The following is a 43,864-nucleotide window of genomic DNA, read 5'->3' as shown; positions in this document are numbered from 1 at the left end:
AGCACTGAATAACGTGGCTGACACGCCCTCATCGCGGGCAAGCCCGCTCCCACATTTGGATTGCGGTGTATTTTCAGGCGCAAAAAAAACGCCCCGAACAGGTCGGGGCGTTTTTGCTACCGATTGATCAAAACACAATCAATGGTGGTGACCACCTTCACCGTGGATGTGGCCGTGAGCCACTTCTTCCTGGGAGGCGTCACGTACAGCAACGATCTTCACCTGGAAGTTCAGGCGCTGACCGGCCAGCGGGTGATTGCCGTCAACGGTGACGTCGTCGCCGTCCAGATCACGAATGGTCACGATCTGCATCTGGCCATCCGGCGCGGAAGCGTGGAACTGCATGCCCACTTCCAGTTCATCAACACCTTCGAACATGCTGCGGCTCAGGGTGCTGACCAGTTCTGCGGAGTATTCGCCGTACGCATCTTCCGGCTCGATGGAGACTTTCAGCTCGTCACCGACATCCTTGCCTTCCAGTGCCTTTTCCAGGCCCGGAATGATGTTACCTGCGCCTTGCAGGTAAACCAGCGGCGCGCCGCCGGCGGAGCTGTCGATGACCTCACCAGCGTCGTTGGTCAGGGTATAGTCAATGGAGACAGCCTTGTTGGCGGCGATCGGCATGGGGCGAGACCTTTTGCATAAGAATGAAGAACGGACAAGTCTAAACAAGGATTTGCCCGAAAGCGAACAGAACCCGGACAGACGGGGCAGAACCCAGGCCTCGACGGTCACGGGATTCCATCAGGACGAAGAACGGCACTGGGTGGTCGAGCTGTCCTGCGGCCACACCCAACACCTGCGGCACCAACCGCCCTGGCAGTCACGGGCCTGGGTCAACGACCCGGCGCAACGCCTTGAAAAAATAGGCGAACCCTTTACGTGCGGCTGGTGTGCGCAAGGTCTCGAATAACGATAACCTTGACGCCTGATCATCGGTAGGCACCCAGCCATAGGGCGCCACCCAAGCCATGCACCTTCCAGAGAACCCGCATGCAGACTTTTTTTATCGCGCCCACCGATTTTGGTGTGGGTCTGACCTCCATCAGCCTCGGGCTGGTGCGTACTCTTGAACGGGCCGGACTGAAAGTCGGCTTCTTCAAACCGATTGCCCAGCCGCACCCCGGCGACACCGGCCCCGAGCGCTCAACCGAGCTGGTGGCGCGCACCCACGGCCTCAAGCCGCCCCAGCCATTGGGCCTGGCGCATGTAGAACGCATGCTGGGTGATGGTCAGCTCGACGAGCTGCTCGAAGAGATCATCACCCTGTATCAACAGGCAGCCGTGGGCAAGGACGTGCTGATCGTCGAAGGCATGGTCCCAACCCGCAATGCCAGCTATGCGGCACGGGTCAACCTGCACCTGGCCAAGAGCCTGGATGCGGAAGTGATCCTGGTGTCCGCCCCGGAAAACGAAGTGCTCACCGAGCTTTCCGGCCGCGTGGAATTGCAGGCCCAATTGTTCGGCGGCCCGAAAGACCCGAAAGTACTCGGTGTGATCCTCAACAAGGTGCGCACCGACGAAAGCATGGAGGCCTTCTCGGCGCGCCTCAAGGAGCACTCGCCGTTACTGCGCAGCGGTGATTTCCGCCTGCTCGGCTGCATTCCCTACCAACCCGAACTCAACGCGCCACGCACCCGCGACGTGGCCGACCTGATGGGCGCGCAGATTCTGAATGCCGGCGACTACGAAAGCCGGCGCATGACCAAAATCATCATCTGTGCCCGCACCATGCGCAACACGGTGGAGCTGCTAAAGCCCGGCGTACTGGTAGTGACCCCCGGTGATCGCGACGACATCATCCTGGCCGTCAGCCTGGCGGCGATCAACGGCGTGCCCCTGGCCGGATTGCTACTGACCAGCGACACCCTGCCCGACCCGCGCATCATGGACCTGTGCCGTGGCGCCTTCCAGGCCGGGCTACCGGTGCTGTCGGTCAGCACGGGCTCGTACGACACCGCCAACCAGCTCAACAGCCTGAACAAAGAAATCCCCATCGACGACCGCGAGCGCGCCGAGATCATTACGGATTTCGTCGCCAGCCACCTCGATGCACGCTGGCTGCACCAGCGCTGCGGCACGCCACGGGAGATGCGCCTGTCGCCGGCGGTGTTCCGTTACCAGTTGATTCAGCGTGCCCAGGCCGCCAATAAACGGATCGTGCTGCCCGAAGGCAGCGAGCCGCTGACCGTGCAAGCCGCCGCCATCTGCCAGGCCCGGGGCATTGCCCGCTGCGTACTGCTGGCCAAGCCGGCGGATGTGGAAGCCGTGGCCCGCGCCCAAGGCATCGAACTGCCCGAGGGCCTGGAGATTCTCGACCCGGACCTGATCCGTCAACGCTATGTCGAACCGATGGTGGCCCTGCGCAAAAGCAAGAGCCTCAACGCACCGATGGCCGAGCAGCAACTGGAAGACACCGTGGTGATCGCCACCATGATGCTCGCGCTGGACGAAGTGGACGGCCTGGTGTCGGGCGTCATCCACTCCACCGCCAACACCATCCGCCCCGCCCTGCAACTGATCAAAACGGCGCCGGGCTGCACCCTGGTGTCGTCGGTGTTCTTCATGTTGTTCCCCGAACAGGTGCTGGTGTACGGCGACTGCGTGATGAACCCGCACCCGAGCGCCGCGGAGCTGGCGGAAATCGCCCTGCAAAGCGCCGACTCGGCAGCGGCCTTCGGCATTACGCCGCGCGTGGCGATGATCAGTTATTCCAGCGGAGACTCGGCCAGCGGCGAAGAAGTGGAGAAAGTCCGCGAAGCCACCCTGCTCGCCCACGAACAGCAACGCTCGCTGCTGATCGACGGCCCCCTGCAATATGACGCCGCCGCCAACGAAACCGTGGCTCGACAATTGGCCCCCAACAGCCAGGTGGCCGGCAAGGCAACAGTGTTCGTGTTCCCGGACCTGAACACCGGCAACACCACCCACAAAGCCGTGCAGCGCAGCGCCGACTGCGTGAGCCTGGGGCCGATGCTCCAGGGCCTGCGCAAACCGGTGAACGACCTGCCACGGGGCGCCCAGGTCGATGACATCGTGTACACCATCGCACTGACTGCGATCCAAGCCGCCAACCGACCGATGGATAACTAAATGCTGGCTTTCCTACCTGCTGCCGTACGCGGGGTGATCGCGTCCTTGCTGTTGGCGCTGAACACGATCCTGTTGTGTTCGTTCCTGTTCATCGTGGCACTGTTCAAGGCGCTCCCCTTCGCCAAGCGCTTCAGCGAATGGCTGATGAACCATACCCACGAAGCCTGGGTGACCAACAACAAGGGTTGGATGAACCTGGTACAGCGCACCCGTTGGCACCTGAATGGCCTGGAGGGCCTGGATTACCAGCATTCGTACCTGGTGACCAGCAACCACCAGAGCTGGGTGGACATCATGGTGCTGCAATATGTACTGAACCGCCGAATTCGCCCGCTCAAGTTCTTCCTCAAGCAGGAACTGATCTGGGTGCCCGTGATTGGTCTGGCCTGGTGGGCGCTGGGTTTCCCGTTCATGAAGCGCTACACCAAGGCGTACCTGGAGAAACACCCGGAGAAGAAAGGCAAGGATCTGGAAACTACCCGCAAAACCTGTGCGAAATTTCGCCACAACCCGGTGGGCATTTTCAACTTTGCCGAAGGCACGCGATTTACCGCCGGCAAACACGCCCAGCAGCAGTCGCCGTTTCGCTACCTGCTCAAACCCAAGGCCGGTGGCATTGCGTTCGTGCTGGATGCCATGGGTGAGCAGTTGAAGTCACTGGTGAACGTGACCATCCACTATCCTGCCGGGCGCCCGGGATACTGGGATTTGCTGTGCGGAAATGTGAAGGAGGTGGTGGTGCAGTTTGAAGAGGTGCAGATTCCCGCTGAATTCATTGGCAAGAATTATGAGCAGGATGGGGAGTACCGGACGGCGTTTCAGGGGTGGATCAACCGGTTGTGGGAAGACAAGGATCAGTTGCTGGAAAAGCTGCACACACAATTCCCAGGCAAAAGGTAATCAAATATGGGAGCAGGCAAGCCAGCTCCCACATTGACCGGGTCCGACCTTGAGAATGTAAAAAACCCGCCACCGAGTGATCGGTGGCGGGCTTTTTTATGCGCGTGACGCTTAGATCGCGCCGCGCTGACGCAACAGCTCCAGCACCTGCTTGACGCTGTCTTCCAGCGACAGGGCCTGGGTGTCGATCACCAGATCGGCATTCAACGGCACGTCGTACGGGAAAGACTCGCCCGGGATGTTGTCGCCACCGGCGGCATACAGACCTTGCGGATCACGCTCGGCGCACACCAGCGGCGAGGCCTGCACGTAAACGGTGAGCAGACGGTCGCTGCCGATCAGCGCCTTGGCCTGTTCACGGCCTTCGGCATCCGGCGCCACAAACGCGGCCAGGGTCAGCAGGCCCGCTTCGTTGAACTGACGCGCCACATGGGCCGCACGACGCCAGTTTTCGGTACGCCCGGCACGGTCCTGCGGCAAGCCCTTGTTCAGGTCGTGACGCAGGTTCTGGCCATCCAGTACGAACACCGCACGCCCCATGTCGAACAGCTTGCGCTCGACGGCATACGCCAAGGTGCTCTTGCCTGCACCCGACAGGCCGCTGAACAGCACAGTGGCCGGTTGTTGGCCGAAGCGCAAAGCACGCTCCTCGGTGGCCACATGGGCCAATTTGCCGTGCTGCGCCACGCCGCCGTGACTGACCGGCGGGGCTATGATCATGCCCGCCGCCACGGTACCGTTGGTCAAACGGTCGATGACGATGAACGCGCCGGTGGTGCGGTTGCTCTCGTAACCGTCCAAAGCGATGGCCGCATCGAGACTGACCTTCACCCGGCCGATCTCGTTGAGTTGCAGGGCGCTCGCCGGGCCTTGCTCCAGCGTGTTCACGTCAACGCGGTGCACGATGCTGGTGATGGAGCCCGGCACGTAGCTGGTGGCGCGCTTGATGTCGTATTTCTTGCCCGGCAGCATCGGCTCTTCGGCCATCCACACCAGCATGGCGTCGAAGCCATCGGTCACTTGCGGTACGTTGTCGGCATGCACCAACAGATCGCCGCGGGAGATGTCGATCTCGTCTTCCATGGTCAGGGTCACGGCCTGGCCGGGACCGGCGTGCTCCAGCTCACCCTCGAAGGTGACGATGGATTTGACGCGGCTGCTCTTGCCCGACGGCAACACCACCACTTCATCGCCCTTGTGCACCACACCACTGGCCAAGGTACCGGCGAAACCCCGGAAGTTCAGGTTCGGACGGTTGACGTATTGCACCGGAAAGCGCAGGTCGGCGTAATTTCGGTCGTTGGCGATCTCGACAGTCTCGAGGATCTCCATCAGCGACTGCCCGGTGTACCAAGGCGAACGCTCGCTCTTGTTCACCACGTTGTCGCCCTTGAGCGCCGACATCGGCACAAAGGCCAGGGTGCTCGGCTTGAAGGCGATACCGTCGGCGAATTTCAGGTAATCGGCTTTGATCGACTCGAATACGCTCTGGTCGAAGCCATTGATGTCCATCTTGTTGACGGCCACCACGATGTGCTTGATACCCAGCAGCGAAGCGATATAGCTATGGCGACGGGTCTGGGTCTGCACGCCGTAGCGGGCGTCGATCAGGATGATCGCCAGGTCACAGGTGGCCGCACCGGTGGCCATGTTGCGGGTGTACTGCTCATGGCCGGGGGTGTCGGCGATGATGAATTTGCGTTTGGCGGTGGAGAAGTAGCGGTACGCGACATCGATGGTGATGCCCTGCTCACGCTCGGCCTGCAGGCCGTCGACCAGCAACGCCAGGTCGATGTCGTCACCGGTGGTGCCGACTTTCTTCGAATCGCGGGTGATGGCTTCCAGGTGATCTTCGTAGATCATCTTGGAGTCGTGCAGCAGGCGCCCGATCAGGGTGCTCTTGCCGTCGTCGACGTTGCCGCAGGTCAGGAAGCGCAGCATTTCCTTGCGCTCGTGCTGGCCAAGGTAGGCGAGGATGTCCTCGCTGATCAAATCGGATTGATGCGACATTGGTGACAGCCCCTTAGAAATAACCCTGACGTTTTTTATCTTCCATCGAGCCTGCGCCATCGTGGTCGATGACACGGCCCTGGCGCTCGGAAGTTCGCGTCAGGAGCATTTCCTGAATGATGTCCGTCAGCGTCTCGGCTTCGGACTCCACCGCGCCCGTCAATGGGTAGCAGCCAAGGGTACGGAAACGGACTTTCTTTTTGACGATCCGGGCTTTGTCCTCGTCGGACAAATGCTCGAGGATGCGATCGTCGTCGATCATGATCAACGTGCCGTTCTTCTCGATCACTTCGCGCTCGGCGGCGAAGTACAGAGGCACGATGGGGATGCCTTCCAGGTAGATGTACTGCCAGATGTCCAGCTCGGTCCAGTTGGACAGCGGGAACACGCGGATCGACTCGCCCTTGTTGACGTTGCCGTTGTAGACGTTCCACAGCTCGGGGCGCTGGTTCTTCGGGTCCCAGCGGTGCTTGCTGTCGCGGAACGAGTAAACGCGCTCCTTGGCGCGGGATTTCTCTTCATCGCGACGGGCACCGCCGAACGCTGCGTCGAAACCATGCTTGTCCAGGGCCTGCTTGAGGCCTTCTGTCTTCATGATGTCGGTGTGCTTGGCGCTGCCATGGGTGAACGGGTTGATGCCCTGCGCCACGCCGTCCGGGTTGACGTGGGTGATCAGGTCCAGGCCCAGCTCTTCGACCATCTTGTCGCGGAACTTGTACATCTCCTGGAATTTCCAGCGGGTGTCGACGTGCATCACCGGGAACGGCAGCTTGCCCGGAAAAAAGGCCTTGCGCGCCAGGTGCAGCATCACGGCCGAGTCTTTACCGATCGAGTAGAGCATCACCGGGTTGTCGAACTCGGCGGCGACCTCGCGGATGATGTGGATGCTTTCCGCCTCCAGCTGTTTCAGATGCGTCAGTTTGTCGACCATGGCTACTCACGGAAAAACGATCTTATGGACGGCCAACGGGCCGTGTTCGAGCGGGGCATGCTAGCACAGCACCTTCTTCTATTCAGGGAGCCTACTAGATCGAAACGATATATGAATATGCCCCTCAGTTTGGGCCGAAACGCGGTCAAGGGTGGGAGCTGGCTTGCCTGCTCCCACACAAGCCTGCCACATTGTTGTCCGGCAGCGAGGATCAGATCGGATTCGGGCAATCGATGAACAAATGCTCCAGCGCAAAACGCCGCGCCAGGTAATCGCCCAGTGCCTGTACGCCGTAACGCTCGGTGGCGTGGTGGCCGGCAGCGATGAAGCTGATGTCGTTTTCCCGCGCGCTGTGGAACGTCTGCTCGGAGGCTTCGCCGCTCAGGTACAGGTCGACACCGGCCGCGATCGCCTGGTCGATGTAACCCTGGCCGCCACCCGTGCACCAACCGACGCGCCGGATCATCTCACTGCCTTCGATCAACAGCGGCTCACGCCCCATGACTTCTTGCACGCGTCGTGCAAAGTCACGGGGCGACAAGGGCTCGGCGAGGGAGCCGACCAGGCCGACGATTTTGGGGTTGCTCGGGTCCAGCGGGCCCTCGACGGTGATGTCCAGCTGGCGAGCCAGTTGCACGTTGTTGCCGACGTCGGGGTGCAGGTCCAGGGGCAGATGGTAGGCCAGCAGGCTGATATCGTGCTTGAGCAAGGTCTTCAGGCGGCGTTGTTTCATGCCGGTGATGCAGGGGTTCTCACCCTTCCAGAAGTAACCGTGGTGCACCAGGATCAGGTCGGCCTGGGCCTCGACGGCAGCGTCGAGCAGCGCCTGGCTGGCGGTCACGCCACTGACGATGCGCGTCACTTGCGGGCGCCCCTCGACTTGCAGGCCGTTGGGGCAGTAGTCGGCGATTTTGGCGCTGGCGAGGTAGCGGTCCGCTTCCTCGACGAGGGTGCTAAGGGGGACAGCCATGAAAGACTCCTAAATATCCCGTTCCGAGGCGCTCGCGGCCTCGTATAATGCGCGACATTATGGGCGCTCTTGCGCCCCCTGCAACCTGTCAGGACTTACTTGATGCTCAAGGCGCTGCGTTTTTTTGGATGGCCATTGTTGGCTGGCGTGCTGATCGCGATGTTGATCATTCAGCGCTTCCCCGAGTTTGTAGGCTTGCCGAGCCTCGATGTGAACCTGCAACAGGCCCCGCAGACCAGCGCGGTGGTGCAGGGCCCGGTGACCTACGCAGACGCCGTCACCATCGCGGCCCCCGCCGTGGTCAACCTGTACACCACCAAGGTGATCAATAAGCCGGCCCACCCGCTGTTCGAAGACCCGCAGTTCCGCCGCTTCTTCGGTGACAATTCACCCAAGCAGCGCCGTATGGAATCCAGCCTCGGCTCGGGCGTGATCATGAGCCCTGAAGGCTACATCCTCACCAACAACCACGTGACCAGCGGCGCCGACCAGATTGTCGTGGCCTTGCGCGACGGCCGCGAAACCCTGGCCCGCGTGGTGGGCAGCGACCCGGAAACCGACTTGGCGGTGCTCAAGATCGACCTCAAAAGCTTGCCATCGATCACCATTGGCCGATCCGAAGGGCTGCGCGTAGGCGACGTGGCACTGGCCATCGGCAACCCGTTCGGCGTCGGTCAGACAGTCACCATGGGCATCATCAGTGCCACCGGACGCAACCAGTTGGGCCTGAACAGCTACGAAGACTTCATCCAGACCGACGCAGCGATCAACCCTGGCAACTCCGGCGGGGCGCTGGTGGATGCCAATGGCAACCTGACCGGCATCAATACGGCGATTTTCTCCAAGTCCGGCGGCTCTCAGGGCATCGGCTTTGCGATCCCGGTCAAGCTGGCGACGGAGGTGATGAAGTCGATCATCGAACACGGCCAGGTGATTCGCGGCTGGCTGGGCATCGAAGTACAGCCGTTGACCAAGGAACTGGCCGAGTCGTTTGGCCTGACCGGGCGCCCAGGCATCGTGGTGGCCGGGATCTTCCGTGACGGCCCGGCGCAGAAAGCCGGTCTGCAACTGGGCGACGTTATTCTCAGCATCGACGGCGAGCCGGCGGGCGATGGTCGCCGATCGATGAACCAGGTGGCGCGGATCAAGCCGACCGACAAGGTGGCGATCCAGGTGATGCGCAACGGCAAGGAGATCAAGCTGCTGGCGGAGGTCGGCCTGCGTCCACCGCCTGCGCCGATCAAAGAAGAACAGTAAAACCTGGCCCAGGTACCCGTTCGCGGGTACCTGTAAGCACATGTTTCAAAACGAATCCATTCTCAATAGGCATGTTATATTGTTTCAATATAGATATTGGAACGCTCTACCATGCCGTCTCGAAGAATTGCCCCACTGGCCGGGTTGGCCCTGGGTTTGTTGCTGGACCCGGCATACGCCGACGACACCGTCGAACTGGACACCATCAGCGTCACCACCGACGCTTACGAATCCGCGACAGGCCCGGTCCAGGGCTATCGCGCCACCCGCTCCGCCAGCGCGACAAAAACCGACACCGCCCTTCGTGACATCCCCCAGTCCATCAGCGTGATTCCCGCCACGGTGCTCAAAGACCTGGGCAGCACGAATGTAGAGCGTGCCCTGGAATTTGCCGGCGGCGTGTCCAAACAGAACAACTTCGGCGGCCTGACCCTCTACGAATACAGCGTGCGCGGCTTCACCACCTCGGAGTTCTACCAGGACGGTTTCAGCGCCAATCGCGGCTATCCCAGCACCCCGGACGCAGCCAATATCGAACGCATCGAAGTGCTCAAGGGCCCCGCCGCCAGCCTCTACGGACGTGGCGATCCCGGCGGCACCGTGAACATCGTCACCAAGAAACCCCAGCCCGACGCCTTCGCCACCCTGCAAACCAGTGCCGGCAGTTGGGACCGCTATCGCACCGCCCTGGATGTGAATACGCCCCTGGATGCCGAAGGCCGCGTGCTGTCGCGGGTCAACCTGGCGGTGGAAGACAACCACAGCTTCCGCGATCACGTAGATGCCAAGCGCGTATTCGTCGCGCCGTCCTTCAGCTGGCAACTCGATCCGGACACCAACCTGCTGGTGGAAAGCGAATTCGTACGCCATCGCTCCACTTTCGACCGCGGCATCGTGGATGCCCCCGGACTCTCACGCTCAACCTTCCTCGGCGAGCCCAACGATGGCGACATCGCCAACCACAACAACCGTCTGCAAGCCACCCTTGAGCACCACCTCAACGACGCCTGGAAACTGCGCCTGGCCAGCCACTACAAACAAGGCAGCCTGTGGGGTGACGCCTCGGAAAACCGCGCACTGAATAGCGACGGTCACACCCTCAGCCGCCGCTACCGCGAGCGCTCCACCGGCTGGCACGACAGCATTACCCAGGTGGAACTGCGCGGCCTGTTCGACATCGGCAGTTGGCAGCACGAACTGCTGATCGGCACCGAATACGAGGACTACCGCAAGAAGGAACGGGTAACAGCCATCGCCGGCAGCCCCTACGCCATCGACATCTACAACCCGGTCTACGGCCAACCCAAACCCAACGGCGCCCGCTCCGGCACCGATTTTTACGAGCAGACCAAAAGCCATGCGCTGAACCTGCAAGACCAGATCGTCTTCACCGACCGCCTGCGCGGCATGCTCGGCGCACGCTTCGAGCACTTCGAGCAAAGCACCGACGACTTCACCCGCAACCACGCCAAGAGCCGACAAACCCACGACGCCCTCACCCAGCGCGTCGGCCTGCTCTACCAGCTCACGCCAGAAGTCGGGGTGTTCGCCAACGCCTCCACTTCGTTCAAGCCCAACAACGGGCTGGACGCCGCCGGCAAATCCTTCAAGCCGGAAGAAGGCACGGGCTTTGAAGTGGGGATCAAGAGCGAGCTGTTCGACGACCGTCTCAGCACCACGCTCGCCGCGTTCCATATCGAAAAGGAAAACGTGCTGACCCTCGATCCCGCCACCAATACCAACCGCGCCATCGGCAAGGCGCGCAGCCAAGGCCTGGACCTGCAGTTGACCGGTCAGGTGAGCGATGCAGTGCGGGTGATCGGCGCATTCGCATACATCGACGCCGAAGTCACCAAGGGCGATAAGGCCATCCCCGCCGGCAGCCGGATCCTCGGCGTGGCCAAACGCAGCGCCAGCCTGCTCGGTGTGTATGAGTTCCAGGACGGCGCATTGCGCGGCTCAGACCTGGGCGCTGCGCTGACCTACGTGGGCGATCGCTCCGGTGAAGCCGGCAGCCAATTTGAACTGCCCGCGTATCACACCGTCGACCTGCTCGCCCACTACAAGGCCACCCCGGACATCACCGTGGGCTTGAACCTGAATAATCTGTTCGATGAAAAGTACTACGAGCGCTCCTACAGCAATTACTGGGTCAACCCCGGTGAGCCGCGCAATTTCACCGTCAGCCTGACCCTCAACCTGTAAAAGGACACCCCCATGCGCACCCTCGCCCCCCTGGCCCTGATCGGCCTGCTGTTCGCCACTCAAGCCTCGGCCCACGGCCTGTGGACCGAACAGCGTCGCGGCAATATCGAAGTGATCTACGGCCACGGTGCCGAAGACAATGCCTTCAAGGCCCAGAAAATCAGCGGCGCCTGGGCGTATGACGTCGGCGGCAAGATGGTCCCGGTCACCGTGGAGCGCCTGGCCGACCACGCGCGCCTAAAGCCCCTCAAGTCGCCCGCAGTGCTGGCGGTAGCACTCGACAACGGCATGTGGTCGCAGACTGCGGATAAAAAATGGATCAATCAGGGACGCACCCAGGTGCCGGGAGCGATCGAATCGATACAGACCTTCAAATACAGCCTGGCGATTTATGAGCCGGGGGCCAAACTGCCGGCGTTGAAGCAGATCAAGCTGCTGATCCTGCCGGAAGCCGACCCGCTGACCGTCGGCCCGGGCCAGTCGCTACCGGTACGGGTGCTGCTCAACGGCCAACCGGCCGCCGGCGTCAAGTTGATTGGCGACTACCGCAACGCCCCCAATACCCTGAGCACCGAGACCGACAAGGACGGCCGTGCCCAGGTGGTGGTACGCAATGAAGGGCTGAACGTGATTGCCGCGCAGGTAGAGGTACCGCTCAAGGGCAACGCCGATGTGGCCACCGAGGGGCTGTTCACCTCGCTGACCTTCCTCGGCGAACCCCACCACGAATGACCGAACCCTAACGGTCAGACGGCGCTCGTTCACACAGCGTGTTGAGCGCCGCTGCCCACTGCGGATCATCATTGAGGCACGGCACCAGCACCAACTCCTCACCGCCGGCTTCGCGGAACTGCTCCAGACCCCGATCGCCGATCTCTTCCAGCGTCTCGATGCAATCGGCAACAAACGCCGGGCACATCACCAGCAGCTTTTTCACACCCTCACGGGCCAAGGCATCCAGACGCGCTTCGGTGTAAGGCTCGATCCACTTGGCCCGGCCCAGCCGCGACTGGAAAGCCACCGACCACTTATCCTCCGGCAACCCCATACGGGCGGCAAACGCCCGTGCCACGCTGAAGCATTGCCCGCGATAGCAGGTGGCGCGCACTTCGGGCGACGCGTTCGCGCAGCAATCGGTAGCCCCATCGAAGGTATGTCCCGGGTTGAGTTTTTTCAGGTGCCGCTCCGGCAAACCATGGAAGCTGAACAGCAGGTGATCGTAGTTCTGCTGCAAGTGCGGTTTTGCACTGGCTACCAGCGCGTCGAGGTATTCGGGTTGGTCGTAGAAGGGTTGCAGGGTGGCAAATTGCAGGTCGAGTTTATGGTCGCGCACCACGCGCCGCGCCTCTTCCACCACGGTGGTCACGGTGCTGTCGGCAAACTGCGGGTACAGCGGCGCCAGAGTCACTTTGCGGATGCCCTGACCCGCCAGACGGGTCAGCACGCTTTCGATGGACGGTTCGCCGTAGCGCATGGCCAACTCCACGGGACCTTGGCGCCATTGCGCGGTCATTTGCTGTTGCAAGCGGCGACTGAGCACCACCAGCGGCGAGCCCTCATCCCACCAGATCGAGGCGTAGGCACGCGCCGACTGTTCGGGACGCTTGATCAGGATCAGCGACACCAGCAAGCGTCGCACCGGCCAGGGCAGGTCGATCACATAAGGGTCCATCAGAAACTGATTGAGGTAGCGGCGTACATCAGCCACCGAGGTCGAGGTCGGCGAGCCGAGGTTGATCAGTAACAACGCGTGATCCGTCATGCAACATCCTATCTCTAGAGGCGGCTGGACAAGTCGTCCAAGGCCGCACGCAACTCAATGAACCGGAACGTGAAACCGGCAGCCAGCAAGCGTTCGGGAACCGCCTTCTGGCCGCCCAGCAGTAACCCGGACAGCTCGCCCAACCCCAGCTTCAACGCAAAGGCCGGCATCGGCATGAACGCCGGGCGGTGCAGCACCTGGCCCAACGTCTTGGCAAACTCGCGATTGCGCACCGGGTGCGGCGCGCAGGCATTATAAGGACCACTGGCATCCGCCTTGTGCAGAAGAAAATCAATCAGGGCGATTTGATCATCGATATGCACCCACGGCATCCACTGCCGACCATTGCCGATAGGCCCGCCCAGCGCCAGCTTGAATGGCAACAACAGCCGCGACAAAAAGCCGCCCTGCGCCGCCAGCACCAGGCCGGTACGCACCAACACCACGCGGATACCCAAGGCTTCGGCGCGTTGGGCGGTCTCTTCCCAGGCAATACAGAGCTGGCTTGGGAAATCGTCCAGCACCGGGCCGCTGGCTTCGGTCAATTCACGCTCGCCGCCATCGCCGTACCAGCCTACCGCCGAACCGGAAATCAGCACGGATGGTTTGTGTTCCAGACTCTCAAGCCACGCCAGCACGGTTTCGGTCAAACTGATGCGGCTGCTCCAGAGCAACGCCTTGCGCTTGTGGGTCCAGGGGCGGTCGGCGATGGGCGCACCGGCCAGGTTGACCACCGCATCCACCGGGTCGGTCACTGCTTGCAGATGTTCAACACCGGCCACCTGAGCACCGCAGAGACTGGCCACGGTGTGCGGATGGCGGCTCCATACCGTCAGGCGATGGCCCTGGGCGAGCCAGTGTCGGCAGAGTTGGCGGCCGATCAAGCCAGTACCGCCGGTCAGCAAAATATGCATGGGACCCTCCTCATGTAACGTTCGCCGCCGATCACTGGTCTATTTTATAAGCAGGGATCATTTTGTTACTCGGGCGTCACGCAGGTTTAAGCCTTGAGCTTTAACCATAGGTCACGCCGTAAGAACAGGTAAGCCAAAACTTATACCAAAAAACAATATTGTACAGCTATTGGTGTCGGCGTAGTCTGTACCCAACGGTAAAACGAGGCCTCCCATGACTGTTCCCATCGCGATCATCGGCACCGGCATCGCCGGTCTCTCCGCCGCCCGAGCGTTACGAGACGCGGGGCACGTCGTACAACTCTTCGATAAAAGCCGCGGCAGCGGTGGTCGCATGTCCAGCAAGCGCAGCGATGCCGGCTCACTGGACATGGGCGCCCAGTACTTCACCGCCCGCGACCGGCGCTTCGTCAACGAAGTGCAACGCTGGCAGAGCAACGGCTGGGCCGAACAGTGGAAGCCCCAGCTGTACAACTTCAAATCCGGCCAACTCACCCCCTCCCCCGATGAACAGGTCCGCTGGGTCGGCACACCCCGCATGAGCGCTATCACCCGCGCGCTGCTCGACGACCTGCCCGTGGCGTTCGGCTGCCGCATCACCGAAGTGTTCCAGGGCAAGCAGCACTGGAACCTGCTCGACGCCGACGGCGGCAGTCACGGTCCATTCAGCCACGTCATCATTGCGACGCCCGCGCCCCAGGCTACCGCCCTGCTGGCCGCGGCGCCCAAGCTGGCAAGCGCCGCCGCCGGCGTGAAAATGGAACCGACCTGGGCCATCGCCCTGGCCTTCGACAAACCGCTGGATACCCCGATGCAAGGCTGCTTCGTGCAAGACAGTCCCCTTGACTGGCTGGCGCGCAACCGCAGCAAACCCGGGCGCGACACCACCCTCGACACCTGGGTACTGCACGCCACCAGCGCCTGGAGCAAGGCCCACCTGGACTTGTCGAAAGAAGCCGTGATCGAACACTTGCACGGTGCCTTCGCCGAACTGCTGCACAGCGCCATGCCTGCGCCGTCGTTCAGCCTGGCGCACCGCTGGCTCTACGCACGACCGTCCGCCAGCCATGAGTTCGGCGTGCTGGCCGATGCCGACCTGGGCCTCTACGTGTGTGGCGACTGGTGCCTCTCGGGCCGGGTGGAAGGCGCTTGGCTCAGCGGCCAGGAGGCTGCACGACGCTTGATCGAACACCTTCAATGAACCGCATCAACCCCGCCAAACTGCTGCTGTCGAAGTGGACAGCGGCACGCCCGCAGCATCGGGAAAAACACTTTCTGGTCACCGAACTGTTTCGCGATGACGAAGGCACCGTGCTGGACATCGAGTTGCAAGCCGTCATGACCCGCCGCGCCGAACGCCTGCCCTGGCAAACCCTGCAGAACGCCGAAGACTGGCGCATCGGCTGGAAATAGGCCGCCGGTAAAAAGTTGTACAAAGAATTTGACTTGTACAGCATCAAACCTATGATGAGATCTAGTTGTACAAGCTTGAATTTTGTACAGGAATCTTGCAGAGGTTTGCTTATGTCCGGCACCGTCAAACCAAAAATCGCCGTCAGCGCCTGCTTATTGGGCGAGAACGTGCGCTTCAACGGCGGGCATAAACAATCGCTGTTATGCAGCCAGACGCTGGCTGACTATTTTGACTTCGTGCCATTGTGCCCCGAAGTCGCCATCGGCCTGGGCATCCCGCGCGAGCCGATCCGCCTGATGGGCGACCCTGCACAGCCACAGGCCGTAGGCACCGTGCACCGTGAGTTGAACGTGACCCAGCCACTGGATGACTACGGCCAACAGATGGCCCAGGAACACACCGACCTGTGCGGCTACATCTTTATGCAGAAGTCGCCCTCCTGCGGCCTGGAACGGGTCAAGGTATACCGCGACAACGGCACCCCGGTGGACGGCGGCGGTCGCGGCATCTACGCCCAGGCGTTCTGCGCGCGCCACCCAAACCTGCCGGTGGAAGAAGACGGTCGGTTGCACGACCCGGTATTGCGGGAGAACTTCCTGACCCGTGTTTTCGTGTACGCCAGCTGGCAACAACTGCTGGCGGACGGCCTGAGCCGTCACCGCCTGCTGGCCTTTCATGCGCGCTACAAATACCTGCTGATGGCGCACAGCCCGGCGCATTACAAAAGCCTGGGCCACCGGCTGGGCAGCATGACCCGGGACACCGATCTGGAAACCCTCGCCGCCGGCTACTTCAGCGAGCTGATGAGCGGCCTGAAAAAATGCGCCACCCGAGGCACCCACACCAATGTGCTGCTTCACATCAGCGGCTACCTCAAACAGGCCATCAGCGCCGACGACAAACGGGAAATGCAGACCGTCATCGGCCAATACCGCCACGGCATCGTGCCGCTGGTGGTGCCGCTAACCCTGCTCAAGCACCACTTTCGCCAACACCCGGACCGCTACATCGCACAGCAGGCCTACCTGCAACCGCACCCGGAAAACCTCAGCCTGCGCAATGCGATATAACCCATGAGAAGCATGATGAAACCTGCCCTGCAAGACGAACCCGGCGAAGACATCGCCCAAGCCCTCAAAGAGGGCTGGTTGCCGATTCGCGAAGTGGCGCGTCAAACCGGCGTCAATGCCGTGACCCTGCGCGCCTGGGAACGTCGCTACGGACTGATCGTGCCCCAGCGCACGCCCAAGGGGCACCGGTTGTTCAGTGCCGAGCACGTACAACGCATCCACAGCATCCTGACCTGGCTCAATCGCGGCGTGCCGGTGAGCCAGGTCAAGGGCCTGATCGACTCCGCCCTGAGCGTTCCCGATGCCGTCGAAAGCGAATGGCATACCTTGCGTCAAAACCTGGTGCAGGCCATCAGCGAACTGACCGAGCGCCGGGTCGACGATGCCTTCAACCAGGCCATGGCGCTCTACCCGCCGCGCACCCTGTGTGAGCAACTGTTACTGCCGTTGCTGGAGGAGCTCGAACAGCGCTGGCAGGGCCAGTTCGGCGCGCAGATGGAGCGGGTGTTTTTCCTGTCCTGGTTGCGCAGCAAATTCGGCGCACGCATCTACCACAACAATCGTCAGTTGCACGGCGCGCCGCTGTTGCTGATCAACCATTCCGACCTGCCACTGGAGCCGCATCTGTGGCTGAGCGCCTGGCTCGTCAGCAGTGCCGATTGCCCGGTGGAGGTTTTCGATTGGCCGCTGCCCGCTGGCGAACTGGCCCTGGCGGTGGAGCGCCTGCAACCGCGCGCGGTGCTGCTGTATTCGAGCAAGGCCATGCACCTGCCGACCTTTACCAAATTGCTGGGCGGCGTCGGCTGCCCGCTGTTGATCGTCGGACCAACGGTATGCATCCATCAGGCCGAGTTGACGGTATTAGCCCGTGACCTCCCGGAATTGTTCATGGCCGAGACCCTGTTGTCGGCCCATCAAACCCTGATCCAGCGTGGGCTTATCTAAATGCATCTGATCTGGCTGCGCACCGACCTGCGCCTTCACGACAACACAGCCCTGACCGCCGCCAGTCAGCGCGGCCCGATGGCGGCTGTGTACTTGATCACGCCCGAACAATGGCTGGCCCACGATGATGCACCGTGCAAAGTTGACTTCTGGCTGCGCAACCTGCAAGCCCTCAGCCAAACGCTGGGCGAGTTGAATATCCCGCTGCTGATCCGCACCGCCGCGACCTGGGACCAGGCACCCGATGTACTGAGCGGGTTGTGCCGCGAACTCTCGGTGGAATCGGTGCACGTCAATGAGGAATACGGCATTCATGAAAGCCGTCGCGACGCGGCGGTGACCCTGGCGCTGGAAGCCCAGGGCGTGAGCTTTCACAGCTACCTGGACCAGCTGTTTTTCCAGCCCGGCAGTGTACTGACCAAAACCGGCTCCTACTTCCAGGTGTTCAGCCAGTTCCGCAAGGTGTGCTACACGCGATTGCACAGCAGCTTGCCGCGTCTGGTGACCGCGCCCAAAGCCCAGGCGAGACTCAACCTGAAAAGCGACCCGGTCCCGCAAACCGTCGATGGCTTCGCCCCGCCCAGCGAGGCACTGCGCGCGCTCTGGCCTGCCGGTGAAGAAGAAGCCCGTCGGCGCCTCGACGCTTTCGCCGACCAGCAGATCAGCTACTACAAGGACGAACGGGACTTCCCTGCCAAGCCCGGCACCAGCCAGCTGTCGGCCTACCTTGCCGCAGGCGTGGTGTCGCCACGCCAATGCCTGCACGCCGCATTGCAAACCAACCAGGGCGAGTTCGAAAGCGGCGACCTGGGCGCCGTCACCTGGATCAATGAGCTGTTGTGGCGCGAATTCTACAAACACATTCTGGTGGGCTACCCACGGGTGTCCCGCCACCGCGCGTTTCGCCCCGAGACCGAAGCCGTGGCCTGGCGCAACGCGCCCAAGGACCTGGCCGCCTGGCAGGAAGCGCGCACCGGCCTGCCGATCATCGATGCGGCCATGCGCCAACTGCTGGAGACCGGCTGGATGCACAACCGCCTGCGCATGGTGGTGGCAATGTTCCTGACCAAGAACCTGCTGATCGACTGGCGCGAAGGCGAGCGCTTCTTCATGCGCCACCTGATCGATGGCGATCTGGCGGCCAACAACGGTGGCTGGCAATGGAGTTCGTCCACCGGCACCGACTCGGCGCCGTACTTCCGTATTTTCAGCCCCTTGAGCCAATCGGAAAAATTCGACAGCGAAGGCGTGTTCATCAAGCACTGGCTGCCGGAACTGGCCGCGCTGAACAAGAAGGAAGTGCACAACCCCGAGGCCGTCGGCGGTTTGTTCGGCGTGGCGGATTACCCGCGCGCCATCGTCGATCTGAAAAAATCCCGCGAGCGCGCCCTGGCCGCATTCCGCAGCCTGCCATCGCGCCAAGCCATCGGAGCCGAGCATGAGTGAGTCCACCACGCCTCGTCGTTACTGGCTGACCGGCGCCAGCAGCGGCATCGGCGCCGCACTGGCTATCGAACTGCTCGAGAGCGGCGCCCATGTCGCGGTCAGCTCGCGCACCAAGGCGCCGCTGGAAACCCTGGCGAAACATTACCCGGGAAGAGTGCTGGTCGTGGCGGGCGACCTGACCGACAGCCAGACCGTGCGCGAAATCGGCGAACACATCGCCAGCGCCTGGGGCGCACTGGACACCGTGATCCTCAACGCAGGCACCTGTGAATACGTAGACGCGCGCCAGTTCGACTCGTCGATCATCGAGCATGTGGTGCGCACCAACCTGCTGGCCAGCAGTTACTGCATCGAAGCCGCACTGCCGCTGCTGCGCGCCGGGCACATGCCCCATCTGGTCGGTCTCGCCAGCGCGGTGACCTATCTGCCGATGCCCCGGGCCGAGGCCTATGGCGCGTCCAAAGCCGGTTTGCGTTACCTGTTCGAGTCCCTGCGCATCAGCCTGTCGCCGGAAAACATCGATGTCACGGTGATCAGCCCGGGCTTCGTCGACACCCCGCTGACCCAACGCAATGACTTCCCGATGCCCCTGAGCTGGCCTGCCGACAAGGCCGCGCGGCATATCTTTGCCCAGTTGCAAAAACGCCCGCTGGAAATTGCCTTCCCCGCACTGTTCATCGCCGCGCTGTGGCCGCTGTCGAAACTGCCGAACCGCGCGCAGTTGATCATCGGCAAACGCATGCTGCGCAGTTCGCCACCGAAGAAGGACACGCCGTGAAGATCGCCATCATCGGCAGTGGCATTTCCGGCTTGACCAGCGCCTACCTGCTCAGCCGCCGTCACGACATCACCCTGTTCGAAGCGGGCGAGCGCATCGGCGGGCATACCCATACGGTCAACGTCACTGTCGATGGCAAAAACCATGCGGTGGACACCGGTTTCATCGTGTTCAACGACTGGACCTATCCGCACTTCATGCGCCTGCTGGAGCAGATCGGTGTACGTTTCAAACCCACCGAGATGAGCTTTTCGGTGTGCGACGAAAACACCGGCTTCGAATACAACGGCAATAACCTCAACAGCCTGTTCGCACAACGGCGCAACCTGCTGTCGCCGGGTTTCTGGGGCATGTTGCGCGACATCCTGCGGTTCAACCGCGAGGCTCCCCTGGACCTGGAGCAACAGCGCATCGACGCCGACATGACCTTGGGCAACTACCTTGAGGCAAAAGGCTACGGCCCGCGATTCACCCTGCATTACATCATGCCGATGGGTGCGGCGATCTGGTCGATGTCCTTGGTGGACATGCTGAAGTTTCCGCTGCAGTTCTTTGTGCGGTTCTTCAAGAACCACGGCTTGCTCTCAGTGAACAATCGGCCGCAGTGGTGCGTGATCGAGGGCGGCTCCAGTCAGTACATCGAGCCTCTGACCCGCGGTTTTCACAAACAGATACGCTTGAATTGCCCTGTGCATCTGGTCGATCGCGATGCACAGGGCGTGCTTGTCCACAGCGCTGCCGGAACCGAAGCCTTCGACAAGGTCATCTTCGCCTGCCACAGCGACCAGGCCCTGGCGTTGCTCGCCGACCCCAGCCAGGCCGAACAGGACATTCTCGGCGCCCTGCCCTACGCCGACAACGACGTGGTGCTGCACACCGATACGCGCCTGTTGCCCGCACGCAAACTGGCCTGGGCCAGCTGGAATTATCGCCTGAACAGCCATACGCAAAGTCGCGCGGCGGTGACGTATGACATGAACATTCTGCAAGGCATCCACAGCGCCACGACCTTTTGCGTCAGCCTCAACCAGACGCCCCTGATCGACCCGCAGAAAGTCCTCTCCCGGCATACCTATGCCCATCCGCAATACAGCCTCGCGGCGGTGGCCGCCCAACAGCGCTGGGAAGAGTTGTTCGGCACACGCCATACCTTTTATTGCGGCGCCTACTGGGCCAACGGTTTTCACGAAGACGGCGTCACCAGCGCGTTGCGCGTGGCTGGAGCCTTTGGAGAGCACTTGTGAACAGTGCCCTGTACAGCGGCTGGATCGCCCATCGCCGGTTTGCGCCCAAGGCCCATGCCTTTCGCTACCGCATCGGCCTGCTGTACCTGGATTTGAGCGAAGAACACGAAGTGCTCGGGCTTTCGCCCCTGGCCGGGCGCAGTTGGCTGGCCCCCTTCGGTTTTCGTCAGCAGGATTACCTGCGTGAATGGACGCGCAGCGGCATGAGCTTGATTGATGCCGTGCGCCAGGAAGTCGGCAAGGCACTGGGGCATACGCCCCGGGGCGTAATCTGCCTACTGACCCAGGCCCGCAGTTGGGGCCTGGCTTTTAACCCTGTGAGTTTCTTCTACTGCTTCGAGGCCGACGGACGATTGGCCGCGATCCTGTGTGAAGTGACAAACACCCCATGGCGCGAGCGCTACCACTACGTGTTGCCGGCCATGGCCCTCGACTTGGGTGAGCATCAGCATTTTGCCGTGGCCAAGGCGTTTCATGTGTCACCGTTTTTGCCCCGCGACCTGGAATACCGTATGAGTTTCAGCGCGCCCGCCGCCCGGCTGGGCGTGCACATGGCCGACTGGCAAGGCACGCAAAAAGTCTTCGACGCCACCCTCAGTCTGCAAAGGGAAGCGCTGAACCGCGCCAGCCTGCATCGCTATCTCCTGCGCTTTCCGTGGATGACCGCCAAGACCGGTCTTGCGATCTACTGGCAAGCCCTGCGCCTGTTGCTCAAACGCACACCGATTTTTCCCCATCAGGCCGCCGATGGCGGCTCTCGTACCGCTGTCGGGTCTTCCAAGGATCGCCGCCATGAAATCCCCTAGCTTATCGGTCAAACCCCATCGTCTGAACGTCAACGGCGTGACCTGCGCCCTGCTGCGCAAGGCGGTGCTGCGCCAGCTCGGCCAACTGCGTCACGGCCAACTGGTGCTGATCGAGGAGGGCGAGCGTCAAGTGTTCGGCGCCCGGGAATCCAGCCTGCTGGGCGAGATCCAGGTTCTTGACCCGGCGGTGTGGGGCCTGGTCGCGGCCAACGGCTCCATCGGTGCGGGCGAGGCGTTCATCCACGGTTACTGGAGCAGCCCGGACCTGACGGCGGTGGTGCGCGTGATGGTCAGCAACCTGGAAGTGCTCGACGCGATGGAAAGTGGCCTGGCTCGGCTGGCACGCCCGTTCACCCAGGCGCTGCATTGGCTCAACCGCAACACGCGCAAGGGCTCGCAGAAAAACATCGCGGCCCATTACGACCTGGGCAATGAGCTATTCGAAGCGTTTCTGGACCCGACCATGATGTATTCGGCGGCGCAGTTCCTGTCGCCCGATGACAGCCTGGAACAGGCACAACTGAACAAGCTGGAGCGCATCTGCCAGAAGCTGTCGCTCAAACCCACCGACCACTTGCTGGAGATCGGCACCGGCTGGGGCAGCATGGCATTGTATGCAGCGCAGCATTACGGGTGCGCGGTCACCACCACGACCCTGTCCAAAGAACAGTTCGCCTACACCACGAAACGCGTCGAAGCCTTGGGCTTGCAGGCACAGGTAACGGTACTGTTGCAGGACTACCGCGACCTGACCGGCCAGTACGACAAGCTGGTGTCCATCGAGATGGTCGAGGCGGTCGGCCATCGTTTCCTGCCGACCTACTTCAAACAGTGCGCGCACCTGCTCAAGCGCGACGGCCTGATGTTGCTGCAAGCCATCACCATTCGCGAACAACGTTTCGAGCAGGCCAGGCGCAGCGTCGACTTCATCCAGCGCTATATTTTCCCCGGCGGCGCCCTGCCCTGTGTGCAGAACATGTTGCAGATCGTCAGCCGCGACACCGACATGAACCTGCTGCACATGGAAGATTTCGGCCTGCACTACGCCCGCACGCTGCGCCTGTGGCACGAGAACTTTCGCCGCGCCCACGTTCGCTTGGGGGAGTTGGGCTACGACGAGTATTTCCTGCGGCTGTGGGAGTTTTACCTGTGCTACTGCGAAGGCGGCTTCATGGAGCGCACTATCGGCACCGCGCAATTGCTGCTGGCCAAGCCCTCGGCGATCAACCCGCCACTGCTCGGGCGCTTCGATGCCTGACCGGCAGCGCAGCCCAAGCGACCAGCGGCGCTGCTTTAACTTGCAGCTTGCGGCCTAAAGCTGGAAGCTGCGCGCCATGCTCAAGATCCCCCACACCCAGATCGCCGAACCCGCCGTCACCTGCTCGACATGCGCGGCCTGCTGCTGCCAGCTGGAAGTCATGTTGATCACCGACACCGGCGTGCCGCAGCGCTATATCGATACCGACGATTGGGGCGGCGAAGTGATGCTGCGTCTGGATGATGGTTGGTGCGCGGCCCTGGACCGGGACACCATGAGGTGCACGATCTACGCGCTGCGACCGCTGATTTGCAGGGAATTCGAAATGGGCGCGCCGGAGTGCCTGGAGGAACGCCAGGGTATTGCAACGGCGTATCGCTGATCGCGAGCGACTGTCTTGGCAGACTCTCTGCTCGCCATGCCGCCGTCTTCGCAGGCAAGCCAGCTCCCACATTGGAGCTACATGGTTGGCCAGAAAGCGCCCGCCACAATGGCCCTGCCGGCAGAATTTTCCCTGACACCGCCCCCCCCTGTGGGAGCCGGCTTGCCTGCGATAGCCTCACCTCGGCCTCGCCAGTTCAAGCCGGCTCCTGCAGGGATTGGCGTATTTACAGCGGCAAGGTGTAGTGCAGCGAGTAGCTCTCTACCCCATCGTTGTTGCTGCTGATGCCCGCGTTGGAATAGTGCGTGGCGCGAATGCCCACTTCATGCCCGCCGGCAAAGCGCAGGCCGAAACCCAGGCGGTCTTCGAACTGGAAAGCCTGGCCGATGTTGTTGTCTTCGACCCGCGTGCGCGAGAACACTGCCACACCGATCCCCGCCTCGATGTAGGGTTTGACCGATTGCCCGGCGAACTCATACACAAACACCGGCGAGAACGACAGGCTGCTGACGCTGGCGCGCTTGTCACCGTCCCAATAGGTGTAGGCGCCGCTCCAGTAGCCGGTCAAACGACCCGTATCGCTTTGCCACCAACTTTTATCCCAGTCCGATGTCAGCCCCAGCCGATAAGTCATGGTCGAATCACTGGTACTCCCCACCCCCAACTCCAGGCCGGCGGCCTGCGCCGAAACCGAGTGTCCCACTACTACGGCCGCAATCGCGGCCAAACAGAACAAGCGCTTCATAAGAAACAATCCTTTGAGAACGACGTTTTATGGTTTTGTGCTGACTATCTCGCTATAGAAGCTGGCGTGCAGACAGAAGTTCCAGCTTACAACCCCGGTATTTCACGAATTTTTCACGCTCGAAAGCTTCGCACAACGCCGGGATATTTCCATAGAGTCGGTAGGATATTTCTTAGATGATCCGCATCACCGCTGGTCCAGAACTGTGCAGATCCGGAGGGGCCGCTGGCCAGCAGGTCACGCTCGCCCAGCAGGCGCTTGAGCTGACGGGCCACCGCCGCGCCGGTGTCGATCAGGATGATGTTGGGGGGCAGCATTTGCGCCAGTAGTGGCTTTAGGAAAGGGTAGTGGGTGCAGCCGAGGATGATGGTGTCGCAGCCGGCGCCAAGCAGCGGCTCGATATAGCCTTGCAACAGCTGACGCAGGGCGGGGCTGTTCAGATCGCCGGTTTCAATCAGTTCCACCAGGCCCGGACAGGGCTGGGTGACGACCTTCACGTCGGTGGCAAAGCGGTCGAGCAGCGCAGCGAACTTGGCGCTTTGCAAGGTGCCAGTGGTGGCCAACACGCCGACCACACCACTGCGAGTCGCCGCGGCTGCGGGTTTGACCGCAGGCTCCATGCCCACCAAGGGCCAATCAGGATAATCCTGACGCAGGTCGGCGACGGCAGCGACCGTCGCCGTGTTGCAGGCGATCACGAACGCCTTGGCGCCCTGCCCACGGAAAAACTCGGCGACCCGTCGCGAGCGTTCGAGAATGAACGCCGGGGTTTTCTCTCCATAGGGGATGTGCCCGCAATCGGCCACGTACAGCAATGATTCATGGGGCAGCAATTGCTGGATTTCATCCAGCACCGACAAGCCACCGATGCCGGAATCGAACACGCCGATGGGCGCGTCCTTAAGCATGTTGGCTCCCGCAGACACTGCAAGCCGGATCACGCTTGACGCGCAACTCGCGAAAGCGCGTGTTCAGCGCATCGACCAACAGCAGGCGGCCCACCAGCGGCTCGCCAAAACCGGCCAGCAACTTCAGGGCCTCCAGGGCTTGCAGGCTGCCGACCACGCCCACCAACGGGCCGACCACACCGGCTTCGCTGCAAGTCAGTTCGGTGTCGCTGCCGTGCCCGTATAAACAGTGGTAGCACGGGCTCTCGGCACGACGCGGGTCGAACACCGACAACTGCCCTTCCAGGCGAATCGCCGCGCCGCTGACCAACGGTTTGCCGGCGGCGACGCACGCAGCGTTGACGGCTTCGCGGGTGGAGAAGTTGTCGCTGCAATCGAGCACCACGTCCACCGCCGCCACGGCTGCCGCGAGGGAATCGGCATCCAGGGCGCGGCGATGGGCAACCAGGCTGATCTCGGGGTTGATGGCGCCGAGTCGACGCAGGGCCGAGTCGACCTTGGTCTGCCCGACGCTGTCGGTGTCATGGATGATCTGGCGTTGCAGGTTGGTCAGGTCGACGGTGTCAAAGTCCGCCAGGTGCAACTCGCCCACACCGGCAGCGGCCAGGTACAACGCCACCGGCGCGCCCAGGCCACCCAGGCCGATGATCAGCGCTCGAGCGTTTTTGAGGCGCAATTGGCCGTCGATGTCGACATGCTGCAACAGAATCTGCCGGCTATAGCGCAACAGCTCCTGATCGGTCAGCACGGGTGGCGTCCCAAGGTGATGCGTTCGTGGCCGCCGAGGTCGATACGGCTGTGGACCTCTTCAAAACCCCGGCTCAGCATCAGGTCCCGTACTGCCGGGGCCTGGGCGTAACCGTGTTCCAGCAACAGCCAACCGCCCGCCGCCAGGTGGGCCGGGGCCTGCTGGACGATCAGGCGCAGGTCGTCCAGCCCATCGTGGCCGGCTACCAGCGCACTGGCCGGTTCGAAACGCACATCGCCCGCCACCAGGTGCGGGTCATTGTCGGCAATGTAAGGCGGGTTGCTGATGATCAAGTCGTAGGTGCGGCCTTGCAGAGCGCTGAACCAGTGGCTGTTCAGCACCGTCGCATTGTTGAGGTGCAAGCGCTGGCGGTTGCGCTCGGCCAGGGCCACGGCTTCCAGCACACGGTCGACCGCCGTCACCTGCCAGGCCGGACGCTCGCTGGCCAGGGCCAGGGCAATCGCACCACTGCCGGTGCCCAGGTCGAGCACCCGGGTGGGCGTGGCCGGCAACAACTCCAGCGCGGCTTCCACCAGCAGTTCGGTGTCCGGACGCGGGATCAGGGTGTGCGGTGCGACCTCCAGGTCCAGTTTCCAGAAGCCCTGCTGGCCGAGAATATAAGCCACGGGCTCGCCGCCACGACGGCGTTGCAGGTAGTCGGCAAAGGTCAGGGCGTGCTCGGTGCTGACGATTTTTTCCGGCCAGGTGTGCAGATAGCTGCGTGACTTGCCCAGGGCGGCGGCCAGCAACAACTCCGCATCCAGACGCGCAGTGGGCGAGTCGGGCAGGTCGGCGGCGCGCAGCAGGCTGGCGATGATGGTCATTTATTCACCTGTTTATTCACCGATCGCTGCCAGTTGGTCAGCCTGGTATTCGGCGAGTAACGGCTCGATCACCGCCTCGACGCCACCGGCAAGAATCTCGTCCAGGGAATAAAGGGTGAGGTTGACCCGATGATCGGTGACCCGCCCCTGGGCATAGTTATAGGTGCGAATGCGCTCGGAGCGATCGCCCGAGCCCACCAGCAATTTACGCTCGCTGGCAATCGCATTGGCGGCGGCGCTGGTCTGCTGGTCGTTGAGCTTGGCCGACAGCCAGGACATGGCCCGGGCCCGGTTCTTGTGCTGGGAGCGCTCTTCCTGGCACTCCACCACGATGCCCGATGGCAAGTGGGTGATGCGGATCGCGGAGTCGGTCTTGTTGACGTGCTGACCACCGGCACCCGACGAGCGGTAGGTATCGATGCGCAGGTCCGCCGGGTTGATTTCGATGGCTTCCTGTTCGTCCGGCTCGGGCAATACCGCCACGGTGCAGGCGGAAGTATGGATACGGCCCTGGGATTCCGTCGCCGGCACCCGTTGCACGCGGTGCGCGCCGGACTCGAACTTGAGCTTGCCGTACACGTTGTCGCCTTCCACCCGGGCGATGACTTCTTTAAAGCCGCCGTGTTCGCCCTCGCTTTCGGACAGGATCTCCACCCGCCAGCCACGACGTTCGGCATAACGCGAGTACATGCGGAACAGGTCGCCGGAGAAAATCGCCGCTTCATCGCCGCCGGTACCGGCGCGAATTTCGAGGAACACGTTGCGCCCGTCGTTGGGGTCCTTGGGCAGCAGCATGCGTTGCAGGTCGCCTTCGAGCTCGGCGAGTTTTTCCTTGGCTTCGCGGGCCTCTTCCACGGCCATTTCCCGCATGTCAGGGTCGCTGTCCTTGAGCAACGCCTGGGCACCCTCTAGATCTGCCTGCACTTTCAGCAGGTTTTTATACGCGGCCACGACAGGCTCAACTTCGGCGTATTCCTTGGAGTAGGCGCGGAACTTGGTCTGATCGGAGATGACCTCGCCATCGCCGAGCAAGGCGGTCAGTTCTTCGAAACGGTCCTGGAGCACGTCCAGTTTATTGAGCAGTGACGCTTTCATTGCGGTTTTTTATCCGAAGAGCTGTCTGACGCGCCCTCACCGAGGGCAAAGAGTTCCTGGGCCATGGCCAGCGCATCGAGGCGGCCTTCGGCGGTAAGCTTTTTCAACTGCACGCTGGGCGCGTGGAGCAATTTGTTGGTCAGGCCACGGGCCAATTGCATCAGCACCTCCTCGGCACTGCTGCCATTGGCGAGCAGGCGCTGGGCCTTGAGCAGTTCTTCGTCGCGCAGGCGTTCACCTTGCTGACGGTAGGCCTTGAGCACGTCGACGGCGGCCAGTTCACGCAGGCGCACCATGAAGTCTTCGGCGCCGGTGCTGACCATTTCCTCGGCGGCCTGGGCAGCGCCCTGACGGCTCTTGAGGTTTTCGGCGACCACCTCGTGCAAATCATCGACGCTGTAGAGATAAACGTCGTCCAACTCGCCGACTTCTGGCTCGATATCCCGGGGAACGGCGATATCCACCATGAAAATCGGCTTGTGCTTGCGCAGCTTCAAGGCGCTTTCCACCGCGCCCTTGCCCAGGATCGGCAACTGGCTGGCGGTGGAGCTGATCACGATATCGCTGCGCACCAGTTCAGCCGGGATGTCGGCCAGCAATACCGCATGGGCACCGAACTCTTCGGCAAGGATGCTTGCGCGCTCCAGCGTGCGGTTGGCCACCACGATACGCTTCACGCCCAGGTCGTGCAGGTGACGGGCGACCAGGGTGATGGTCTCACCGGCGCCGATCAGCAGGGCCTGGCTGCGCTGCAAGTCGCTGAAAATCTGTTTGGCCAGGCTGACGGCGGCAAAGGCCACCGACACCGGGTTCTCGCCGATGGCCGTGTCGGTGCGCACCTGCTTGGCCGAATTGAACGTGGCCTGGAACAGGCGCCCCAACAGCGGGCCGACGGTGCCGGCCTCGCGGGCCACGGCGTAGGCGGACTTCATCTGGCCGAGGATCTGCGGCTCACCCAGCACCAGCGAATCCAGCCCGGCCGCCACACGCATCATGTGACGAACTGCCGCATCCTCTTCGTGCACATAAGCGCTCGCGCGCAGGTCATCGAGGCTCAAATGGTGATAATCGGCCAGCCAGCGCAGCACCACATCCGCCGAAAGATGCTCCTGCTCTATATAGAGTTCGCTGCGATTGCAGGTCGAAAGGATCGCGGCTTCGCGGCTGTCGGTCAGCCGGCAGAGCTGCTGCAAGGCCTCAACCAACTGCTCTGGCGTGAACGCCACGCGCTCGCGCACGTCTACGGAAGCAGTCTTGTGGTTAATACCGAGTGCGAGAAAGGCCATTCAATATCGCTGATGATGTCGGGAAGCCGACAATTGTCCTACTTCGAAAGATCCAGAACAACCACCGTCGTCTATTGTCCTAATGCCTTGTGCCTATAAAGGCATCCATTGAGACTCGGTTATGTTTGGCCGAAGGCTTGTGTCATGATGATCCGACCGCAGGTTAGTCGTCCTCTTCCCTATATGAATAGATCTTCCGCGTTGCTCCTTGCTTTTGTCTTCCTCAGCGGCTGCCAGGCCTTGGCCCCCGTGTCGCCGGACGGTACCCCGCCGGTCGAGGACAGCACTCCCGCCCCTGAAAAGCCCAAGGCTTATTCATCGTTCAGTGAAGAAACGGTGTACAGCCTGCTGACCGCGGAACTGGCCGGCCAGCGCAATCGCTTCGACATTGCGCTGGATAACTACGTGACGCAGGCCATCAACACTCAGGATCCGGGTATTTCCGAGCGTGCATTTCGCATCGCCGAGTACCTGGGTGCCGACCAGGCCGCGCTGGACACATCGCTGATCTGGGCCAAAAACGCCCCGGACGACCTCGAAGCGCAGCGCGCGGCAGCCGTTCAACTGGCGCGGGCCGGGCGGTATGACGACTCCATGGTCTATATGGAGAAAGTCCTGCAGGGCAAGGGCGACACCCATTTCGACTTCCTCGCGCTGTCGGCAGCCGACACCGACCAGGACACGCGCAACGGCCTGATGAAGAGTTTCGACCGCCTGCTGCAAAAACACCCCAGGAACAGCCAGCTGATTTTCGGCAAGGCCTTGTTGCTGCAACAGGATGACGAAGCCGAAGCCGCCTTGAAGCTATTGGAGCAGAACCCGCCGGAAGAGGGTGAGATCGCACCGATCCTGCTGCGCGCGCGCCTGCTGCAAAACCTCAACCGTGGCAAGGAAGCGATTCCGCTGCTGGAAAAAAGCATCAAGAAGTACCCGGACGACAAGCGCCTGCGCCTGACCTACGCGCGCATGCTGGTGGAACAGGACCGCATGGAGGACGCCAAAGTGCAGTTCGCCAACCTGGTCCAGCAATACCCGGACGACGACGAACTGCGCTATTCCCTGGCACTGGTCTGCCTGGAAGCCAAGGCCTGGGACGAGGCCAGGGGCTACCTGGAAGACTTGATCGCCCGGGAAAGCCATGTGGATTCGGCGCACTTGAACCTTGGCCGCATCGCCGAGGAGCGCAACGACCCGCAAGCCGCTCTGTTGGAATACGCACAAGTCGGCCCTGGCAATGACTACCTGCCGGCCCAATTGCGCCAGGCTGACATCCTGATGAGCAACGGTCGCACCGACGAGGCGGAAAAACGCCTGGCCGCGGCGCGTGATGCCGAACCGGACTACGCGATCCAGCTGTACTTGATCCAGGCCGAAACCCTGTCGGCCAACAATCAGGGCGAACGCGCCTGGAAACTGCTGCAGCAGGCGTTGCTGCAATTCCCCGATGATTTGAACCTGCTGTACACCCGCGCGATGCAGGCGGAAAAACGTAATGACCTGGCGCAGATGGAAAAGGACCTGCGCCTGATCATCAAGCGCGACCCGGACAACGCGATGGCCCTCAACGCCCTGGGCTACACCCTGTCCGATCGCACCACGCGCTACGCCGAAGCCAAAGTACTGATCGAGCAAGCCCACAAGCTCAACCCGGAAGACCCGGCCGTGCTCGACAGCCTGGGCTGGGTGAATTACCGCCTGGGCAACCTGGACGAGGCCGAACGCCTGCTGCGCCAGGCACTGGAACGCTTTCCCGACCAGGAAGTCGCTGCTCACCTGGGAGAAGTACTGTGGGCCAATGGCAAACAACGGGAAGCACGACAAATCTGGGAAAAATTCCTCAAGGAACAACCCGAAAGCCCTATCCTGCGCAGCACCATCAAGCGCCTGACCGGATCCGAGACCCTCTAAGCTTATGTTCTTGCGCCACGTTGTAGTGTTCAGTCTCATCGCCCTGCTCGCCGGTTGCGCGGGCATCGGCAGTCGTGAAGCCGTCGAGGGCCAGGGCAACCCGGCGCAATGGCAGCAGCACAAGGACCAGCTCGCCAGCATCGACGGTTGGCAGATCGAAGGCAAAGTCGGCGTGCGCGCCCCGAAAGACTCGGGCAGCGGCACCCTGTTCTGGCTGCAACGCCAGGATTACTACGATATTCGCCTGTCCGGCCCGTTGGGGCGTGGCGCGGCTCGCCTGACCGGCCGGCCGGGGCAAGTGAGCCTCGAGGTGGCCAACCAGGGCCGCTACGAAGCGACCTCACCCGAAGCACTGCTGGAAGAGCAGATCGGCTGGAAACTGCCGGTATCGCACCTGGTCTGGTGGGTGCGCGGCCTGCCCGCGCCCGACAGCAAAAGCCGCCTGAGCCTCAATGGCGACAGCCGCCTGGCTACGCTGGAGCAGGACGGTTGGCAGGTCGAGTACTCGAGCTACGTCCAACAGAACGGTTACTGGTTGCCGGAACGCATCAAGCTGCATGGCACCGACCTTGACGTCACGCTGGTGATCAAGGACTGGCAACCGCGCAAGCTGGGGCAATAACGTGAGCGCACAGACCCTGACCCTGCCCTCCCCGGCCAAACTCAATCTGATGCTGCACATTCTCGGGCGCCGTGAAGACGGCTACCACGAATTGCAGACGCTGTTTCAGTTCCTCGACTACGGCGACGAGCTGACCTTCGCCCTGCGCGACGATGGCGTGATCCGGTTGCACACCGAATTCGACGGCGTACCCCACGACAGCAACCTGATCGTGCGGGCCGCGAAAAAACTTCAGGAACAATCCGGCTGCACACTGGGCATCGACATCCGGATCGACAAGATCCTGCCCATGGGCGGCGGTATAGGGGGCGGCAGTTCGAATGCCGCGACCACATTGCTGGGTTTGAATCACCTGTGGCAACTGGGCTGGGACGAAGATCGCCTCGCCGCACTGGGCCTGACACTGGGCGCCGACGTCCCGGTTTTCGTGCGGGGCCACGCGGCTTTTGCCGAGGGCGTCGGGGAGAAACTCAGCCCCGAATACCCCGAAGAGCCTTGGTATGTCGTGCTTGTTCCGCAAGTCTCTGTAAGTACAGCAGAAATTTTTTCAGATCCACTGTTGACACGTAACTCGGAGCCCATTAAAGTGCGCCCCGTTCCCAAGGGAAACAGTCGAAATGACTGCTTACCGGTTGTAGCAAGGCGTTATCCAGAGGTACGTAACGCTTTGAATTTGTTAGGTAAATTTACCGAAGCAAAATTAACCGGAACTGGAAGTTGTGTGTTTGGGGGCTTCCCAAGCAAAGCTGAAGCTGATAAAGTCTCGGCCCTTCTTACAGAGACCCTTACAGGGTTTGTAGCAAAGGGAAGCAACGTTTCGATGTTGCATCGCAAGCTGCAAAGTCTGCTCTAAAAGGAACCGAGTACTGGGTACTCGTTGCAACAGATACAGGGGCGTCGCCAAGCGGTAAGGCAGCAGGTTTTGATCCTGCCATGCGTTGGTTCGAATCCAGCCGCCCCTGCCATTTTCCTATACTCATCCAGGTTACCCTCAGCCTCTAGGTACTGCGCGTGTCCAAGATGATGGTCTTTACGGGGAACGCTAACCCCGATCTGGCTCGGCGTGTCGTACGTCAGCTGCATATCCCTCTCGGTGACATTTCTGTCGGTAAATTCTCCGACGGCGAAATTACTGCCGAGATCAATGAAAACGTCCGCGGTAAAGACGTCTTCATTATTCAGCCGACCTGCGCTCCGACCAACGATAACCTGATGGAACTCGTCGTGATGGCTGATGCCTTCCGCCGCTCCTCAGCGACTCGAATCACAGCTGTAATCCCTTACTTTGGTTATGCCCGTCAGGATCGCCGTCCGCGTTCCGCACGTGTGGCTATCAGCGCGAAAGTCGTGGCTGACATGCTGACCGTGGTAGGCATCGACCGTGTTCTCACGGTTGACCTGCACGCCGACCAAATCCAGGGGTTCTTCGATATTCCGGTAGATAACATCTACGGCTCCCCCGTACTGGTGGATGACATCGAAGACCAGCGCTTTGAAAACCTGATGATCGTGTCCCCGGACATTGGTGGCGTCGTGCGTGCACGGGCTGTTGCCAAATCCCTGGGCGTGGATCTCGGGATCATCGACAAACGCCGCGAGAAAGCCAATCACTCTGAAGTGATGCATATCATCGGTGATGTCGAAGGGCGTACCTGTATTCTGGTCGATGACATGGTCGATACCGCCGGCACCCTGTGCCACGCGGCCAAAGCCTTGAAAGAGCACGGTGCTGCAAAAGTCTTCGCCTACTGCACACATCCTGTGCTGTCGGGCCGAGCGATCGAGAACATCGAGAATTCCGTGCTGGACGAACTGGTGGTGACCAACACCATCCCGTTGTCCGCCGCAGCTCAAGCCTGCTCGCGTATCCGTCAACTGGATATCGCGCCGGTGGTTGCCGAAGCGGTTCGCCGCATCAGCAATGAAGAATCGATCAGCGCGATGTTCCGTTAAGGGTCAGCCCTTCGGAACACCTCACTGACGAAAAGCGCCCCGCCCCGACATACCGTTGGGGCGGGGCTTTTTTGCCCATGTCGAGTTTGGCGCTGGTCGCAAACGCCGCTCGATGATGGCTATTTTGGAGAAGTAAAATGACTGATTTTATCCTGAACGCCCAAGCGCGTACTGACCTGGGGAAAGGTGCGAGCCGCCGCCTGCGTCACGCCGCCAATGTTCCTGCTGTTGTTTACGGTGGCGACAAGCCTGCTGAATCCGTAACCATCCTGGCCAAGGAAATCGCCAAACTGTTCGAAAACGAAGCGGCTTTCAGCCACGTTATCGAACTGAACGTCGATGGCAAAAAGCAAAACGTGATCGTCAAAGCCATGCAGCGTCACCCAGCCAAGCAGTTCATCCTGCACGCTGACTTCGTACGCGTTGTTGCTGGCCAGAAACTGACTGCCAAAGTACCGGTTCACTTCATCAACGAAGAAGCTCCGATCAAGAAAGGCGGCGAGATCTCCCACGTTGTGAACGAGATCGAAGTGTCCTGCGAAGCCAAGGACCTGCCTGAGTTCATCGAAGTTGACCTGGGCAACGCTGAAGTCGGCGCCATCATCCACCTGTCGGACCTGAAAGCGCCAAAAGGCGTTGAATTCGTGGCCCTGGCTCACGGTGATGACAAAGCGGTTGCCAACGTACACGCTCCACGCGTTGCTCCAGAAGCTGAAGAAGGCGCTGCAGAGTAATTCACTCTGTAATGCTGGAGCTTGAGGAAACATCGCGGACCGGAACGTAGCGAGAAAGCGGGCGATAACGCGGCGTTTACTCTTGAGTAAATGAAGTTTTTTGTCCACTTTCGCCGCACACCGTTTGCGGCGATGTTATCCACAACTCCAAAGGAAGGGCCCCTGTCGTGACTGCCATCAAACTGATCGTTGGCCTGGGAAATCCAGGCACCGAATACGAACAGACCCGGCATAACGCGGGGGCCCTTTTTGTTGAGCGCATCGCCCACGCCCAAGGCGTCAATCTTGTGGCCGATCGCAAATATTTCGGCCTGACCGGGCGCTTTTCGCACCAGGGTCAGGATGTTCGTCTACTGATTCCCACCACCTACATGAACCGCAGCGGCCAGGCTGTGGCGGCACTTGCAGGTTTCTTCCGGATCAAACCCGAAGAAATCCTGGTGGCCCATGACGAACTGGACCTGCCACCCGGTGTTGCCAAGCTCAAGCTCGGCGGCGGGCATGGCGGGCACAATGGCCTGCGCGACATCATCGCGCAGTTGGGCAATCAGAATAATTTCTACCGCCTGCGGCTCGGCATCGGCCACCCGGGCGTTGCCAGTATGGTTTCAAATTTCGTCCTGGGTCGTGCGCCACGCGCCGAACAGGAAAAACTCGATGCCAGCATCGACTTTGCCCTCGGCGTGCTGCCGGATATCTTCGCCGGTGAATGGAACCGCGCGATGAAAAACCTGCACAGCCAGAAGGCCTGACTCTTACCGAGGGGAAACACCATGGGATTCAATTGCGGCATCGTCGGCCTGCCCAACGTCGGCAAATCCACCCTGTTCAACGCCTTGACCAAGTCCGGTATTGCGGCGGAGAACTTCCCCTTCTGCACCATCGAACCCAACAGCGGCATCGTGCCGATGCCGGATCCACGCCTGGACGCCCTGGCTGCCATCGTCAATCCAAAACGCATCCTGCCGACCACCATGGAGTTCGTCGACATCGCAGGCCTGGTGGCCGGCGCGTCGAAAGGTGAAGGCCTGGGCAACAAGTTCCTGGCCAACATCCGTGAAACCGATGCCATCGCCCACGTGGTCCGCTGCTTCGAAGACGAGAACGTGATTCACGTCTCCAACAGCGTCGACCCGAAACGCGACATCGAAATCATTGACCTGGAACTGATCTTCGCCGACCTCGACAGCTGCGAAAAACAACTGCAGAAAGTCGCGCGCAACGCCAAGGGCGGTGACAAGGAAGCCGTGGTCCAGAAAGGCCTGCTGGAACAGTTGATCGCACACTTCACCGAAGGCAAACCTGCACGCAGCCTGATGAAGAACATGGGCGCCGACGAGAAAGCCGTGATCAAGGGCTTCCACCTGCTGACTACCAAGCCGGTGATGTACATCGCCAACGTCGCTGAAGATGGCTTCGAAAACAACCCGCTGCTCGACGTGGTCAAGGCCATTGCCGAAGAAGAAGGCGCTCGTGTCGTGCCGGTGTGCAACAAGATCGAAGCGGAAATCGCCGAGCTGGATGACGGTGAAGAAAAGGACATGTTCCTTGAGGCCCTGGGCCTGGAAGAACCGGGCCTGAACCGCGTGATCCGTGCCGGTTACGAGATGCTCAACCTGCAGACCTACTTCACCGCCGGTGTCGAAGAAGTCCGCGCCTGGACCGTCAAGGTCGGCGCTACCGCGCCGCAGGCTGCCGGCGTGATTCACACCGACTTCGAAAAAGGCTTCATCCGTGCCGAAGTGATCGCCTACAACGACTTCATTCAGTACAAGGGTGAAGCCGGTACCAAGGAAGCCGGTAAATGGCGCCTGGAAGGCAAGGACTACATTGTTAAAGATGGCGACGTGATGCACTTCCGCTTCAACGTGTAACCTTCACGCGCAATCGTTGCGACAAACAAAAAAAGCCGATGCACTGCATCGGCTTTTTTGTGGACGACTGTCTGATATAAAAACATTAAATGATCAGACCCCACTATCGGACTTTACTGACTGACATCCAATCCATCTTGATAACTTGCCGACAGCGCAACTAAAAAACCAAACACATCGGCATTCTCCTACAACATGCCTCCCCATAAGCGCTCCCATAGCGCATGACAACTTTAATAATTTGCGCTCTACTGCCCCCCGCCTTCCTACTGCCATTTTTAACAGTAACGTTATTTAAATAATGGAGCACTCTGTGATCCCGGCCTGCGCCCACACGGAACATGAAGCGGACATCTCGTTGCTCGAAGGCCCGGAGATTGAACATACCCTTAACAGTACGGCCGCTCTTAACATCGACATTCTGTTATTGGGTGAAACCGGTACAGGCAAGGACACATTGGCACAGCGCGTTCATCGTTTATCCAGACGCCGAGGCAGCTTCATTGCCGTGAACTGCGCCGCCATTCCGGAAAGTCTCGCCGAAAGCCAGTTGTTCGGAGTCAACAGCGGCGCCTTTACCGGAGCAATGCAATCCAGGGCCGGCGTGGTCGAGGCTGCCCACTTGGGCACCCTGTATCTTGACGAAATCGACAGCATGCCCATCAACCTGCAAGCCAAACTGCTGCGCGTGCTGGAGTCGCGCGGTGTTGAGCGGCTGGGCTCGACACGCTTCATACCGGTAGACATGCGCGTGATTGCGTCCGCCCAGCATTCATTGCTACAGATGGTCGAACACGGCACTTTCCGGCGCGACCTGTATTTTCGCCTGAATGTGGTCAATATCCAGTTGCCGGCCTTGCGTGATCGGCGCGAGCGCATCATTCCGCTGTTCATGGAGATGATTCGCCAGGAAGCCGAACAATTCAAATGCGAGCCCCCCCTCCCTCCTGGCGAGCTGCTGCAACAACTGCTGTGCCACCCGTGGCGCGGGAATGTGCGTGAATTACGCTCAACGGCCAAACGCTTCGTGCTGGGCCTGCCACCGCTCTCAACCTCTGTGAGCGACCAATCGCCTCTTCAGATGAGTCTTAGGACACGCCTGCAACACATTGAAAAAGCCTTGATCGAAGACGCATTGCAACGCCACCACCACGTAGACGCCGTGGCCGTTGAGCTAGGCCTTGCCAAGCGGACGCTGTACTACCGAATGAAACAACTGGGCATAGCACTGAGCCCTCCCTAGAAATAAACATCAAGAAACATATACATCCAGAAACCCATGGAACGTCTGACTACCGCAGGCCACACATTTAGAGACCGGTTAAAGTTGTAAAAATCTACGAAAGTCTCACTACCAATTTTTCCGGCCACAGAACCTTCTTCTAAATAATGACTGGAGTTTTTCCATGATCAACTCGCTCGGCTCGATTTTCCCTAACAACTTTAACTCCCAACTGTTGCCACAAAGTGCAGCATCGGACAAATCAGCTAACGGCTCCGGTGCTGCCGATGACATTTTCAATGAGGCCATGGCCAACGCGTTGAAAAACGGCAAATTGGCAAACAAGGCCAAGGATATCAGCGGCATCATTCAAGCCGCTGGTCGCCTTAACTAACAGCGGTTGATTGATCCCCTCTCCGGCCTGCCTGGCCGGGAGGTGATCACTCAAAAAGAGATGCTGCTATCAATCAGTCCGGCTGACACAGCGGTTGAAAACTTCTATGGAGTAGGCATGCCATGCAAATAAAAGATGTTAACGCTGTTGGCCGACACAGCCCCCTCGAATCCGCCTACACCCAACAAGATCACTCGTCGAACAACACCGATGTCAGTTTTTTCAACTCCGTACTCGAAAAACCCAACACCGTCAGCTCATCTTCAGCCAGCGCCGCCAGCTCTGCGATGCTTGTAGACGCCACGAAAGCCCTGAGCGCCTCAAACAATCGCATTTCAAAGGTGCTGAACTCCGCGAGTCGGGGCGTGGATCTGGAAAAGCTGAGGACGTTCCCTCTGGAATTATCCAACAAACAACTGACATCTCAGTTGCTGGTGAAGAGTCTCGCCAAAACGACTCAATGCGTTGAAAAAATAAGCAACCTGCAATAGTGAACATGAAGACTATCTGGCCTGCGTCCTTAATGCTGGCGGTGATACTGACGCTGAGCGGTTGCAGCGACCGAGTCGAACTGCATCGCCAACTCTCCGAGCAAGAGGCCAATGAGGTCATCGCGGAATTGGCCGACAAACATATTCGCGCCCAGAAAGTCCCGGCCAAGGACGGTGTCACAGTAGCGGTGAACGCCAACGATATCGGCCGCGCGGTACGCACGCTGGAGGCCGCCGGACTACCGAAAATCGCACGAACTACCCTGGGCGACACGTTTCGCAAGGAAGGCGTGATATCGACGCCGCTGGAAGAACGGGCGCGCTATATCTATGCCTTGTCCCAAGAGCTTGAAGCCACGTTATCCAATATAGACGGGGTCATCGTAGCCCGTGTCCATGTGGTATTGCCGGAGCGCATCGCCCCGGGCGAACCGGTTCAACCCGCCTCCGCTTCCGTATTCATCAAACACGATCCGCGCCTGGACCCCGACAATATCCGCGCACGTGTGCGCCGGATGGTGGCGAGCAGCATACCGGGCATGACCACCGCCGTGGACAACCCGCAAAAACTCACCGTGATTTTTGTGCCTGCTACCACTTATCAGGAACAGCAACGTCTGGTGTTTTTCGGCCCATTCCTGGTGCCGGACGAGGACCTGGGTTTCTGGCGCAACAGCGTGTTCATTGGCCTGTTCGGTATGGCAGCCACCCTGGCGACCGCACTGTTCCTGCACAGTCGCCGCCGGCGCTCGATAGCAGACACAGCAGCAGGCCAATCCACCGGGGGCAACCATGACGCCCAGGCTTGAACTTTCCATGGGTGATCACCTGGCCTGGACACAATGGTGGGCGTTCCCCTGGCAGGATGCACACCCGGACTGGAAGGGGCACAGGTACCCGGCGATTTGCACATTGTTTCAGCGCTGGCGCGCGACACCCAGCGAGTTGACCGGGATAGAGGCTTGCCTGCCTCCGCCCCCCAACCCCACAGTGCTGCGGCTGGTGCTGGCCCCGCCCGAACAGCTCGACCGAACACTGGCTCTGGTGCACGACACCTTCAACCCGCAGGTACCGACGCCCTTCAGCGAGCGTGATCACCTGTGGTGCCTGCGCCTGTCCAAGGCTCTGCCCTCCGCGATGTTGCCGCCCGGTGCCGATCCTCTGCAACTGCTACTGCACTGGGTCGAACCGGCGATCTGGCAGCGCCTTCGATTGCGCTTTCCTCGTCAGCGGGTACAGAACATCGAGCATCAAGACCTGCCCCTCGAGCACACCAGCAGTCGCCTGAGCACACTCTGGCAAGCCGTGGTCTGGCGCGTCACCACACAGGACGGCAGCGATGTTGTGTCGACGCACCCTTGAGCTGCCCAAAAGCGCACCACGCCTGCCGCGCAGCCTTATACCTCGAGAGGAGCTGGCCAACTGGGCACAGGCCAACCAGCTCATCGGTCACGCAAGGGTCCAGGCCGACGAGTTGCTCAGACGTGCCGAGCAGCAGTGCAAGACGCTACAGGAGCAAGCCTCGCTGGAGATCTGGCAGCGTGCAGATGCCCAACTCCAACGCTGGGCACACGACCGTCAAGCCATGTGCGACAAGCTCGAACAGTACGCCAGTTCGATCACCCAAAACGCGATTCGTTACCTGCTGGATGAAACAGCAACACCCGCTCGCCTGGCGGCCCTGGTGAGGCAACTGCTGGCGAATCAGATCCAGGCGATCAGCGCCACGCTGCTCTGCCACCCGAATGATCTGGAGGAGATAAAACAATGCCTGGTTGATCATCGGACCACCATCTGGAAGCTCCAGGCTGACGAAACGATTCCATCTCAAACACTGGTCTTGAAAACCGACGAGGGCGACTTCCGGATCAGTTGGCATTCGATGCTCGACGCATTTTTCAAGCACGGTAACGAGTTCTGGATCGACACCTGAGCCTCCACCGGCTGACGCCGCTCATCACGTTCAACAACCATCACAGGGGAACAACCATGGACTTTTCAAAGGCACTCTCGCTGCAGGCCCTCAACATCAACAAATCAGTTCAGAAAACCTACAACTCGCAGTTTTCCGACACCACAACGGATGAATGGGACGCTCATGCCTTCTTCGAACTGACCCAACAAAAAACCGTGACCAGCGCACTGTTCAATGAGATCGGCCGGCTGGAACACCAATCGCTGAAAACCACCCTTGAAAGCTTCCAGTAAGAAGAATGCACAGCTCTTCGTGGTGTTTGATTGACCTCGATACGGTCACATTATCCGGCCTTATCCGCCCCACCCAGAGCCTCGCCCCCACCTCACCACGTTCACTGTTGTACTAACCAGAGAACCGCCCATGCCTGACAACCACCACAAGCACAACCGCTTGCGTCTTGCTTCGCCCCCAAAAAACCATTGGCGCAATACGCTCCTGCTGTCCTGCCTGTTAGTGCCGGCACATACCGCCTTGGCTGCCGTTCCCTCCGAATGGAAAAACACCGCCTATGCCTATGAGGCCGAACACAAACCCCTGCGCGAAGTGCTCGAAGACTTTGCCCAGACCTTCGGCACACAGTTGCAGGTCGAGGGTCTGCTGGAGGGCAACGTCAATGGCAAGATACGTGCTAACACCCCGCAGTCGATGCTCGACCGCCTGGGTGTCGAGCACCGCTTCCAGTGGTACCTCTACAACAACACGCTCTACATCAGCACCCTTGATCAGCAGGAATCGGCGCGCCTGGAAGTGTCTTCCGAGACCATTGCCGACCTCAAACAGGCCCTCACCGACATCGGCCTGCTGGACAGCCGGTTCGGCTGGGGCGAGTTGCCCGAAGATGGTGTGGTGCTGGTCTCGGGCCCTCGGCGCTATATCGAACAGATCAAGCAATTCAGCAGCCAGCGCCGCTCGCCGGACGAAAAGCAAAGCGTGCTGAGCTACCCGCTGAAGTTCGCCGACGCCATGGACCGCCAGGTGGATTATCGCGGTGAAAAACTCACCATTCCCGGTGTGGCCGGTATTCTGCGGGGCTTGCTGGAACCGCGCACCTCGTCTTCGTTCTCGGGGCTCAGCCAACCGTCGACGTCGACACAACCCGTGCCTCTCACCTCGAACGCGCCCCGGTTGAACAACCCGCTACTGGGCCAGATGCTCGGTGCGAATGGCAATATCGGCCCATTGAATACCGGTACTTTGCCGTCGCCACGGATACCTGCCGGCACCGGTCGAATTCGCGTCGAGGCCGACGCACGCAACAACGCTGTGCTGATCTATGACCTGCCCGAGCGTCACGCCATGTACCGTGAGCTGATCACCCAACTCGACGTCGCACGCAAGCTCGTGGAGATCGATGCGATCATCCTCGACATCGAGCGTACCCAACTGCGCGAATTCGGCGTGAACTGGGGCTTCCAGAACAGCCGCTTCCAGGGCAACGCCAATCTGGCGCCGGGCACCTCGTCACAATTGTCGATCGGTAACCGTGAGCGTTTCTATGCGGACATCCGTGCACTCGAGGCCAAAGGGCTGGCGACCATGGTGTCCAATCCCTCGGTGCTGACCCTGGAAAACCAGCCGGCGGTGATCGACTTCAACCGCACCCAATTCCTGACCCCGGGCCGAGAAAACGCAACGATCCTGCCGGTCACCGTGGGCACCAGCTTCCAGGTCATGCCCCGGGTCATTACCAGCGGCGGCAGCCATCAGATCCACCTGGCGGTGGACATCGAGGACGGCAACTTCGACGAGAGCAACCCAACCCCGGGCAACCTCGATGTGCGTCGTGGCAAGGTCAGCACCCAAGCGGTGATGGCGGAGAAACGCTCGCTGGTGGTCGGTGGTTTCCATGTCACCGAAAGCACCGACAAACAAAACAAAGTGCCGTTGCTGGGGGATATCCCGCTGCTGGGCAAGGCGCTGTTTTCGTCGACCGAACGGCAGAACAATCGTCGCGAGCGTTTGTTCATCCTCACGCCGCGCGTAATTGGCGACCAGTCCGACCCGTCCCGCTATCTGCCGCAGGCTGACCAGGCTGAACTGCAAGCCGCCCTCACCCCATTGGCCAGGCGTACGGCTCCCCACCAACCGGTGATCAATCGCAATGACATCACCCGCACCCTGGCGCTCCTGGTCAGCGGCGAAGTGCCTGCGGCGTTCAAGGCGGCACCGATGCCCGTGGCCCTGAAAACCCTGTGCAACACCCGCGATCTGCTGGCACTGAACACCGGCCGCAGCCAGTGGTATGCCGGCCCCGAGTACAACGTGGCGGTGGTGGTGCTGCGCAATCAGTTCAACCGCAATGTGCGCGTCGACGAAAAGGAATGCAGCAGCTCCCAGACCCTGGCGGTCACCGTCTGGCCCCACGCCTGGCTCAAGCCGGGTGAAGAAGCCGAGGTGTTCATCGCCATGCGCCCGGTGGTGAAGGATGAGCACATCGGTGTGTCCCGGCCTTCGCTGATCGCACCTGCCCGGAGAACCCAACCATGAAGCATGCATTGTTGTATACGTCTCTGATCAGCGCAGCGCTGCTCGTTGGCGGCTGCACCCCCACCTGCAAGGGCGATTCCTGCTCACGCCCACAATCGAGTCCCGACGCGATGGTGATCTGGTGGCCGACGCAGATGCGTGTGGAGCCCGGGCCGGCTGGCGAACGCGCGGATTATCAAACGGTATCGCTGGAGCGATAAATTCCCTCGGGCTGGCCGAGCATGGAGCCCGTCGCCAGCCCGTCAGTCAGCGCCGCTCGAGCTCCGGCAGCTCCAGGGTTTCGCGCTTGGCCTCGTCATCGAGTTCGCGCAGGGTGCGGTAAATCAGCGCCACAGCCTGCAGGGTTTCTCGCGGGATACTGGCCCCCAGCTTTTGTGTATGGATCGTGCGAGCCAGCCACACACACTGGATCACCGGCACATTGGCGGCCTTCGCCCGATCGATCAACTGCCGCGCATCGGCGTCCGTGCCCTTGCTCACCAACAACGGCAACGGCGTTTTGCCCGGGCGATAATACAAGGCGACCGCAAAGTGGGTCGGGTTGACCACCAGCATGTCGGACTCTTCCAGCTTGGGCAGCTTGACCTTGGGTTCTTCCTGGGCCAGTTGCTGCGCCAACGCGCGTCGCTGCCCCTTCACATGAGGGTCGCCTTCCATATCCTTGTATTCCTTGACCACCTCGACCTGAGTCATGCGCATGCGCTTGGCAAAGAAATGCTTGGCCAGTGCCAGATCGATCAACGCCAGCACCAGCAGCATGCCGAGACACACATGCAGCAAGTAACGGAACAGGGCGATCAGCGCCAGCAGGTAACTTTGCAGATCGCTGTTGGCCAGATTGATCAAGGTGCCCACAGACGGCCAGATCACCACATACAGGATCATTCCGATAAAACAGGCTTTGGCCACACTCATCAGCAGGTTCATCAACTGCTGGGCAGAAAAAAACTGCTTGAGCTGGCTGATCGGGTTGATACGGTTGAAATCCAGCTTCAACGCGTCCGGCGCGAACAGCAGCCCGAACTGCATCCAGCTACTGATCAACTTGGTGAGAATCGCCACGCCCGCCATCAACAGCGCGAATGAAAAAAACACTGACAGCCCATCAAACAACACCTCCTCCAATGCTCGCCCGAACGGTTGGCCCAAGCGTGAAATCGGTAACAGCATCAGTTGCTGGAAGCGCAGCAAACTGGTTTCGGCGGTGAAC

At 60.8% G+C, this 43,864-nt stretch carries 45 protein-coding genes and 1 tRNA gene (1 of these 46 only partly in view); 33 read left to right on the top strand and 13 right to left on the bottom strand.

Features of this window, described 5'->3' with window-relative positions; translation table 11 throughout:
* Positions 1-138: 138 nt before the first annotated feature.
* Complete coding sequence (locus ACW9IN_RS15350) at positions 139-624, bottom strand: FKBP-type peptidyl-prolyl cis-trans isomerase (protein WP_457366683.1); 486 nt, start codon at positions 622-624, stop codon at positions 139-141.
* Between ACW9IN_RS15350 and ACW9IN_RS15345 the strand changes: the two genes are divergently transcribed.
* The 3 genes from ACW9IN_RS15345 to ACW9IN_RS15335 all read left to right on the top strand — a co-directional run bounded on the left by ACW9IN_RS15345 (position 623) and on the right by ACW9IN_RS15335 (position 3,993).
* Positions 623-913, top strand: a complete 291-nt coding sequence (locus ACW9IN_RS15345) for a DUF3565 domain-containing protein (protein ID WP_457366688.1) — start codon at positions 623-625, stop codon at positions 911-913. The two genes, ACW9IN_RS15350 and ACW9IN_RS15345, sit on opposite strands and share 2 nt — an antisense overlap.
* Before the next feature lie 80 nt (positions 914-993).
* The gene (gene pta, locus ACW9IN_RS15340; protein ID WP_457366682.1) at positions 994-3,093 is read left to right on the top strand and encodes a phosphate acetyltransferase; all 2,100 of its coding nucleotides are present in this window, start codon (positions 994-996) and stop codon (positions 3,091-3,093) included.
* Complete coding sequence (locus tag ACW9IN_RS15335) at positions 3,094-3,993, top strand: acyltransferase (protein WP_457366681.1); 900 nt, start codon at positions 3,094-3,096, stop codon at positions 3,991-3,993.
* 111 nt (positions 3,994-4,104) lie between these two features.
* Here the strand turns inward: ACW9IN_RS15335 and cysN are convergent, their stop codons facing one another.
* The 3 genes from cysN to ACW9IN_RS15320 form a co-directional block, all read right to left on the bottom strand.
* Entirely contained in the window at positions 4,105-6,003 is a 1,899-nt protein-coding gene (cysN, locus tag ACW9IN_RS15330) for a sulfate adenylyltransferase subunit CysN (RefSeq protein WP_457366680.1), read from the bottom strand.
* 13 nt (positions 6,004-6,016) lie between these two features.
* Positions 6,017-6,934: a sulfate adenylyltransferase subunit CysD gene (gene cysD, locus ACW9IN_RS15325; RefSeq protein ID WP_005784641.1), complete on the bottom strand. Its 918-nt coding sequence runs from the start codon at positions 6,932-6,934 to the stop codon at positions 6,017-6,019.
* A gap of 211 nt (positions 6,935-7,145) precedes the next feature.
* On the bottom strand, positions 7,146-7,904 hold the full coding sequence (locus tag ACW9IN_RS15320; RefSeq protein ID WP_457366679.1) for a Nif3-like dinuclear metal center hexameric protein: 759 nt from the start codon (positions 7,902-7,904) through the stop codon (positions 7,146-7,148).
* Positions 7,905-8,006: 102 nt separating this feature from the next.
* Between ACW9IN_RS15320 and algW the strand changes: the two genes are divergently transcribed.
* From algW to ACW9IN_RS15305, 3 genes are all read left to right on the top strand, one after another.
* Positions 8,007-9,161 carry a Do family serine endopeptidase AlgW gene (algW, locus tag ACW9IN_RS15315; protein WP_457366678.1) on the top strand — a complete coding sequence of 385 codons (1,155 nt, stop codon included), beginning with the start codon at positions 8,007-8,009 and terminating at the stop codon, positions 9,159-9,161.
* A 111-nt stretch (positions 9,162-9,272) separates the two neighbouring features.
* Positions 9,273-11,366: a TonB-dependent siderophore receptor gene (locus ACW9IN_RS15310; protein ID WP_457366677.1), complete on the top strand. Its 2,094-nt coding sequence runs from the start codon at positions 9,273-9,275 to the stop codon at positions 11,364-11,366.
* A gap of 12 nt (positions 11,367-11,378) precedes the next feature.
* A complete protein-coding gene (locus tag ACW9IN_RS15305; protein ID WP_457366676.1) occupies positions 11,379-12,098 on the top strand; it encodes a DUF4198 domain-containing protein in 720 nt (239 codons plus the stop codon).
* 7 nt (positions 12,099-12,105) lie between these two features.
* Here the strand turns inward: ACW9IN_RS15305 and hemH are convergent, their stop codons facing one another.
* Both hemH and ACW9IN_RS15295 read right to left on the bottom strand, forming a co-directional pair.
* A complete protein-coding gene (hemH, locus tag ACW9IN_RS15300) occupies positions 12,106-13,128 on the bottom strand; it encodes a ferrochelatase (RefSeq protein WP_457366675.1) in 1,023 nt (340 codons plus the stop codon).
* Between the two features lie 14 nt (positions 13,129-13,142).
* Positions 13,143-14,042 carry a TIGR01777 family oxidoreductase gene (locus ACW9IN_RS15295; protein ID WP_457366674.1) on the bottom strand — a complete coding sequence of 300 codons (900 nt, stop codon included), beginning with the start codon at positions 14,040-14,042 and terminating at the stop codon, positions 13,143-13,145.
* A 214-nt stretch (positions 14,043-14,256) separates the two neighbouring features.
* Here ACW9IN_RS15295 and ACW9IN_RS15290 point away from each other — a divergent pair, with 214 nt between their 5' ends.
* From ACW9IN_RS15290 to ACW9IN_RS15245, 10 genes are all read left to right on the top strand, one after another.
* A complete protein-coding gene (locus tag ACW9IN_RS15290; RefSeq protein ID WP_457366673.1) occupies positions 14,257-15,243 on the top strand; it encodes an NAD(P)/FAD-dependent oxidoreductase in 987 nt (328 codons plus the stop codon).
* The gene (locus ACW9IN_RS15285) at positions 15,240-15,455 is read left to right on the top strand and encodes a TIGR02450 family Trp-rich protein (protein ID WP_457366672.1); all 216 of its coding nucleotides are present in this window, start codon (positions 15,240-15,242) and stop codon (positions 15,453-15,455) included. Before ACW9IN_RS15290 ends, ACW9IN_RS15285 begins: the two co-directional genes overlap by 4 nt.
* 111 nt (positions 15,456-15,566) lie before the next feature.
* A complete protein-coding gene (locus tag ACW9IN_RS15280) occupies positions 15,567-16,526 on the top strand; it encodes a YbgA family protein (RefSeq protein ID WP_457366671.1) in 960 nt (319 codons plus the stop codon).
* A gap of 15 nt (positions 16,527-16,541) precedes the next feature.
* Positions 16,542-17,471 carry a MerR family transcriptional regulator gene (locus ACW9IN_RS15275; RefSeq protein ID WP_457366687.1) on the top strand — a complete coding sequence of 310 codons (930 nt, stop codon included), beginning with the start codon at positions 16,542-16,544 and terminating at the stop codon, positions 17,469-17,471.
* Entirely contained in the window at positions 17,472-18,917 is a 1,446-nt protein-coding gene (gene phrB, locus ACW9IN_RS15270) for a deoxyribodipyrimidine photo-lyase (protein ID WP_457366670.1), read from the top strand. It abuts the gene before it with no gap.
* On the top strand, positions 18,910-19,695 hold the full coding sequence (locus tag ACW9IN_RS15265; protein WP_457366669.1) for an SDR family NAD(P)-dependent oxidoreductase: 786 nt from the start codon (positions 18,910-18,912) through the stop codon (positions 19,693-19,695). Before phrB ends, ACW9IN_RS15265 begins: the two co-directional genes overlap by 8 nt.
* On the top strand, positions 19,692-20,939 hold the full coding sequence (locus ACW9IN_RS15260; protein WP_457366668.1) for an NAD(P)/FAD-dependent oxidoreductase: 1,248 nt from the start codon (positions 19,692-19,694) through the stop codon (positions 20,937-20,939). Before ACW9IN_RS15265 ends, ACW9IN_RS15260 begins: the two co-directional genes overlap by 4 nt.
* The gene (locus ACW9IN_RS15255) at positions 20,936-21,745 is read left to right on the top strand and encodes a DUF1365 domain-containing protein (RefSeq protein ID WP_457366667.1); all 810 of its coding nucleotides are present in this window, start codon (positions 20,936-20,938) and stop codon (positions 21,743-21,745) included. The genes ACW9IN_RS15260 and ACW9IN_RS15255 overlap by 4 nt, the downstream gene beginning before the upstream one ends.
* Positions 21,732-23,003: a class I SAM-dependent methyltransferase gene (locus tag ACW9IN_RS15250; protein ID WP_457366666.1), complete on the top strand. Its 1,272-nt coding sequence runs from the start codon at positions 21,732-21,734 to the stop codon at positions 23,001-23,003. The genes ACW9IN_RS15255 and ACW9IN_RS15250 overlap by 14 nt, the downstream gene beginning before the upstream one ends.
* 76 nt (positions 23,004-23,079) lie before the next feature.
* Complete coding sequence (locus ACW9IN_RS15245; RefSeq protein ID WP_457366665.1) at positions 23,080-23,385, top strand: YkgJ family cysteine cluster protein; 306 nt, start codon at positions 23,080-23,082, stop codon at positions 23,383-23,385.
* Positions 23,386-23,611: 226 nt separating this feature from the next.
* On the opposite strand, the gene ACW9IN_RS15240 is transcribed toward ACW9IN_RS15245, so the two are convergent.
* From ACW9IN_RS15240 to hemA, 6 genes are all read right to left on the bottom strand, one after another.
* Positions 23,612-24,130, bottom strand: coding sequence for an acyloxyacyl hydrolase (locus ACW9IN_RS15240; RefSeq protein WP_457366664.1), 519 nt, complete (start codon positions 24,128-24,130; stop codon positions 23,612-23,614).
* A gap of 113 nt (positions 24,131-24,243) precedes the next feature.
* A complete protein-coding gene (gene murI, locus ACW9IN_RS15235; protein WP_457366663.1) occupies positions 24,244-25,038 on the bottom strand; it encodes a glutamate racemase in 795 nt (264 codons plus the stop codon).
* On the bottom strand, positions 25,031-25,786 hold the full coding sequence (moeB, locus tag ACW9IN_RS15230; protein WP_457366662.1) for a molybdopterin-synthase adenylyltransferase MoeB: 756 nt from the start codon (positions 25,784-25,786) through the stop codon (positions 25,031-25,033). The genes murI and moeB overlap by 8 nt, the downstream gene beginning before the upstream one ends.
* The gene (gene prmC / locus ACW9IN_RS15225) at positions 25,780-26,610 is read right to left on the bottom strand and encodes a peptide chain release factor N(5)-glutamine methyltransferase (protein WP_457366661.1); all 831 of its coding nucleotides are present in this window, start codon (positions 26,608-26,610) and stop codon (positions 25,780-25,782) included. Before prmC ends, moeB begins: the two co-directional genes overlap by 7 nt.
* A gap of 12 nt (positions 26,611-26,622) precedes the next feature.
* Positions 26,623-27,705 carry a peptide chain release factor 1 gene (gene prfA / locus ACW9IN_RS15220; RefSeq protein ID WP_457366660.1) on the bottom strand — a complete coding sequence of 361 codons (1,083 nt, stop codon included), beginning with the start codon at positions 27,703-27,705 and terminating at the stop codon, positions 26,623-26,625.
* A complete protein-coding gene (gene hemA / locus ACW9IN_RS15215) occupies positions 27,702-28,991 on the bottom strand; it encodes a glutamyl-tRNA reductase (protein WP_457366659.1) in 1,290 nt (429 codons plus the stop codon). The genes prfA and hemA overlap by 4 nt, the downstream gene beginning before the upstream one ends.
* Positions 28,992-29,174: 183 nt before the next feature.
* Between hemA and ACW9IN_RS15210 the strand changes: the two genes are divergently transcribed.
* The 17 genes from ACW9IN_RS15210 (at position 29,175) to hrpT (ending at position 42,854) form a co-directional block, all read left to right on the top strand.
* On the top strand, positions 29,175-30,899 hold the full coding sequence (locus tag ACW9IN_RS15210; RefSeq protein WP_457366658.1) for a tetratricopeptide repeat protein: 1,725 nt from the start codon (positions 29,175-29,177) through the stop codon (positions 30,897-30,899).
* Positions 30,900-30,903: 4 nt separating this feature from the next.
* Positions 30,904-31,521 carry a lipoprotein insertase outer membrane protein LolB gene (gene lolB / locus ACW9IN_RS15205; protein WP_457366657.1) on the top strand — a complete coding sequence of 206 codons (618 nt, stop codon included), beginning with the start codon at positions 30,904-30,906 and terminating at the stop codon, positions 31,519-31,521.
* Positions 31,522-31,570: 49 nt separating this feature from the next.
* Complete coding sequence (gene ispE, locus ACW9IN_RS15200) at positions 31,571-32,374, top strand: 4-(cytidine 5'-diphospho)-2-C-methyl-D-erythritol kinase (protein WP_457366686.1); 804 nt, start codon at positions 31,571-31,573, stop codon at positions 32,372-32,374.
* Between the two features lie 37 nt (positions 32,375-32,411).
* Positions 32,412-32,486: transfer RNA gene (locus tag ACW9IN_RS15195), tRNA-Gln, on the top strand.
* Between the two features lie 46 nt (positions 32,487-32,532).
* Positions 32,533-33,474 carry a ribose-phosphate pyrophosphokinase gene (locus tag ACW9IN_RS15190; RefSeq protein ID WP_016971225.1) on the top strand — a complete coding sequence of 314 codons (942 nt, stop codon included), beginning with the start codon at positions 32,533-32,535 and terminating at the stop codon, positions 33,472-33,474.
* Positions 33,475-33,611: 137 nt separating this feature from the next.
* On the top strand, positions 33,612-34,208 hold the full coding sequence (locus tag ACW9IN_RS15185) for a 50S ribosomal protein L25/general stress protein Ctc (RefSeq protein ID WP_457366656.1): 597 nt from the start codon (positions 33,612-33,614) through the stop codon (positions 34,206-34,208).
* Between the two features lie 167 nt (positions 34,209-34,375).
* Complete coding sequence (gene pth, locus ACW9IN_RS15180; RefSeq protein WP_457366655.1) at positions 34,376-34,960, top strand: aminoacyl-tRNA hydrolase; 585 nt, start codon at positions 34,376-34,378, stop codon at positions 34,958-34,960.
* Positions 34,961-34,981: 21 nt separating this feature from the next.
* A complete protein-coding gene (gene ychF, locus ACW9IN_RS15175) occupies positions 34,982-36,082 on the top strand; it encodes a redox-regulated ATPase YchF (RefSeq protein WP_457366654.1) in 1,101 nt (366 codons plus the stop codon).
* Positions 36,083-36,383: 301 nt separating this feature from the next.
* A complete protein-coding gene (locus ACW9IN_RS15170; protein WP_457366653.1) occupies positions 36,384-37,325 on the top strand; it encodes a sigma 54-interacting transcriptional regulator in 942 nt (313 codons plus the stop codon).
* 163 nt (positions 37,326-37,488) lie between these two features.
* Complete coding sequence (locus tag ACW9IN_RS15165) at positions 37,489-37,698, top strand: hypothetical protein (RefSeq protein WP_457366652.1); 210 nt, start codon at positions 37,489-37,491, stop codon at positions 37,696-37,698.
* Between the two features lie 122 nt (positions 37,699-37,820).
* A complete protein-coding gene (locus ACW9IN_RS15160; protein ID WP_457366651.1) occupies positions 37,821-38,189 on the top strand; it encodes an EscI/YscI/HrpB family type III secretion system inner rod protein in 369 nt (122 codons plus the stop codon).
* A 5-nt stretch (positions 38,190-38,194) separates the two neighbouring features.
* A complete protein-coding gene (gene sctJ / locus ACW9IN_RS15155; protein WP_457366650.1) occupies positions 38,195-38,998 on the top strand; it encodes a type III secretion system inner membrane ring lipoprotein SctJ in 804 nt (267 codons plus the stop codon).
* A gap of 7 nt (positions 38,999-39,005) precedes the next feature.
* Positions 39,006-39,551, top strand: a complete 546-nt coding sequence (locus tag ACW9IN_RS15150; RefSeq protein WP_457366649.1) for a type III secretion protein — start codon at positions 39,006-39,008, stop codon at positions 39,549-39,551.
* Positions 39,529-40,122, top strand: coding sequence for a type III secretion system stator protein SctL (sctL, locus tag ACW9IN_RS15145; RefSeq protein WP_457366648.1), 594 nt, complete (start codon positions 39,529-39,531; stop codon positions 40,120-40,122). The genes ACW9IN_RS15150 and sctL overlap by 23 nt, the downstream gene beginning before the upstream one ends.
* 56 nt (positions 40,123-40,178) lie before the next feature.
* Positions 40,179-40,397, top strand: coding sequence for a hypothetical protein (locus ACW9IN_RS15140; protein ID WP_457366647.1), 219 nt, complete (start codon positions 40,179-40,181; stop codon positions 40,395-40,397).
* Positions 40,398-40,527: 130 nt separating this feature from the next.
* On the top strand, positions 40,528-42,654 hold the full coding sequence (gene sctC / locus ACW9IN_RS15135) for a type III secretion system outer membrane ring subunit SctC (protein ID WP_457366646.1): 2,127 nt from the start codon (positions 40,528-40,530) through the stop codon (positions 42,652-42,654).
* Positions 42,651-42,854, top strand: a complete 204-nt coding sequence (hrpT, locus tag ACW9IN_RS15130; protein ID WP_457366645.1) for an HrpT family type III secretion system protein — start codon at positions 42,651-42,653, stop codon at positions 42,852-42,854. Before sctC ends, hrpT begins: the two co-directional genes overlap by 4 nt.
* Positions 42,855-42,900: 46 nt before the next feature.
* Here the strand turns inward: hrpT and sctU are convergent, their stop codons facing one another.
* A protein-coding gene (gene sctU, locus ACW9IN_RS15125; protein ID WP_457366644.1) for a type III secretion system export apparatus subunit SctU crosses the window boundary here: on the bottom strand, positions 42,901-43,864 show its 3' portion. Its footprint extends 134 nt past the window's final position; the window shows 964 of its 1,098 coding nt (coding positions 135-1,098); its start codon lies off the right edge, out of view; its stop codon occupies positions 42,901-42,903.

The organism is Pseudomonas sp. SDO5271_S396, from assembly GCF_054071795.1.
The sequence above is the reverse complement of the archived record's forward strand: the minus strand, read 5'-3'. Positions and strand labels throughout refer to the sequence as shown.

What these genes read in the sequence shown, in the direction of transcription:
- ACW9IN_RS15345 (WP_457366688.1), top strand. Translation starts at nt 623, where the DNA reads ATGGGGCGAGACCTTTTGCATAAGAATGAAGAACGGACAAGTCTAAAC.
- ACW9IN_RS15350 (WP_457366683.1), bottom strand. Translation starts at nt 624, where the DNA reads ATGCCGATCGCCGCCAACAAGGCTGTCTCCATTGACTATACCCTGACC.
- pta (WP_457366682.1), top strand. Translation starts at nt 994, where the DNA reads ATGCAGACTTTTTTTATCGCGCCCACCGATTTTGGTGTGGGTCTGACC.
- ACW9IN_RS15335 (WP_457366681.1), top strand. Translation starts at nt 3,094, where the DNA reads ATGCTGGCTTTCCTACCTGCTGCCGTACGCGGGGTGATCGCGTCCTTG.
- cysN (WP_457366680.1), bottom strand. Translation starts at nt 6,003, where the DNA reads ATGTCGCATCAATCCGATTTGATCAGCGAGGACATCCTCGCCTACCTT.
- cysD (WP_005784641.1), bottom strand. Translation starts at nt 6,934, where the DNA reads ATGGTCGACAAACTGACGCATCTGAAACAGCTGGAGGCGGAAAGCATC.
- ACW9IN_RS15320 (WP_457366679.1), bottom strand. Translation starts at nt 7,904, where the DNA reads ATGGCTGTCCCCCTTAGCACCCTCGTCGAGGAAGCGGACCGCTACCTC.
- algW (WP_457366678.1), top strand. Translation starts at nt 8,007, where the DNA reads ATGCTCAAGGCGCTGCGTTTTTTTGGATGGCCATTGTTGGCTGGCGTG.
- ACW9IN_RS15310 (WP_457366677.1), top strand. Translation starts at nt 9,273, where the DNA reads ATGCCGTCTCGAAGAATTGCCCCACTGGCCGGGTTGGCCCTGGGTTTG.
- ACW9IN_RS15305 (WP_457366676.1), top strand. Translation starts at nt 11,379, where the DNA reads ATGCGCACCCTCGCCCCCCTGGCCCTGATCGGCCTGCTGTTCGCCACT.
- hemH (WP_457366675.1), bottom strand. Translation starts at nt 13,128, where the DNA reads ATGACGGATCACGCGTTGTTACTGATCAACCTCGGCTCGCCGACCTCG.
- ACW9IN_RS15295 (WP_457366674.1), bottom strand. Translation starts at nt 14,042, where the DNA reads ATGCATATTTTGCTGACCGGCGGTACTGGCTTGATCGGCCGCCAACTC.
- ACW9IN_RS15290 (WP_457366673.1), top strand. Translation starts at nt 14,257, where the DNA reads ATGACTGTTCCCATCGCGATCATCGGCACCGGCATCGCCGGTCTCTCC.
- ACW9IN_RS15285 (WP_457366672.1), top strand. Translation starts at nt 15,240, where the DNA reads ATGAACCGCATCAACCCCGCCAAACTGCTGCTGTCGAAGTGGACAGCG.
- ACW9IN_RS15280 (WP_457366671.1), top strand. Translation starts at nt 15,567, where the DNA reads ATGTCCGGCACCGTCAAACCAAAAATCGCCGTCAGCGCCTGCTTATTG.
- ACW9IN_RS15275 (WP_457366687.1), top strand. Translation starts at nt 16,542, where the DNA reads ATGAAACCTGCCCTGCAAGACGAACCCGGCGAAGACATCGCCCAAGCC.
- phrB (WP_457366670.1), top strand. Translation starts at nt 17,472, where the DNA reads ATGCATCTGATCTGGCTGCGCACCGACCTGCGCCTTCACGACAACACA.
- ACW9IN_RS15265 (WP_457366669.1), top strand. Translation starts at nt 18,910, where the DNA reads ATGAGTGAGTCCACCACGCCTCGTCGTTACTGGCTGACCGGCGCCAGC.
- ACW9IN_RS15250 (WP_457366666.1), top strand. Translation starts at nt 21,732, where the DNA reads ATGAAATCCCCTAGCTTATCGGTCAAACCCCATCGTCTGAACGTCAAC.
- ACW9IN_RS15245 (WP_457366665.1), top strand. Translation starts at nt 23,080, where the DNA reads ATGCTCAAGATCCCCCACACCCAGATCGCCGAACCCGCCGTCACCTGC.
- ACW9IN_RS15240 (WP_457366664.1), bottom strand. Translation starts at nt 24,130, where the DNA reads ATGAAGCGCTTGTTCTGTTTGGCCGCGATTGCGGCCGTAGTAGTGGGA.
- murI (WP_457366663.1), bottom strand. Translation starts at nt 25,038, where the DNA reads ATGCTTAAGGACGCGCCCATCGGCGTGTTCGATTCCGGCATCGGTGGC.
- prmC (WP_457366661.1), bottom strand. Translation starts at nt 26,610, where the DNA reads ATGACCATCATCGCCAGCCTGCTGCGCGCCGCCGACCTGCCCGACTCG.
- prfA (WP_457366660.1), bottom strand. Translation starts at nt 27,705, where the DNA reads ATGAAAGCGTCACTGCTCAATAAACTGGACGTGCTCCAGGACCGTTTC.
- hemA (WP_457366659.1), bottom strand. Translation starts at nt 28,991, where the DNA reads ATGGCCTTTCTCGCACTCGGTATTAACCACAAGACTGCTTCCGTAGAC.
- ACW9IN_RS15210 (WP_457366658.1), top strand. Translation starts at nt 29,175, where the DNA reads ATGAATAGATCTTCCGCGTTGCTCCTTGCTTTTGTCTTCCTCAGCGGC.
- lolB (WP_457366657.1), top strand. Translation starts at nt 30,904, where the DNA reads ATGTTCTTGCGCCACGTTGTAGTGTTCAGTCTCATCGCCCTGCTCGCC.
- ispE (WP_457366686.1), top strand. Translation starts at nt 31,571, where the DNA reads ATGCTGCACATTCTCGGGCGCCGTGAAGACGGCTACCACGAATTGCAG.
- ACW9IN_RS15185 (WP_457366656.1), top strand. Translation starts at nt 33,612, where the DNA reads ATGACTGATTTTATCCTGAACGCCCAAGCGCGTACTGACCTGGGGAAA.
- ychF (WP_457366654.1), top strand. Translation starts at nt 34,982, where the DNA reads ATGGGATTCAATTGCGGCATCGTCGGCCTGCCCAACGTCGGCAAATCC.
- ACW9IN_RS15170 (WP_457366653.1), top strand. Translation starts at nt 36,384, where the DNA reads ATGGAGCACTCTGTGATCCCGGCCTGCGCCCACACGGAACATGAAGCG.
- ACW9IN_RS15165 (WP_457366652.1), top strand. Translation starts at nt 37,489, where the DNA reads ATGATCAACTCGCTCGGCTCGATTTTCCCTAACAACTTTAACTCCCAA.
- ACW9IN_RS15160 (WP_457366651.1), top strand. Translation starts at nt 37,821, where the DNA reads ATGCAAATAAAAGATGTTAACGCTGTTGGCCGACACAGCCCCCTCGAA.
- sctJ (WP_457366650.1), top strand. Translation starts at nt 38,195, where the DNA reads ATGAAGACTATCTGGCCTGCGTCCTTAATGCTGGCGGTGATACTGACG.
- ACW9IN_RS15150 (WP_457366649.1), top strand. Translation starts at nt 39,006, where the DNA reads ATGGGTGATCACCTGGCCTGGACACAATGGTGGGCGTTCCCCTGGCAG.
- sctL (WP_457366648.1), top strand. Translation starts at nt 39,529, where the DNA reads ATGTTGTGTCGACGCACCCTTGAGCTGCCCAAAAGCGCACCACGCCTG.
- ACW9IN_RS15140 (WP_457366647.1), top strand. Translation starts at nt 40,179, where the DNA reads ATGGACTTTTCAAAGGCACTCTCGCTGCAGGCCCTCAACATCAACAAA.
- sctC (WP_457366646.1), top strand. Translation starts at nt 40,528, where the DNA reads ATGCCTGACAACCACCACAAGCACAACCGCTTGCGTCTTGCTTCGCCC.
- hrpT (WP_457366645.1), top strand. Translation starts at nt 42,651, where the DNA reads ATGAAGCATGCATTGTTGTATACGTCTCTGATCAGCGCAGCGCTGCTC.